This window comes from Stenotrophomonas chelatiphaga, assembly GCF_001431535.1.
In the GTDB taxonomy this organism is placed as follows: domain Bacteria; phylum Pseudomonadota; class Gammaproteobacteria; order Xanthomonadales; family Xanthomonadaceae; genus Stenotrophomonas; species Stenotrophomonas chelatiphaga.
Genome location: NZ_LDJK01000060.1, coordinates 1 through 57,671, shown reverse-complemented (window position 1 = coordinate 57,671; position 57,671 = coordinate 1). Strand labels below are relative to the sequence as shown.

The window sequence follows — 57,671 nt, the reverse complement described above, 5'->3', positions numbered from 1 at the left end:
GCGCCCGGACGCAGGCACGTGCGCGCAAGATCCGACAGCGCGGCCGGGCTCATGTCGGGGAAATCTTCTGCCACGAGGCGCTTGGGCTGGCCGTTGCTGTCTTGGATCTGCAACATCAGCGGCGCGATCAGAGCCTGTGGATAACGGCGTAGATAACTCAGCAGCCCGTTGAAAACGGCCTGTTGCAGGACGTTTTCAACATCAGCCCAATCAGAAAGCCCGCTGATCCGCAGATCCTTGCTGCGCTTGAGTTCCGGGAACACACCACTGCCTACCGCACCCGGTTGCAGGCGGTCACTTGCGCGCAATCGCGCCACGATCGCCGCACACACATCGGCGGGCACGGCGTTGTGGATCACTTCAATGAAATCAACCGGGTCCTGCGTGTGCATGCCTGCATCCTTCGCCAGCGGGCCCTTGATGGTGCCCACTGGCGCGGGGGTTGTCACGCCACCGACATGTGCGGCGGCGTGCCCGACGGCCAGGCGATCACGCGCGCCTGCTGCTCAGTCTGCGGAGGCGTCGTGCTGCTGGTGGTACTTCACCGCGGCGGCCACTTCATCGCGCGAACCGAGGAACACCGGCACGCGCTGGTGCAGCTGGTCCGGCTGGATATCCAGGATCCGCGCGCGGCCGGTCGACGCGGCGCCGCCGGCCTGTTCCACCAGCAGGCCCATCGGGTTGGCTTCGTACATCAGGCGCAGCTTGCCGGCCTTGGACGGGTCCTTCTTGTCCCACGGGTAGATGAAGATGCCACCGCGGGTCAGGATGCGATGCACGTCGGCCACCATGCTGGCGATCCAGCGCATGTTGAAGTCTTTGCCGCGCGTGCCTTCCTTGCCTTCCAGCAGATCGGCCACGTAGGCCTGCATCGGGGCTTCCCAATGCCGCTGGTTGGACATGTTGATCGCGAACTCCTGGGTGGCCGCCGGGATCTGCATGTCCTGGGTGGTCAGCACGAATTCGCCGGTTTCACGGTCCAAGGTGAACGCATGGGTGCCATGGCCGACGGTCAGCACCATCTGCGTGCTGGGACCGTAGATGCAGTAACCGGCGGCGATCTGCGCCGTACCGGGCTGCAGGAAGCTGTCATCACCGGGCAACTCGACGCCCTTCGGGCAGCGCAGCACGGAGAAGATGGTGCCCACCGACACGTTCACGTCGATGTTGGAACTGCCATCGAGGGGATCGAACAGCAGCAGGAAATCACCGCGCGGGTAAATGTCCGGCACCGGCTGCGAGTGGTCCATTTCTTCCGATGCGCAGGCGGCCAGGTGGCCACCCCAGGCGTTGGCTTCCAGCAGGATCTCGTTGCTGATCACATCCAGCTTCTTCTGCGCCTCGCCCTGCACGTTGCCGGTACCGGCTTCGCCCAGCACGCCGCCGAGGGCGCCCTTGCTGACGGCGATGGAGATGTTGGTGCAGGCACGCCCGACCACGGCGATCAGCTGGCGCAGGTCGGCATTGATGCGGCCGGCATGCTGTTCCTGGATGAGATACCGGGTCAACGACGTACGGGACATGGACAGGGCTCGAGCGACGGAAAGATGCGCCTATTGTCGCCGCCCGGATGCAAAAAGGGGACGGAGGGGATTATTAATCCCCTCCGTCCCCTTTTTGGTGTTGCATCAGGCCTTGGCGACGTTGGCCACGGCCTGGGCGACGTAGTCCAGGTTGCTCTGGCTCAGCGCGGCCACGCAGATGCGGCCGGTGCCGACGGCGTAGATGCCGTAGTCATCGCGCAGCTTTTCCACCTGCACGCGGCTCAGGCCGGAGTAGGAGAACATGCCGGCCTGGTCGTTGATGAAGGCGAATTCCGGCGCGCCCAGGGCGGCCAGGCGGTCCACCAGCCCATGACGCAGGGCGTGGATGCGCTCGCGCATCTCGGTCAGTTCGGCTTCCCACAGCGTGCGCAGTTCCGGGCTGTTCAACACGCCGGCCACCAGCGCGGCACCGTGGTTGGACGGGCTGGAGTAGATCGTGCGGATGATCCGCTTGATCTGCGACTGCACGGCCTTGGCTTCGGTGGCGTTGGGGGCGACGATCGACAGCGCACCCACGCGTTCGCCATACAGCGAGAACGACTTGGAGTACGAGTTGGCGACCACGAAGCTGTCGATGCCGGCTTCGGCGATGATGCGCACGGCGGCGCCATCCTGCTCGATGCCCTTGTCGAAGCCCTGGTAGGCCATGTCGATGAACGGGAACAGCTGCTGTTCCTTCAGGACCTCAGCCACCTGCTTCCACTGGTCCACGGTCAGGTCGGCACCGGTGGGGTTGTGGCAGCACGCGTGCAGCAGCACCACGGTGCCCGGCTGCAGCTTCTGCAGGTCGGCCAGCATCGCAGGGAAGTCCACGCCGTGGGTCTGTGCGTCGAAGTAGCTGTATTCCACCACGTCGAAGCCGGCCGCACCGAACACGGCGCGGTGGTTTTCCCAGCTCGGGTTGCTGATGGCGATGGTGGCGTGCGGCAGCAGCTTGTTCAGCAGCTCGGCGCCGACGCGCAGCGCACCGCTGCCGCCCACGGTCTGGGTGGTGGCCACGCGGCCAGCGGCCAGCAGCGGCGAATCCTTGCCGAACACCAGCTCACGGGTGGCCTGGGTGTAGGCCGGCAGTCCATCGATGGGCAGGTAGCCGCGCGGTTTGGCTTCGGTGGCGAGCTGCTGCTCGATCTGCTTGACGGCGCGAAGCAGCGGAATGCGGCCGCTTTCGTCGTAGTAGATGCCCACACCCAGGTTGACCTTGGTCGGACGGCTGTCGGCGTTGTACGCCTCGGTCAGGCCCAGGATCGGGTCACCGGGGACCAGTTCCACGTTTGCAAAGAAGGACACGGCGGTACTCATTCGGTAAGGGGGAGGAAGAAAGCACGCAGCAGCGCCACCACCGTGGGCAGTGACGACGTCATCGTAACAAAGCGTGCCGGTGGCGCGGCATTCCTCATCACCTGCTGGCCGGTACCATGGGCCGTTCATGCTTGTGGCTGAACCTGAATGATGAACCTGCTCCCGGCGCGTCGCCGCCTGTCCGTTGCCTGTGCCCTGCTGCTGCCCACCCTCGCCTTCGCCCAGGACCCGCCGGCGCGCACCCTGCCGGCGGTGGACGTGGAGGCCGCCCGGGTGCCCGGGGTGGATCCCTTCGCGCTGCCGGCCAGCCTGGACACGGTGTGGATAGACGACGACCGCAGTGGTCCGCAGGCGCAGCTGTCCGAGGCACTGGGCGGGATTCCCGGGGTGCTGGCCCGTGACCGGCAGAACCTGGCGCAGGACACCCAGCTGTCGATCCGTGGCTTCGGTGCGCGCTCCACCTTCGGCGTGCGCGGCGTGCGCGTGCTGGTGGACGGGGTACCGGCGACCATGCCCGATGGCCAGGGCCAGCTTTCGCACGCCAGCCTGCTCGGTGCGGAGCGCATCGACGTGCTGCGCGGGCCGTTCTCGGCGCTGTACGGCAACTCCTCCGGCGGGGTGCTGCAGGTGCATACCGCGCAGGGCCGCGAAGGCGATCCGTGGCGGCTGCGGCTCAATGCCGGCGCCGACAACACGCTGAGCGTGGGCGCCCACCTGCGCGGCGTGCAGGGCCCGATGGACTACAACATCGCCGCCAACCACTTCCGTACCGATGGCTGGCGCGACCACAGCGCGGCCCGCCGGGAATCGCTGAATGCACGGCTGGGCATGGCCGTGGGCGAGGACCGGCTGGAGCTGCTGGTGAACTACCTGGATGCGCCGGACGCGCAGGATCCGCTCGGCCTGACCCGCGCCCAGGTGGCCGCTGATCCGCGCCAGGCCACCGCGGTGGCGCATCAGTACAACACCCGTAAATCGGTCCGGCAGTCGCAGGCCGGGCTGGTCTACAGCGGCCAGCGCGACGATCACCGCTTCCGCCTGACCGGCTACGCCGGCCAGCGCGAGGTGACCCAGTTCCTGGCCATCCCGCCGGGCCCGCAGGCCAATCCGCTGCATGCCGGCGGGGTGATCGGACTGGATGGCGATTTCGGCGGGCTGGACGCGCGCTGGGGCTGGAACGGTGAGCTGGCCGGACGCGCGCTGGACGTCACCGCCGGGGTCAATGCCGACCGCCAGCGCCAGCACCGCACCGGCCACGAGAACTTCGTCGGCGACCAGCTGGGCGTGCGCGGCCGGCTGCGCCGTGACCAGCGCGACACGGTGTCCAACGTCGACCAGTTCGTACAGGCGTGGTGGCAGTGGAGCCCGCGATGGTCGTTGCTGGCCGGCGCCCGCCACAGCAGCGTGCGCTTCCGGTCGGAAGACCACTACATCGTCGGCCGCAACCCCGACGACAGCGGCAGCCGCCGCTACCAGGCCACCACGCCGGTGGCCGGGGTCAGTTTCGAGGTGAACCCGCAATGGCGGCTGCACGCCGCGGTCGGCCGTGGCTTCGAAACCCCCACCTTCAACGAGCTCGGTTACCGCGCCGATGGCCAGGCCGGGCTGGCGCTGGACCTGTCCGCCGCCCGCAGCCGCAATGTGGAAATCGGCAGCAAATGGCAGGCGCAGGACGGTCGCCGGCTGGACGTAAGCCTGTTCCGCGCCGATACCGACGATGAGCTGGCCGTGGCCAGCAACACCAATGGCCGCAGTACCTACCGCAACATCGGCCGGACCCGTCGCCAGGGCGCCGAGCTGTCATGGCACCAGCCGCTGGCGCAGGACCTGGAATTGCAGGTGGCCTGGACCTGGCTGCAGGCCGAAGTGCGCAGCGCCTACCTGGCCTGCGCCGGCAGCGGCTGCGCGGTGCCGGATACGCCGGTTGCCGCCGGCAGCCGCCTGCCCGGCGTGCCGCGCCAGCAGGCCTTCGCACGGCTGGAATGGCAGCCGCGCGACTGGCAGTGGGCGGCTGAAGTGACCGGCAGCAGCGACACGGTGGTCAACGACCTCGCCACCGAACGCGCCCCGGGCTATGCCGTGATGAACGTGGAAGCTGCCCGGCGCTGGACCCTGCGCGGCGGCGACCTGCGCGTGTTCGCCCGTGTGGACAACCTGCTGGACCAGGATTACATCGGCTCGGTGATCGTCAACGACGGCAACGGCCGCTACTACGAACCCGGCCCGGACCGCCGCGGCAGCCTGGGCGTGCAGTGGTCCTGGCGCTGACGACAACCGGACGGTAGTGACGGCCGCTGGCCGTCAGCCACCACAGCCCGGTAGTGACGGCCGCTGGCCGTCACCCCACTCCCTCAATCCGGCGCCTTCGCCGGCACGAACGGTGACGTCGGATCACTCGCCGGGAAGGTCTCCTCCAGCGCCTGGTCCTGGTTGTCACTGGCGTGCTGCTTGCGCTCGCGGCGCTTGAGCGGGCTTTCCTGGCCACCGCGGTGACGGTCGCCGCAGTCCTTGCGGTCCTGCGCGGCCTGGTCGCTGACATGCCGCACCGGCAGGTGCTCGTCCGCGGTGGCTGCCGTGTCCGCGTCGACGAACGGCGCGCCGGTGCCGCGGTCTTCGGCATCCATGTTGTCGTGCTTGCCGTGCTGCTCGCCGGGCACGGGGGGCGTGGCTTGGCGCAATGGATCGCGCGAGGTGTCTCTATTCATGGCGGCTCTCCTCGATGAGGCCCTACTAGAGTCCTTCAGAGGTAAAGCCACTGCGAATCCCGCGTCATGAACACATCGATCACGACTGGATAACGGCGCCGTGGTTACATCTGGCCGCCCGCCCTGCAAGCAGGAGCCGCGCCATGAACCGCCCGGAACGTCCCGCGCCCTCGGTCTTCAATGCCCGGCGCGACCCGCTGGCCGGCAGCCCGGCCCAACGTCGCGCCCGCCGCCACCAGCGCGAAGACCCGCAGGCCGTCGCGCAGGATTACCTGCAGTACATGCTGAACGACTACGACGACCGGCGTCGGCAGGCCCACCGCAGCTGGCGCGACCTGTGCCCGGCGTATGCCTTCGCCCTGACCACCCACGCAGCGAACTGGCCACGCGGCGGCGGCGAAGACACCGAAGGCGAACTGGCCGCACAGTGGGAGCTGATGCGCGGCGAGTCGCGAATGCGCTGGCCCAAGGCCCGTGAAGTCGTCGAAGACGCCTGGCTGGCGCTGGACCACATGCCTGCCTCGGCCGTGCGCCCGCTGCTGCAGTGACTTGTGAAAGGGGTCAGAGTCGGGGTCAGAGTCGTTTTCCCGGAAAAGGACTCTGACCCCCGACTCTGACCCCTTCTTGAGTTGGAGGACACGGGCGTTTCACGCGCGCGCGCTGAAGCTGGGGTTTCCTTGACACCGTACGGTGCGTCCCATGGCCCGTCCCATCTGGACCGGTACTCTTTCCTTCGGCCTGCTCAACGTGCCGGTCTCGCTGATGTCCGGCGAGCGCAGGACCGACCTGCAGTTCCGCATGCTCGATTCGCGCGACAAGAAACCGATCCGCTTCGAACGGGTCAATGCCGATACCGGCGAAGAAGTGCCGTGGAAGGACATCGTCAAAGCCTTCGAGTACGACAAGGGCAGCTATGTCGTGCTGGAAGAAGGTGACATCAAATCCGCGGCGCCGGAAAGCCATGAAACCGTCGAGGTGGAAAGCTTCGTCGACGCCGCGCAGATCGATCCGCGCTACTTCGAAAAACCCTACCTGCTGATCCCCGGCAAGAAGGCCGAAAAAGGCTACGTGCTGCTGCGCGAGACCCTGCGCAGCACCGGCAAGGTCGGCATCGCCAAGGTGGTGGTGCGCACCCGTGAGTACCTGTGTGCGGTGATGCCCAACGACGATGCGCTGGTACTGATGATCCTGCGTTACCCGCAGGAACTGGTCGACCCGGCCGACTACAAGCTGCCTTCCGGAAAGGTGTCCGACTACCGCATCACCAGCAAAGAGACGGCGATGGCCGAGCAGCTGATCGAATCGATGGCCGGCGACTGGGATCCCAGCCAGTACCACGACGAATTCCGCGAGCGGCTGCAGGGCGTGCTGACCAAGCGAATCAAGGAAGACGGCGGCACCACCACGGTGGAGGACGAGCCCGCCCCGCGCGAAGACGCCAGCACCAACGTGGTGGACTTCATGTCGCTGCTGCAGAAGAGCCTGGATGCCAACAAGCGCACGCCGGCCAAGAAGACCGCCACCAAGGCGGTGGTCAAGAAGGCGGCGACGAAAAAGGCCAGCAAGGCGCCGGCCAAGGCGGCCGCAAAGAAGACCCCTGCCAAGGCGGCCAGCAAGCCGGCGAAGAAGGCCGCGCCACGCCGCAAGGCGGGTTGATCCATGTCCCTGCACCAGTACCGCCGCAAGCGCCGGCTGGGCGCCGCCGAAGGCAGCACGCCCGAGCCGGATGACCAGGCCGGGCGCGGCCGGCCGGCGCGCCGGCCGATCTTCGTCGTGCAACTGCATCACGCCAGCAGCCGCCATTACGATTTCCGGCTGGAAATGGATGGCGTGCTGAAGAGCTGGGCGGTGCCGAAGGGGCCGTCGCTGCGGGTTGGCGAGAAGCGCCTGGCGGTGGAGGTGGAAGACCATCCGCTGTCTTATGCGACGTTCGAGGGCGACATTCCAAAGGGGCACTACGGGGCTGGCCACGTGGATGTCTACGACCACGGAAACTGGGCCATCGACGGCGATCCGCTGGAAGCGCTGGCGGCGGGGAAGCTCGACTTCGTGCTGCACGGGCAGCGCCTGCGCGGTGGCTGGAAGCTGGTACGCACCAACCTGAAAGGACGCCAGGTGCAATGGCTGCTGATCAAGCGCGACGATGCCCATGCCACCGACGCAGAGGCCGACGACCTGCTGGAGACCCCGCCTGCGACGTCGACCACCGCCACCCGATCACGCAAGGCCACGCCACCGACGAAAGCGTCGTCGAAGGCCACGCCGTCGAAGAGCACGGTGTCTAAGAGCACGCCTGCGGCGGCACCGCGCGTGCGCAAGGCCGACGCGCGCTGGCACACGCGCGCGCTGGCGCTGCCCGATGCCCGCGATACGCCGTATCCACACACCTATGCGCCGCAGCTCACCGATCACCGCGAGAGCGCCCCCGACGGCGAGCGCTGGCTGCATGAGATCAAATGGGATGGTTACCGGCTGCTCGCCGACCTGCACGATGGCGCGGTGACGCTGCGTTCGCGCAACGGACTGGACTGGAGCGGTGATTTCCCCGAAGTGAGCGCCGCCATCGCCGCGCTGCCGGTCAAGGATGCACGGCTGGATGGCGAACTGGTGGTGCTCGATGCTGACGGCCGCAGTGATTTCGCTGCGCTGCAACGCGTGATCGATGGCAGTTCGAAACAACCTTTGCGCTACGTGGTGTTCGATCTGCCGGGCGTGGCCGGCGTGGACATCAGCCGCGCGCCACTGCTGGAGCGCAAGACGCTGCTGAAGGCGTTGATCGGAGATGTACCGGGCACGCTGGCCTACAGTGACCACGTGGTCGACCACGGCCCGGAGGTGTTCACTGCCAGCGGCAAGGCCGGCTTCGAGGGCATCATCAGCAAGCAGGTGGATGCGCCTTATGCGAACGGCCGCGCGCGCAGCTGGGTGAAGATCAAGCACGAAGAAACCGACGAGTTCCTGGTGGTCGGTTACACCGCGCCGAAGGGCTCACGGCAGGGCTTCGGTTCGCTGCTGATGGCCACGCCGGATAAGGGCGGCCTGCGTTACGTAGGTCGCGTGGGCACCGGCTTCGATGATGCGAAGCTGCGCGCGTTGAGCGACTCGCTGGGCAAGCTGGCTACCGCGAAGGCGGCGGTCGAGCTGCCGGCGCATGTGCCGTTCCGCGCCGCCAGCGTGCACTGGGTGAAGCCTACGCTGGTGGCCGAAGTGGCCTTCCGCGGCTGGGGCAAGGAGGGACTGCTGCGCCAGGCCAGTTTCAAACGGCTGCGCACCGACAAGACCGCGCCCGACCTGCAGCCCGACCGCGCGCAGCCTGCTGCTGCTGCGGTGAAAGGCAAGGAGCCGGACCTGCGCATCACCCACCCCGAGCGCGTGGTCTACCCGCAGAAGAAGATCCGCAAGGGCGAGGTGGCCGAGTACTACCGCGAAATGGCGGCGTGGATCCTGCCGGAAATCAGCGGCCGGCCACTGTCGCTGCTGCGTTGCCCGCAGGGAGTAGGCAAGCCCTGTTTCTTCCAGAAGCACCATGGGCAGGGCCTGGGCGATGCGGTGCGCGCAGTGCCACTGGAACAGAAAAGCGGCACCGAAGACTACGTCTACATCGACGACGTGGAAGGGCTGCTGCAACTGGTGCAGATGAACACCCTGGAGTTGCATCCCTGGGGCGCGACGGTGGCCGACCCGGAGCACCCGGACCGGCTGGTGTTCGACCTGGATCCCGGCGACGGCGTGACCTGGACACAGATCAAGGCGGCTGCGCGTGACATCCGCGCGCGGCTGCAGGAAACCGGGCTGGAAAGCTTCGTGCGACTGTCCGGCGGCAAGGGCCTGCACGTGGTGGTGCCGTTGCAGCCGAAGGCCGACTGGGAGCAGGCCAAGGCGTTCTGCGAAGCTTTCGCGCAGGCGCTGGCGCAGCATGCGCCGGACCGCTACGTGGCCACCATGAGCAAGGCCAAGCGCAACGGGGTGATCTTCATCGACTGGCTGCGCAATGCACGCGGCGCCACCAGCGTGTGTTCGTGGTCGTTGCGGGCGCGGGAAAGTGCAGGCGTGGCGGTGCCGCTGCGCTGGGAAGAACTCGGCCGCGTCGCGGCGGCCGATGCGTTTCCGCTGGACAAGGCACTGGCACGGGCCAAGCGCCTGAAGGGTGATCCCTGGGAGGGGATCACCACGTTGAAGCAGGTGTTGCCGACGCTGTGACGGTGACGACCAACGGTCGTCACCCACCGACAGCAGTCACCCACCGACAGCCGATCAGAAATCGGCGCGGATGCCGAGGCTGACGCGGCGACCTGAGAACTCGTACTGGGTCGGGAAGGACTTATCGATCGTGTAGCCGGAGGTCTCTTCGTCGAACAGGTTGATCGCATCCAGGCTCAGCTTCCAGGTGTCGTTCAGACGGAAGCCGATCGACGCATCGGTCTGGCCGTAGGCATCGCGGTACACCGGGTACAGGTTGAGGTGGATGTACTCCACGTACTTGTCCTTGTAGTTGTAGGACACGCGCGCGTCGAAGCGATCGTTCTCGTAGTACAGGGTGAAGTTGTACGCCTTCTCGGCCAGGCCTTCCGGCGGGGTCGGGATATCCAGGTCCGATGCGCCGGTCAGCGAGTTGTCCAGCTGCGTGTAGTTGGCATTGATGCCCCAGCCTTCCAGCGCCGGGTGCAGCATCGACAGCGGCAGCTGCGCGACCAGTTCCACGCCGGTGACCTTGTAGGAACCATCAGCGTTGACCGGCTGGTAGACCTCGAAGTCGTAGTAGCCGTCCAGCGAGCCGTTGGCGTTGAGCTTCTCCACGTTCGGCACGATGCCGGTCAGCGACTGCCGCACCACGCCGTCGATCTTCTTGGAGAAGTAGGAGGCCGACAGCAGTCCGCCGTTCTCCAGGTACTTCTCCAGGCCGATTTCCCACTGCTTGGCGGTGGTCGGCTTCAGTGCCGGGTTGCCGTCCATGAAGCGGAAGCTGGACCAGCTGACGGTACGGCGGTAGGCGATGTCGGTCAGCGACGGACGCATCAGCGTTTCCGATGCGGCGGCGCGCAGCACCAGGCCATCGGCGATTTCGGCGGTCATGTTGAAGCTGGGCAGCAGGTCGCTGTAGTCACCGCTGCTGGAAATCGGCGTGGGCGTGTAACCGCTGCTGCCATCGGCGTTCTGCACCGGGTGGAAGCCGGCCGAATCGACCTTTGTGTCGATCGAACGCACGCCCAGGTTGGCGTACACCGGTACCGTGCCGATATCGAAGTAGAAATCGGTCATGGCATACAGCGCCAGGGTCTTTTCATCGACCTGGTAGAACTGGCCGTTGTCCAGCGGGGTAGTGAAACCCGCATAGCGGAACGTGTTGCGCGCGTAGCTGTTGGACACCTGCTGCCAGTCCAGGTTGCTCGGCTGGTAGCCGCCACCGGGCACGATGTCGCTGATCCAGCCGGGCTTGCTGTCGGCCAGCGTGCGGGTGTTCACCCATGCCGCGCTGCCAGCCGTCGGGCCCTGGATCTTGGTGTTGCCGAACGCGCGGTCCTTGGATTTGTCGGTGTAGCGCGCACCGAACTTGACGCTGGTCAGCGCCGGGAAGAACGCCAGTTCCATCGACCGGCGGAAGTCCAGCTGCGCGGCGTACTTGTCGTCCTTCACGTGCTCCACTTCGGTCTCGTAGGCTTCGAACAGGTACTTCTCCGGCGAGTTGTACATGTCGAACCCGTTGGACGCCGCACTGGCCAGGGTCTCGCCGCCGTTGGCGGTCCAGCGCGTGCGCGACGGGGCGTAGGCGACGTGCTTGAGGTTGGCGTAGTCCGAATCGCGGCGTGCGCCGGAGTAGCCGACCAGCGCATCGATGTCCCAGCCGCCCACGGTCCAGTCCAGCTTGGTGCTGAACTGCCGGTAGTCGGTGTTGGCGAAGCGTTCCTTGCTCAGGATTTCATGCTGGGTGGCGGTGTAGGACACATCGCGCAGGACCACCATGCCATAGCGCGACAACGTGTCGGCGTCGTAGTCGTGGATGGTGTCCAGGGTGCTGCGGCTGGATGCCGAATAGGCCGCCGCATCGTATTCGTCTTCGTGGGTGTCGTAGCCACCGAACATCGCATCGAAGCTCAGCGAGAACGCGTCGCTCGGCTTGAACTGCAGCGATGCGGTCGCGCCCCACTGGTCCTGCTCGTTGAGGTAGATGCGATCGCCGACCTTGTCCTGGAAGATGATCCGGTTGGTCTCGTCCTTGTCCATGCGGTTGCCGACGACGATGCCCGCATCGCGCGCCAGCACCGCAGCCGCCTGTGCACCGCGGCTGCCGGATGCTTCCAGGAAGCGGCCCATCGGACGGAAGTTGATGCCGGAATTGGAGTCGGTGCGGTTGGTCCGCTTGGCCTTGGAGAACGACACCAGCCCGCCCCAGTCGCCCCAGGTATCACTGGCCAGGAAGGAGATCTTCGGATCGTTCTTGCCGTTGATCGAATTGTTGGCCACTTCGGCCGAGGCGCTGAACTTGGGCTCGGCATAGTCGAACGGCTTGGCGGTTTCGATGTAGACCGAACCGGCGATGCCGCCTTCTTCGTCGGCCGCGGTCGGCGACTTCTGCACGGTCACGGTCTGCACCACGTCCGAGGCGAAGATATCGAACTGCACATCGCGTCCGCCACTGCCCGAGGCGGTGGCGAGGTTGTTGATCGAGACGTGGGTGAACTCGGACGGCAGGCCACGCACGCTGACCTTGCTGCCCAGTCCCTTGTTGCGTTCGATGGTAACGCCGGGCATGCGTTGCAGTGCTTCGGCCAGGTTCTGTTCCGGGAAATCGGCCACGTCGGTGGCGACGATGGAATCGGAGAAGCCGATGTTGCTGCGCTTGAGATCAACCGCGCGCTCCAGGCTCTTTGCGTAGCCGCCGGTCACCACGACCGTGTCCAGCTGCTGCATCGCCGCTGCACCGCCTGCAACGGGCGCTGCTTCATCTGCCAGCGCCTGCAATGGCAGGGTGGCGATGCCGCTCACCAGCACGGCGCGCACGGCGCGGGACAAAAGCTTCGCATGGGGGACGCGCGTCGGCGTCTCCCGGAGGGTATTGCGCATCGGATGGTCCCCATTGCCCTGTGAGTTCGTGCCGCGCGCCCATGCGATGGTTCGCACAAGGCCCCTGCGCGGCCGTGCCGGTAACCGGCGGACATAGAGACTAGGGGGGAATTGTTAAGCCTTTGTTGCGGTGCGCAAACGGCGTGCACCCAGCCACAGGCCAGCACCGAGCTGCAGCGGCAGCGAGACCACCAGCAGCACCACGAACCAGCGCGGGAAGTCGTTGCCCATGTCCCAGGCCGCCCACAGCGAGGCGACCGCCAGCAGCAACCAGAGGGACACGCCGTGCGACCGCGGCCAACAGGGCGCGTAGTGGCTGGCGAACGCCACTGCGGCAATGCCGCCGAGCACGGTGAAGGCCAAGTCCCAGCCCAGCTGCACCGCGCCGCCCGCATGCACGCCGATCAACGGCGGCAGCCAGCTGGCCACCGTGGTGACCAGCACCAGTGCGAGCAGCGAACCGCCCAGCGCAAGCAGGGAAAACAGGAAGGTCTTCAACATCGCCATGTGCGAATTGTAGAGCCGACTGGGTCGGCCGCGCTGGACGCTGCCCTGGTAGCGCCGAGCCATCCTCGGCGAGCGCAGCGGAAGGCGGAAGCATGACGGCCGCTGGCCGTCATGCTCTCACGCCGTCGGCGCAGGTCAGCTGGCCAGCACCGATGCCTGGCGGGCCAGTTCTTCGATCGCCGCCCAGTCGCGGCTCTGCAGCAGTGCGGCGGTGGTCAACCACGAGCCGCCGACGCACAGCACGTTCGGCAGGTGGAGGAACTGCGGCGCGGTCTGCACGCTGATACCGCCGGTGGGGCAGAAGCGCACATCGGCGAACGGGCCGGCCCAGGCGGCCAGCAACGGCGCACCGCCGGCCTGCACGGCGGGGAAGAACTTGAACGTATCCAGTCCCTGCTCCAGCCCGTGCATCAGCTCCGACGAGGTCGCCACGCCGGGCAGGAACGGCAGGTCGGTGTCGCGTGCGGCCGCGTACAGCCGATCGGTCGCGCCCGGCGATACCGCAAAGCGCCCGCCGGCTTCCTTCACTGCCTGCATCTGCGCGGCGGTCAACACCGTGCCGGCGCCGATCACCGCATCCGGCACGGCTTCGGCCATGGCCTTGATCGCGTCCATCGCGCGCGGCGTGCGCAGGGTGACTTCCACCACCGGCAGGCCACCGCGGAACAGCGCCTGGGCGACCTGCACCGCATCGTCCACGTCATCGGGGGTGAACACCGGGATCACCGGTGCAAGTTTCAGTACCGCGCGAACGCGCGGATCAGCGCCTGACATCAAAACGCTCCTCGCCCACCAGGGCCAATACATCAGCTTCGCTGACGGGGTTGAAATCGCCGGGGATCGAATGCTTGAGGCCACCGGCGGCCAAGCCGAAGCGCACGGTGGCGTCGGCATCGAAGCCGCGCATGATGCCATGCAGGATGCCGGCAGCGAACGCATCCCCGCCGCCGATCCGGTCGACGATGCCCTGCAGCTGGCGCACCGGCGCCTGGGCCCGCGTGCCGTCGCGGCCGATCAGCAGCGCGCCCAGTGCGTGGTGGTCCACGCTCAGCGCCTGGCGCTGCGTGCAGGCCATCCACTGCAACTGCGGGAAGGCGGCGAACGCGGCGGCAGCTGCCGCTTCCACGCGGGCGACCACGTCTTCCTGCGCGAAGGGCTGGCCGAGCACCACTTCGATATCGCGGTAATCAGCGAACACGATGTCGGCCTGGGCGAACAGTTCGCGCAGGATGGCCTTGGCATCACCGCCCCAGCGCTGCCACAGCTTGGGCCGGAAGTTGCCATCGAAGGAGACCTTGACCCCCTGCGCACGTGCCGCGCGTGCGGCCGCCAGCGTGGCCTGGGCCACATCGGCGCCCAGTGCCGGGCTGACTCCGGACAGGTGCAGCCAGTCCGCGCCCTGCAGCAGCGCCGGCCAGTCGTAGTCGGCCGCGGTACTCAGCGCGAACGCGGAATCGGCGCGGTCATACACCACTTCGCTGGCGCGCTGCACGGCCCCGGTGGTCAGGAAGTACAGGCCCATGCGGCCATCGGCCTGCAGGCGCACGCCGCGGGTGTCCACGCCGTGCCGGCGCAGCTCGCCCAGCGCATGCGCGCCCAGCGGGTTGTCGGCCACCGTGCTGGCCATCGCCACGTCATGGCCGAAGCGCGCCAGCGATACGCCGACATTGGCTTCGGCGCCGCCGACATGCACATCCAGGCGCGGCGACTGCAGCAGCAGCTCGTTGCCCGGCGCACCCATCCTCAACAACAGTTCCCCGAAACAGACCACTCGACTCATCAGATGTCCTCGTTGCCCGGACCGCAGCATCGCGTCGCTGCCCGCCGGAGGGAACCACGCACCCCGCGTGGCTCTTGGCTATCGGTGTCATTCTAGTCCTCAGGGCCACCACGTCTACCCGCCCCCATTGTCGAAGTCATTGTCCCGCAAGCCTCTGCGGGACATGCGCAATCTGTTGCGGTGCAAGATGCCCGATCCTGAAGGTGCTGTTAACGTCCGCCCTGACCAGCGGTGTCATCTTGCTGACATCGCGTTGTGAACCAGACCTTTGGGAGAGGGAAAGGCCATGATTTCTCGTAGCAACCGCAAAAAGACACCGGTTACCTTGCTGGCCCTGTCCATCGGTCTGGCACTCGCCGCCCCCGCCGTCGCCCAGCAGACCAGCAGCGACGCTGCGACCAACCTGGACGCAGTGACCGTCACCGGCTACCGCGCCAGCGTGGAAAAGGCGCTGGACATCAAGCGCGGCGAAGCCGGCGTGGTCGATGCCATCGTCGCCGAAGACATCGGCAAGTTCCCGGATCTCAACCTGGCCGAATCGCTGCAGCGCATCCCCGGCGTGGTGATCACCCGTGACGGCGGCGAAGGCCGCAGCATCTCGGTGCGTGGCCTCGGCCCGGACTTCACCCGCGTGCGCATCAACGGCATGGAAGCGCTGGCCACCGTCGGCGCCGGCGACCAGAGCGGCGGTACCAACCGCGGCCGTGGCTTCGATTTCAACGTGTTCGCATCGGACCTGTTCTCGCAGCTGATCGTGCGCAAGACTGCTTCGGCCGATGTGGAAGAAGGCTCGCTCGGCGCCACCGTCGACCTGCGCACCGCGCGCCCGTTCGACTATGAAGGCTTCACCTTCGCCGCCAGCGGCCAGGCCAGCTACAACGACATGGCGCAGAAGGCCGATCCGCGCATGGCGGCGCTGATCTCCAACACCTTCGCCGATGGCACCTTCGGTGCGCTGCTGTCGGTGGCCTATTCCGAGCGCCAGGCGCTGGAAGAAGGCTCCAACACCGGCCGCTGGGCCAATGGCCCGAGCAACGGTGGCTTCGCCGCCAGCTCGCCGTTCGCCGCCGCACGCGGTGCCAACGTGTTCCACCCGCGCTTCCCGCGCTACGTGCAGATGGAGCACAAGCAGGAACGCCTGGGCGTCACCGGCTCGCTGCAGTGGAAGCCGACCGATCGCACCGAACTGTCGCTGGACGCGCTGTATTCGAAGATCGATGCCGACCGCGACGAGCACTACATCGAAGCGATCTCCTTCAGCCGCTCCGGCACCGGCAAGCCACAGACCATCGTGCGCGACGGTGAGATCCGCAACAACGCGCTGGTCTACGGCGTGTTCGACAACGTCGACATCCGCAGCGAGAACCGCCACGACGAGTGGAGCACCGATTTCAAGCAGGTCAGCCTGAACCTGGACCATCGTTTCAGCGATGCGTTCTCGATCAGCGGCAAGCTGGGTACCTCGCGCTCGGCGCACGAGAACCCGGTGCAGACCACCATCATCATGGACAAGTTCGATGTTGATGGGTACAGCTACGATTACCGTGGCAACAAGAACATGCCGATCCTCAACTACGGCGTGGATCCGACCAACCCGAATGGCTGGACGCTCGCTGAAATCCGCCTGCGCCCGCAGACGGTGGACAACGACTTCGACACCGCGCAGCTGGACTTCAACTGGAACATCAGCCCCGGCTTCCGCCTGAAGGGTGGCGTGCTGGCCAAGGACTACAGCTTCGACACCGTGGAACTGCGCCGCGCCAGTGAACTGGCGGTGCCGACCTTCCCGGGCAGCGGGCTGATCGTGCCGCCGGCCTACACCCAGCAGGAAGGCCTGCAGGGCATCAGCGGCACTCCGTCGCGCTGGGTGGTACCGAACCTGGATGCGGTCGCCGACCTGTTCGACATCTACAGCAACACCGGCACCTTCGCCGTCGCCCCGCGCCTGAACAACAGCCGCAGCGTGGAAGAAAAGGACCGCGGCGTGTGGCTGATGGGCGAGTTCTCCACCGACCTCGGTTCGATCCCGCTGTCGGGCAACTTCGGCGTGCGCTATGTGGAGACCAAGCAGGAATCCAACGGCTACGCCACCGTCGGCGGCGTGCCGGTGCTGACCACCAGCAACCGCAAGTACGATGACACCCTGCCCTCGTTCAACCTGGTCGCCGAAGTGGCGCCGGACTTCCTGATCCGCCTCGGCGCGGCCAAGGTGATGACCCGTCCGGGCCTGGGCTTCCTGACCCCGGGCGTGACCGTGGCGGTGGCCGGCGGCGCACGCACGGTTGCCGGTGGCAACCCGAACCTGGATCCGATCCGCGCGACCAACGTCGACCTCGGTTTCGAGTGGTACTTCAACGAAGGCGCGATGCTCGGCCTGGGCCTGTTCTACAAGGACATCGAGTCCTTCGTGCAGACCACCCGCGACGTGCGTCCGTACTCCACCAGCGGCCTGCCGGCCAGCCTGCTGGACGGCACCGGTGCCACGGTCAACGACGAGTTCACCTTCAGCATTCCGTTGAACACCCCCGGTGGCGAACTGCATGGCGCGGAAGCCAACTACACCCAGCCGTTCACCTTCCTGCCGGGCAAGTGGTCCAACTTCGGCGTGCAGTTGAACTACACCTGGGTGGAATCGAAGATCCAGTACCTCAATGGCCAGGGCCAGCCGGTGATGAAGAACGACCTGACCGGCCTGTCGCCCACCTCGTGGAACGCCACGCTGTTCTATGAAGGGGAAGTCTGGTCCGGCCGCGTGTCGGCGACCAACCGCGACGACTACCTGACCCAGGCACCGGGCCAGGAAACCGGCTTCAACCTGGACGGCGTGCACGGCATGACCGGCACCACGATGATTGACGCCTCGCTGCGCTACAAGGTCAGCGACCAGCTCGAGCTGACCCTGGAAGGCGTCAACCTGACCAACGAAGCGTCCGACGAATGGGTGCGTTCGCCGCTGACCGGCCAGCTGCCGCTGATGTACACCGAGACCGGCCGCCAGGTCCTGCTCGGCGTCCGCTACAAGTTCTGATCGCTGCATCGCACGCGTCCGCGTGGCGGCCTGCACGGCGCCACGCGCTGCATCACCTCCGCCTGCCATGTGCTGCGTCGCAAGATGCGGCGCACGGCAGCGCGCTGTTAATTTACGCCCCCATGCCGACTGGATGATCGGTGTCACCTCCTCGGGCCGGGCGTACCCCGACGTCACCGCAAGCGTCATCTCCTTGGAGGGAGCCGACATGGATCGCAACCGTCACCGCCATACCCCCTGCACCGCCGCACTGGCCACGGCCATCGCTCTCGCACTGCTGGCCACCCCCGCACTGGCGCAGGAGGCCGGCCCGCCTTCCAGCGTGACCGAGCTCGATGGCGTCAAGGTCACCGGCTACCGCGAGAGCCTGGAAAAGTCGCTGGACGAGAAGCGCTACGCGACCGAACAGGTCGATGCGATCTTCGCCGAAGACATCGGCAAGTTCCCCGACCAGAACCTGGCCGAGTCGCTGCAGCGCATCGCCGGCGTGTCGATCGACCGCGAAGGCGGCGAGGGCCAGCGCATCTCCATCCGCGGCCTGGGTTCGGACTTCACCCGGGTACGCCTCAATGGCCTGGAAGCCCTGGCCACCGGCGGCAACGGCAGTGCCGGCGTCAACCGCAGCCGTGGCTTCGATTTCAACACCTTTGCCTCCGAGCTCTTCAGCCAGGTCAAGGTCAACAAGACCCAGTCCGCGCAGATGGACGAGGGTTCGCTCGGTTCCACCGTGGACCTGCGCGGTTCGCGCCCGTTCGACTTCGACGGCATGCAGGCATCGGCCAGCGCCCAGGTCGGCTATGGCGAGCTGGCCGAACAGTACGATCCGCGCATCTCCGGGTTGATCAGCAACTCATGGGCCGACGGGCGTTTCGGTGCCCTGCTTTCGGCGTCGTACAGCAAGCGCAACGTGTACGAAGAGGGCTACAACCCGGTGCGTTGGGAACACGGCAACCACCGCAATTCCAACCAGTCCAACGCCAGCAACAACGGCACCTACGGTTTCTGTTCGCCGGTCGGCTACAACCCGCAGACCCCGCGCAACCCGGCCGCCAATGAAACCCCGGCCGGGGTCGGCAGCCAGGCCAACCAGGATCGCAGCAACGGCTGGGGCAGCTATGGGATCGATGCCAACAACTGTGGCACGGGATTGCCGCGCCCGGCGGCGACCGCGGAAAACATCCAGGCGTACGAGACCGCGACCAACGCCTGGCTGCCGCGCTATCCGCGCTACATCCGCACCGAGCACGAGATCGAGCGGCTGGGCGTGACCGGCGCGCTGCAGTTCCGGTTCAGCGAGGACACCCTGCTCAGCTTCGATGCCATGTATTCGCAGCTGGACAAGGACCAGCGCGAAGACTCGGTGGGCGCCAACCTGCACCGCGCCGCCAACCTCGGCGGCAAGACCCAGATCGTGGTTCGCGAAGCACAGGCCGACGACCAGGGCCGGCTGACCTACGGGGTGTTCGACAACGTCGACTTCCGCACCGAATCGAGCCTGATCGAAGAGTCGACCCGATTCCAGCAGTACAGCCTGAACTTCGAGCACCGCTTCAACGACGCCGTGCGCCTGGACGCGGTGGTCGGCCATTCCAGCTCGGATTACGAGCGGCCGACGTTCTCGATGGTCAGCTTCGACAACAGCAACCTCGATGGCTTCGTGCTGGACATGCGCAATGGCGGCATGCCCTCGATGAGCTTCCCGTTCGGCCTCAATGATCCCGATGCGTGGCGCTGGCTCGGCTACGGCGCGGTACCGGTGAACAGCAACGGCACCGCGCGCGGCAGCAACATCAGTGAAGTCAGGCTCAACCCCAGCTACGTCGATAACCGCTTCGACACCGCGAAGGTCGACCTGCAGTTCATCATCAACCCGACCTTCACCCTGCGCACCGGCCTGGCGTACAAAGACTACGACATGGCGACCGAGGAGTACCGCCACATCAGTTACGGCCGGCTGGCCCAGGCGCTGCCGGCCGGGGTGACCGTCGCTGACCTGTCCACCACCCTCGATGGCTTCGGCAGCAGCCTGCCGGGCCAGACCCCGGGCAGCTGGCTGGTGCCCGACTTCAGCCGCGTCGCCGAGCTGCTCGACATCAACTGCAACTGCGATACCGGCATTCCCGGCGGTGACTACCGCTTGGCCGGGATCGGCCACTTCGGATCGTCGAACAACAACTTCGACGTCAACGAACGCAGCATGGCCGCCTACCTGCAGCTCGATTTCAACACCGACCTGCTGGGTCGCGCGTTCCGCGGCAACCTGGGCGTGCGCCTGGTGGATACGCAGATCACCGCCTCCGGCTGGGCGCCCTGCCCGGCCGACAATACCGCCAACTGCGAGACGTTCTTCGGCGTGGCCAGTGCGACCGCCGCCGCCGGTGACCGCCAGGCCATCAGCACCGTGGTCCAGCACAGCTACCAGGACGTGCTGCCTTCGTTGAACCTGGCCTGGGACGTGGCCGAAGACGTGGTGCTGCGCTTCGGCGCCGCCAAGACCATGGCGCGGCCGACGCTGGCCTACATGTCACCGAGCGTCAGCGGAGGGCCCACCCAGTACTTCGACGACGGCCGCACCTTCTCGATCAACCTCGGCAACCCGAAGCTGGATCCATTCCGTTCGACCAACGTCGACCTCAGCGCGGAGTGGTACTTCGCCGAAGGCGCGATGCTGTCCGGCGCGGTGTTCTACAAGGACATCGACAGCTACGTGCAGCGCACCCGCCTGCTGACCACCTGGCAGGACATGGGCTATTCGCTGGACCTGCTGCCCGCCGGCTTCGCCGCCGACACCCTGTTCAACGTGCAGAGTTACTACAACACCGAAGGCGGGCCGCTGAAGGGCTACGAGCTGACCTACCAGCAGCCGTTCACCTTCCTGCCCGGGTTCTGGAGCCGCTTCGGCATCCAGCTCAACTACACCCACGTCGGCTCGAGCATCAAATACCTGTTCAGCAGTGCCGCCGGCAGCAATACGCGCATCGAGACCACGGTGACCGAACAGGACCTGGTCAACCTGTCGCCCGATTCGTACAACGCCACGCTGTACTACGACGACGGTCGCTTCAGTGCGCGCGTGTCGACCAGCTACCGCGACGGCTACATCAGCGAAGTGCTGAGCCAGGAAGGCGTGTGGGACCTGGATGGCAACTCACTGGCCACCCCGGATGTCACCGGCAAGCACAGCGTGCGCAACGTTGATTTCAACATGTCCTACCGGATCACCGACAAGCTGTCGATGACCTTCGAGGCGATCAACCTGCTGGATACCGAGGACAGCCGCTGGGTGGACTCCGCGCTGCGTCTGCAGGACCGCTACACCGTGACCGGACGGCAGTACTACGCCGGCCTGCGGTACCGGTTCTGATGGTGCGCTGGCGCTGATGCGATCGCTCCTGCGCCATGGCGTGCTGCTGCTGGCCCTCGCGGTGACGCCGGCGTTGGCCGGCACCGCCGCGCCGGACCCGGTGGCGGAGAACATGCTGATGCTGCAGACCGCCTCCGGCGGCTGGTCCAAGCATTACCAGCGCAGGGCGGTCGACTACGCGCACGTGTTCACCGATGCGGAACGACAGGCGCTGCGCTCGCCCGGGCGCAGCGACGACGCCACCATCGACAACCGCGCCACCACGCAGGAAATCCGCTACCTCGCCGATGCCTGGGCACGCACCCGCGATGCGCGCTACCTGGATGCCGCCAGCCGCGGCGTGGAGTACCTGCTGGCCGCGCAGTACCCCAACGGGGGCTGGCCGCAGTACTACCCGGACCGTTCGCTGTACCGGCAGCAGGTGACCTTCAACGACGATGCCATGACCCGCGTGCTGGACCTGCTGCAGGACGTGGTGGAAGGCAAGGGAACGCTGGTCGCGCTGACCCCGCGGTACGCCGACCCGGCCGGGCAGGCGCTGGCCCGCGGCCTGGACTGCGTGCTGGCGACCCAGGTGCGGCTGCAGGGAACGCCGACCATCTGGGCGGCGCAGTACGACAGCGACAGCCTGCAGCCGGCAAAGGCGCGAGCCTATGAACTGCCTTCGCTGGCGGTGGCCGAGTCGGTCGGGGTGATGCGCCTGCTGATGCGCCAGACCGATCCGTCGCCGGCCGTGCTGCGTGCCGTGGAGGACGGCGCGCGCTGGTTGCAGGCGCACCGGCTGCCCGACCTCGCCCGGCGCAAGGTCGCCGCGGTCGACGAAGAGACCGGGCAGGACGTGCTGATCGTGGATGAACCGGGCGCCTCGCTGTGGGCGCGTTTCCATGACCTGGAAACGCAGCAGCCGATGTTCGTCAACCGCGCCGGCGAGCAGGTCGCGCGCTTCACCGACATGCCCAACGAACGCCGGGTCGGCTACGCCTGGCACGGCACGTGGCCGCAGGCACTGCTGCAGGACGAGCTGCCGCGCTGGCGTGCGCGGCACGCGGCGGCCTTGCAGGCAATGCAACAGCAGGGGCCGCCGCGCCCCTGGCGGATTGACGCCGATGGGTCCGGTGACTTCGCCACGCTGCAGCAGGCATTGGATGCGGTGCCGCAGGGCAATGCGCTGCGCCAGCTCATCGTGCTTGGCCCGGGCCTGTACCGTGGCGTGGTTCGGGTACCCGCCGCCGCGTCGCACGTCACCCTGCGCGGGGCAGGCGCCGGTGCAACGCGGATCAGCTGGGACAACCACGCCAAACGCATTGATCCGGCAACCGGAGCCGCGTTCGGCACCAGCGGTTCGGCAACGCTGTTCGTGCATGGCGATGCCTTCATCGCCGAAGACCTGACCATCGAAAACACCGCAGGGCCCGTCGGCCAGGCGCTGGCACTGAGCGTGCGGGCACCGCGCGCCGGCTTCCGCAACGTCCGCCTGCTGGGCCATCAGGACACGCTGTATACGCACACCGGCAGCGTCGTGCACTTCAAGGACTGCTACATCGAGGGCAGCGTGGACTACATCTTCGGCGGCGCCACCGCGCTGTTCGACGACTGCACGCTGTTCTCCAAGGGCGGACACGGCTACATCACGGCCGCCTCGACCCCGCAGGACCAGCGTTTCGGCTACGTGTTCCGCCGTGCCCTGGTGCGTGGCGAAGGCGTGGCGACGACCTGGCTGGGCCGTCCCTGGCGTGACCATGCGCGGGTGGTGTTCGTGGACAGCGACCTCGGCGCGAACGTGGTCGCCGCAGGCTGGCACGACTGGAACAAACCGCAGGCACGGGCCACGGCCTTCTATGCCGAGGCGCGCAGCCGCGGACCGGGTGCGGCGGCCGCCGCGCGCGCGGGCTGGAGCCGGCAGCTGGATGACACAGCCGCCGCCGGCTACACCCGGCAGGCGGTGCTTGGCGACTGGAACCCCTTCGATGTCGATTGAAGGTGATGCACCCTGCAGGCTGTTGCTGGCCTGCGCTTCCCTGCAAACGTAGGAACGACCGATGACCGATGCAATGCTGCGTACCTTCCTGTTGGCCGGCTCCCTGGGCATGTTGGCGGCCACGCCCGGCGTGCACGCGGCAGCGGGAGCGCGCGGCGATGGCCTGCTGTTCCACGTCTCGGCCGACGCCGATTTCACCGCCGACCATGCCGAGGGCGAGGCGGTACCGAACTTCAGGGACAAGGTCCGGCTGGTCGCCGATGGGGCACGCGGCAAGGCGATCGAATGGGACGACGACGGCGTGCTGTCGTGGAACGCGCCCGGCAACATCCACGCCCAGCGAGGCACGCTGTCGTTCTTCTGGCGTTCGCGCTACCCGGTAGGCGAGGCACCCTTCGTGATCTTCCGCGTCGGGTACGCGGACCACAGCAGCTGGGACATGGCGTGGCTGCGGATCGACTGGAACGGGGAGGGCTTCGATGCCTTCGTCACCGACGCCAACCTGGCGCGCACGCGCGTTTCGTTCAAGCTGGACGCCCGGCCGGATCCGGCGCAATGGAAGCACCTTGCCTTTGCCTGGGACGAGACCGCCGGCGTGCGCCTGTACGCGGATGGCCGTGAAGCCGCGCGCGTGGACACCACCGCCGATTACGATGCCGCGCTGGACCAGCTGGGACTGGCCGGCCGGGTGATGGCGCCCTACCAGGTGCAGAGCCGCTACAACTTCCTGCGCGGCAGCGATTTCGATGAGATCCGGGTCCACGACCACATGCTGGAGGCTGCCGCGGTGGCGGCGCTCGCCGCCGGCAGGTCCCCGCGGTCGGTCGACGGCGCGGAAAGCGTGGCCGGTGACGCGCGCGCGGCATGGCTGCATCGTTTCGGCTGGGAAGGGGCGGCACCCCCGGCGTTGGCGGCCGATGGAACGCGCATCCGCAAGGTGGAGTTCGCCGACACCAAGGACCTCAAGCAGTGGATGTGGAAGGCCACCGACGGCATCGCCGAAACCACCTGGCCGGGCGTCTACAACCGCTCGCGCCTGCCCGGCCGCAACGACTATTTCCAGCTGCCGGACTGGAACACCTACGTGGAAGCCGGCCAGCACCTGGACCTGACCGTGCCGACGGATGAAACCGTGAACCGCATCGAGGTGCGTGGCGCGGCGTTCGGCTCGCTCGCCCACGGCCCCGATGCGGCCAGCGCCAGCACCGTGCTGATGCAGCGCCCGCGCGGCGTGGTGCGCAGCGTGGACGACATTCCGGCCCAGCGCGGCGGCGTGCTGCGCTTTTCCAACGAGGAACAGGAAACGCCGATCCAGGAGATCTGGGCGTACCACGTGGAAACAGGCGCCGAGCCCGAAGGCAGCGTCAAGCAGACCTACCTGGTGGACAGCCAGGCGCTGCCGGACTACACCAACCTGGACAGCCTTCGCCGCTACATCGATGGCCGCTACCCGGCGGCCGAACGCAGCACGGTGATGGCCCTGCCCAAGGGCGCCGGTTCGCGCCGTCGCAGCGCCGACAGCCTGCCTGCGCAGCCGCGGCCGATCGTGCACGTGCTGATTCCTTCCGGCGTGGGCGATGCACCGGCCAACCAGCCGCTGATCCGCAGCTGGGCGCACAGCTGGGAAAACATGTATGACGGCCTGGATGGCGTGGCCATCGACCTGCCTGCGCTGGACCTGCCGGCCACCCACGATGGACTGATCCCGCTCAACATCCGCATCAAGGATCCGATCTGGCCGGCCCGCGACATGATCGATGTGTCGGTCTCGGTGCAGCCAGGCGTCAAGCGCACGCTGTGGCTGGACCTGCGCGACCGCATCCTCACCGCCGACAGCCTGTGGCTGAGCATCGCTTCGGCCGCACCGGGTTTCGATGCGGGCGCACTCGATGGCGCCGAAATCCGCATGGTGTTCAAGCCCCGCCAGGAGGCCATCGCCGAACATGTCGCCGACCGCTTCAACCAGGTACGCGACAACTGGGGCTTCCTGGTCGAGGAACACACCACGTCCAAGCGCCAGCGCCTGTATGCGCGCGTGTACGCCGACCTCAGCGACCTGCTGCGGGTGGACCCGGACCATGAACTGGGCCGTCTGTACTGGAACTACATCAGCTACAACAGCCAGGGCAAACCGCCGTTCACCCCGCCGGCCGTGCCCAAGGGCGTGCCGGCCTGGGCGTTCAACCAGGTGCAGGACCTTGCCCATGTACGCCGCTTCATCGACTGGTGGATCGACAACCGGCAGGTCGCCTACGGCGACTTCGGCGGTGGCATCTCCGACGATTCCGACCTCACCCAGCAGTGGCCCGGTCTGGCCCTGATGGGCGTGCAGCCGGACCGCCTGAACGCCTCGCTGACCGCCCTGTCCGACGCGGTGTACCGCAATGGCATGTTCAGCAACGGCCTGAGCACGATCGAGACCGATGAACTGCATGCCTACGAAGAAGGCATCAACACCAACAGCGCCATGCTGTACCTCAACTGGGGCGATCCGCTGACCGTGGAGCGCCTGATGGAAACGGTGAAGGCCTTCGACGAGAAGATCATCCTGCCCAACCCGCAGGGCCACCTGCTGTTCTCCAGCAACTGGTTCGGTGGCAACAAGGTCTACCGCGAACCGAACTGGCAGTGGCAGAAGCCGTATTCGTTCCCGGTGCTGCATCCGGCGTTCCTGCTCGGCCAGTTCAACGCCGATCCGAACAGCCGGCGGCTGGTCACCGGCCTGGCCGATGGCTACCTGGCGCACGCCTATACCGATGACAAGGGGCGCTGGGCGCTGCCCAACGAGATCAACTGGGCGACCGGGCAGACCCGTGGTGGCGAGCTCAACAACGGCTCCGGCAGCGGCGACATCATGCATGCGTTCTGGGCCGCATGGCGCTGGAGCGGTGATGACAAGTACCTGAAGGCGCTGGACTACCGGGTGGAGCGTGGCGGTCCCGGCGCGCTGTCCAACCTGGGCGAAAACTACGTGGAGGTACTGGGCCGGCAGCAGGACTGGTACCCGAAGCTGACCGCCGATGCGAAGAGCGGCAAGACCGGCTTCGCCAGCCTGATGGCCTGGCAGGCCAGCGGTGATACCGGCTACATCGAGGCGCTGCACGCCGATGGCATCCAGGCCAAGGCGCAGCGCGAGTACATGAACACCGAAGGCCACTGGTGGTCGGACCGGGTGGAAGCACCGAGCGAGTTCCTGCAGCGCGCGCGGTTGGGCGGCATCGCGCTGAAGCGCAACCAGAGCTGGCCGGGGCATACGGTGAGCTGGCGCTTCGACCGCGATGAAGCGGCCGAACAGGTGGCACTGCTGGTGCATGCACCGTCACGCGAGCGCTTCACCGTGACCAGCCATAACCTGGGCAAGCGGGTGATCCATGCCGACATGACCGGCTGGAACGTGGCCAGCGGCACCTGGCGGGTGCGCAGCGGCGTGGATGCCGATGGCGACGGGCGCATCGATGGCACGCCGCGCGAGCGCGAGTTCGTGCTTGAGAGCAGCGCAAGCACCGCGCTGCAGTTCCAGCCGGGCCGCACCGAGGTGTTCGAGTTCGAACGGGTGCGCGCCGGTAGCCCGGTGGAGCAGCGGGCCGACCTGGGCGTAGGCCGCGGCGACGTGCGGGTGGATGGCCGCCAGGTGCATGTCACCGTGCACAGCCTGGGCCATGTAGCCACCGGTGTGGGCGTGGCGGTGCTGGAAGATGCGCGCGGCCGCGAGATCGCGCGGATCGAGGTCCCGGCCATGGAGGCGCCGCTGGACCTGCAGCCGAAGACCACCACGGTGAGCCTGCCGCTGCCGTCCGGTGAGCGCAGCGGACTGCGCGTGCGGGTGGGGCTGGCGGACGATGGCGAAGAGGTCACCCGCCTGAACAACACCGTCGCCGTGCCCTGAGGGGGGTGACGGCCACTGGCCGTCACGCCTTCGCGCTCAGGCAAGGCTTGCGGTCACGAACTCGATGTCGTCGACGATCAGGTAGCGCTTCCCGTACTGGGAGCGCGACGGGGTGCCGACCGCGAGCACATAGGCACCCGCCAGGTCTTCGAGATCGTCAACGCGGAAGCGACGCTTGAATTCGGGCCAGATGTGGTCCGGGATTCCAATGCTGATGTCGCCGCGTCCGCCGGAGTTCAGCCAGACGGTGCCATCACGCTCCCCTGCGTCGGTAACCAGGCCCCAGCAGCCGGCCAGCCGATCGAAGTGGCGGGGCTGCAGGGCGGGGAATTCGACGAAGAAATCGCGCAGGGTCCGGCCTTCGATCCCGCCGATCTCGATGGCCTGGTCCGAGGCGCCGAATGCTGGCGAGCTGCGCAGGTGCTTGAGCAGCGTGCTCAGCCTGCGGTGCGTGCGGGCCGTGCGTTGACCGTCGCCGTGCAGGTGCCGACCGCCGCGCCGGCCCGGGTCCGCCTGGCCGTCGTCCTGCAGGTGCGGCGCGCCTTGCACGGCACCGAAGTTGAGATCCACCACCAGCACGTCGGTGTTGTGGGTGATCGCCTCGTCCGGCCCGATCCCACTCTCGACGCGCAGATGATCTTCGGCGGCCATGCCGCAGCCGGGGGCGTGGGGGCGCGCACCGAAGCAGGCGGCGCGGCCACTGGCAGCCTTCTTGCGGAAGAACGCCTGCTGCCCGCAGCGCACGCAGGTCAGGTTGCGTCGCTTCGCTTCCAGGTCGGCGGGCGGCAGCTGCTGGAACCGGACGGCGGTGTAATCGACCCCGTCCAGTGTGCAATGCGCGATATCCATAACGTTCTCACTCCCTGCGTGTGTCTGTAAAAATCCTACAGACCGCAAGGAGGTGGGAGGTTGCAGAAATCGATCACCGGGTGGGCACCTCAGCCGCCGCCGGAGGCAGGGACACTTGAGGCAGGGACGGCCGCTGGCCGTCCTTGCTGCGCCGGTCAGCTGTCGCGGTCCAGTTCCTGCACGCGCGGCTGGTACCAGCCATCGCCGAGCGGATCGAACACGGTGCTGCGCTCCATCGGACCCTGGTAGACGTGCAGCGATACCGCGATGTCCTGGCTGCTGGCGTTGCGCAGTGTGTGGTATTCGTGCGGAGGAATCAGGCTGCCGGCACTGCCCGTTTCGCCATACAGCACCGGCTGCGCCGCAAACCGCCAGCGCGGGCCGCGCTGTTCCAGCAGCGCATAGGGGGTAACCTGCAGGTCGCCACGCCAGACCCCTTCCACGCACCACATGGCATCGTGGTCATGCAGCGGGGTGCCCTGCCCCGGCCCCCAGCACATCGCGATCACGCTGTAGCCCAGCGTCGTGCTGCGGTGCAGTTCGCGGCGTGCATAGCGGCCCTGCAGGGGCTGGTGAACGCAGGATGGCAGTTCGATCTCGGGATCATGGATCGCCTGCCGCAGCGTGTGCTGCAGCGCATGGGTTATCCCTTCAGCATCGCCCTGCCCGACCGCCGCATCCAGCGCCGTGATCAGGCGGTCTTTCCCGCGGAAGGCCGGTGGGGTGAAGTGCAGATCCATGCCTGCAGTCTAGGCGAGTGATGTCTGCGGAACGTTTGCACGGCGTTAATGGCGGAGCAGAGCACGTATTTCCGTACGCCTTGGTTGCAATAATTGGGGTGCGCAACCCGAACGAAGGGACTGAATACGTCACGGCAGCAGCAGGGGCCGCAATGCGGGGACGCTGCGTGCAAGTTCTTCGGCCACGATCGTGGCGAACACATCCGCGCCCTTGTCGCCCAGGTGGGTGTAGTCGAAGGCGCGCTTGGCCTGCCCCATCGGTTCCAGCACCGCACGTTGCGCGGCGCTGCCAGCCGCGCTGGCGGGAGCGGCATCGACGGTAGTGCCGTTCAGTGCGGCTGCCACCTGTTCCTGCGATGCAGGCGACTGCGCCAGCTGCATGGCCAGTACCGGGCCCATCGCCTGCACCAGCTGCCGGCTGCGCGCGTGCAGGTCGACCAGCGGGACGTCCAGTTCGCGTGCCACGCCGCGTACCGCGTCCGCCCACGGCCCGAGGTCGTCGATCAGCTTCCCGTCGGCGAACTGGCGGCGGGTCAGCGGCGTGACCAGCACCGGTATCGCACCGGCGGTTCTCACCTCGGCAACGTAACGGCGCAGGTTGTCGGGGAACTCCCGCTGCAGGTCGGTGGAACGTCCCGGTTTGCCGGGCTGGTCGTTATGCCCGAACTGGATCAGCACCCAGGTGGCCACATAACCCGGTGTGCGCATCTCCGCGTCCACCACGGCCCATGAGCCTTCGGCGCGATAGTTGTAGGTACTGCGGCCGCCGCGCGCCAGGTTGATGCACGCCGCGAACGAAACCAGGTGGTCGGCGCAGAACCGCGGCCCCCACCCGCCCTGCACGGCGGTGGTGGAATCGCCCACCAGGATGACCTTGCTGGCGCGGATCGGCGTTGGCGCCGGCCGGTCGGCGGGCGTCTGGGCCAGCGCCGGCAACGCGATGCAGCAGGCCAGTGCAAGCAACAGGAGACGATGTCGGGTCATGCGCGGTAGTCCTCGGCGTCAGCGGAAAGGGTTGATCGGGCGGATGGAGCCATCGGGTTCGTGCACCAGTCCGGTGACCTTTGCATTGCGCAGATGGGTGCGGTTGCTCAGCTGGGTGTCGTGGTAGAACAAGTGCCAGTGGCCGTCCACCTGCACGATGGAATGGTGGGTGGTCCAACCCTGCACCGGCAGCAGGATGACCCCGCGCCAGGTGAACGGGCCCCACGGCGAATCGCCCACCGCATAGCTGATGGTGTGGCTGTCGCCGGTGGAATAGCTGAAGTAGTAGCGTCCTGCATGCTTGTGCACCCACGCCGCTTCGAAGAAGCGCCGTGCCAGGTCGCCGCCGGTGATCTGCGTGCCCTCCGGGGTCAGCAGCTGCACCTCGCGCGGCGGCGCGTCGAACTCCAGCATGTCCGCGCGCAGGCGTGCCACCCGCGGCGCCAGCGCTGGTGCATCCGGTTGGCCCAGGTCGGTGTCTCCCAGGGTGGCGTCGTAGCCCTGTGCAGTCCAACGCTGCAACTGCCCGCCGTGGATACCGCCGAAGTACAGGTAATGCGCACCGTCATCGTCGGCGAACACGGCCGGATCGATGCTGTAGCTCTGCTGCATCGGCTGCGGCTGGGCGGTGAACGGGCCTTCCGGCCGCGTGCCGGTCGCCACGCCGATGCGGAACACGCCCTGCTTGTCCTTGGCCGGGAAATACAGGAAGTAACGTCCTGCCTTGTAGGCCGCATCCGGTGCCCACAGCTGGTGCGCCGCCCACGGTACGTCCTCCAGTGCCAGCGCCAGCGGATGCACGGTGACCGCTGCCCCGATCCGGTCCATCGACAGCACATGGTAATCACGCATCGCAAAGCCCTTGCCGGGCTGGTCATCGGCCGCTGGTGCCTGGATATCATGGGAGCCGTACACGTAGATGCGGTTGTCGAACACGTGCGCGGACGGGTCGGCGATGAACGGCGAATCGACCAGCGGCGCATCGCGGAAGCGGGCCTGGGCAAGCGCCACCACAGGGGCCACGCCGAGGATCAGCAGCAGCAAGCGCAGGGTTGGCACCACGCCATGCGCGGCGCACTGCCGGGGTCGGACATGCATCATCATCAGCTCCTTTCAGCAGGACTCAGAACGTACCGCGTTGCAGGAACGGCGCCTGCCGGTACAGCTCGCGCTCGCCGCCACGCGGATCATCGGCCAGCGTGCTGCGTACATCGAACAGCAGGGTCTGGCGGCGCGGCAGGCCGTACGCTTCCCAGCGCGCCAGCCCGGCGTGGTTGGGGTCGCCATGGCGGGCGAACTGCAGCAGTGCGCTGCTCATCGTGGCCGCCAGTCCGCGTGCCTCCGCGCCATCGCCACTGCGTGCACCGGGCCGGGCGGTGTTGTCGAACACCAGCGGAATATCCAGCGTGTGGAACGCGCCCAGCCTGCCGCCGTCCAGCGGCGAGCCCCAGTCCAGCTGGTAGGCCCAGGTGGGCGCCGCACCGGCGTGCTGGCGCGCGCGCGCTTCCAGCTCTTCCACTGCACCGCGCCATGAGCGGCCGGCGGTGGTGGCGGCGAAGAACACCTGCGACGGCGTGTAGTGCGGGTACATGCGGCGATAGGCCTCGATCGCCCGTTCCGGGCGCAGGTCCACGTACTGCTCGCGTTCCAGCTTGGCCGGCAGGATGTCCCAGGTGAGTTCATGGTTGGCCGGGTCGTTGCCGAGGAACGCACGGGTTTCATCGCGCGTGTTGCCGATCACCATCGGGATGTGGGCGGACTGCGCGGGCGCTTCGGGGAAGAACGGGTGCACCGGCAGTACCGCATCATCCAGCACCGGCCCCACGTACAGCCCGCTGGTTTCAATCCGCGACGGATCGCGCGCCTTGCCGGCGGCCAGCAGCGCGGCTGGGGAAAGGCGCAGCAGCGCCTCGATATCGCCTGCGCCAGCGGCCTGCATGGCGATCGCGGTACGCTGCGCGGCGGCACGCGGACCGGCCGCGGTGACCTGCTGGCCACTCATCGTCCACGCGCGCTGGAACAGGCCCTTGGCCGCAGGCATGGCCATCAACGTGGCGATCTTCGCCCCGCCGCCGGACTGGCCGAACACGGTGATGTTGTCCGCATCGCCACCGAACACCGCGGCGTGTTCGCGCACCCAGTGAAGGGCCTGCACCAGGTCCAGCTGGCCGACATTGCCCGAGGCGGCCATGCGCGGATCACCGAGTGCCCCCAGGTACAGGTAGCCGAACAGGTTGAGGCGATGGTTGACCGTCACCACCACCACATCGCCGCGTCGGCACAGCGCGCCGCCGTCGTACAGCGGGTCGCTGCCGGAGCCGTTGTTGAAGCCGCCGCCGTGGATGTAGAACAGGATCGGCCGCTTGCCGCCGTCGCCAAGCGCCGGCGTCCAGACATTGAGGAACAGGCAGTCTTCGCTGCCCGGCCCTTCGCCGCCACCCTGCGGCGCGGCCGCGCCGTACTCCAGGGCGTCGGCGATGCCGCGCCACGGCGCTTCGCGGCGCGGTGGCTGGAAGCGGTAGGCGGCCGTGTCGGCGCCATAGCGCAGCCCGCGGAACACGCAGGTGCCGTGTTCGCGCTGGCCGCGCACGCGCCCTCCGCGCACCCGCGCCAGTACCTGCTGGTCGGCGTGCAGGCCCGGTTGCGCCACTGCGGTGGGCAGCAGGGATGTGGCGGCGGCAGCGAAGGCCCAGCGGGCACTGTCGCGCAGGAAGCGGCGGCGTTGCAGGTCGGCGCGGTCATCGTTCATGGGCGACCCTCCGGGGTCTGGATGCGGGTAGCGGCGTGCAGCCAGCGCTGCGCGATCTCCGGCCACAGGGCCGTGGTCGAACCCGCGGCGGCGCGCATGCCGAAGCCATGGCCACCGTGGGCGAACACGTGCAGTTCGTGCTCCACGCCTGCCGCTGCCAGCGCCCGCGCCATCAGCAGGCTGTTGTCGACGCTGACGACGCGGTCATCCGCCGCGTGCAGCAGCAGGGTGGGCGGCATGTCCGCGCGCACCTGCTCCTGCATCGAGTAGCGATGCACGCTGGCGGGGTCCGCATCCTGCCCGACCAGGCGCTGGCGGGAGCCGCTGTGGGCCTGCGCGCCCATGTCGATCACCGGGTATACCAGCACCGCACGCGAAGGCCGCGCGCTGAGCCGGTCGGTCGCGTCGGCCGCCGGGTAAGCGGGGCTGTCGAAGCCGGTTGCAAGCCGCGCGGCGACATGCCCGCCGGCCGAAAAGCCCATCACCGCGATGTCCTCGGCATCCAGTCCGCGGCTCGCTGCTGCGGCACGGACCACGCGCATCGCGCGCTGTGCGTCGGCGAGCGCCGCCTCGCGGTCGCGGCCGGGTTCGGGCAGGCGATAGCGCAGCACGAACAGCGTATAGCCACCGCGCTCGACCCACTCCGGCACCAGTTCGGTGCCTTCCTTGTCGATCACCACCCGCTGGTAGCCACCGCCGGGAATCACCAGCAGCGCCTTGCCATTCGGCCGTGTCGGGGCGTGCACCAGCAGCCACGGGGCGTCGACCTGATCGACGTAGCGATCAGGCCGCTCTGGGTCGGTGCTGCGCTCCACGACGTGCAGTCCGCGCGCGGGAGTGGACTCGCCGGGCACGTGGCCCGCCGGCCACAACGCGATGCGTTCGCCGGCGGCCTCGGTGGCCCCGGCAACGGGCGTCGGCGGTGCGCGCTGCGCTGCAGCGGCGGCAACCGCCGGGGACGCGGCCAGGGATAACGAACAGAGCAACGAAAAAAGCGTGGATCTCATGCGGCACAAGGCTCCGGATGGACAGACAGGTGGCCCTCGGCCACTCCTCTCGTGCCTTCTGACGCACTGCACATTGCCAGATGACACCGGTTTACCATATACACGTCATCCGAACGCTGTCGATGCGCAGCGCAACAACGCCAAAGGGAGAGCCTCCTTGAGCAACGAACCCGGCAACATGGACCTGCCAACCGCACCGGCGGCCGCCGCCGATCCTGCCGCCATCGCCAGCGCCTTCACCGGCGCGCGCCGCGCAGGCGCATCACTGGCTGATTTCCCCGGCCAGATCCCCGCCGACCTGGTCAGCGCCTACCACGTGCAGGACCTGGCGATCAGCCAGTGGGAGCATGAGGTGGTGGGTTGGAAAGTCGGCTACATCGCCGAAGAGCGCCGCGACAGCTCCGGCGATGACCGTCTGCTGGGCCCGATATTCAACAATCGGCTGCAGAATGCTACCGGTGGAACAACGCTCGACATCGCCGTCTACGAAGGCGGTTTCGCGGCCGTGGAAGCGGAGTACGTGATCGAGCTGCTGGAAGACGCGCCGGCCGACCAGCTGGAGTGGACCCCCGAGCAGGCCGAAGCGCTGCCGGCCCGCCTGTACATCGGCGTGGAAGTGGCCAGCAGCCCGCTGGCCACGATCAACATCCTCGGCCCGCTGGTGGTGGTGTCTGATTTCGGCAACAACAACGGCCTGCTGCTGGGACCGGAAATCACCGACTGGACCACGCGCGACGACAGCGAACTGCGTGCCGAGACGCTGATCGAAGGCGAAGTGGTCGGCACCGGCGGCGCAACCCGCCTGCCCGGTGGCCTGCGCACTGCGATCGCCTTCGCCCTGGCGCGTTCGGCCAAGCGCGGTCGCCCGCTCAAGCGCGGTGAACTGATCGCCACCGGCAACGCGACCGGTATCCATGACATCCGCGTAGGCCAGACGGCAGTGGTGCGGTTTGCGGGTTTCGGAGACATTGCCTGCCGGGCCGTCGCTGCGGGATGACCGCAGCCGCCTGGTGAACACGCGCGGGAGGGCGCAGATGATCACACGTAGAAATTTCCTGGCCACCAGCCTCGGCGCGCTTGCCGCGCCGGCGCTGATCGGCTGCAGCAAGGCCGGCGACAGCGTGGCCGGCGGCCACCTGCTGACCGCCACCGATGTGCATGTGGCGGACTACCCCACCGTGACTGCGGTGAAGTGGATCGGCCAGACGCTGGAACGCGAGACCGGCGGGCGCCTGCGCCTGCGGCAGTACCACTCCGGGCAGCTGGGCCGTGAATCCGAAGCGATCGACATGGCCCGCTTCGGCGCCATCGACATCACCCGGGTGTATTCCGGTGCGCTCAACAACGCCTTCCCGCTGACCCAGGCGCTGTGCCTGCCGTACGTGTTCGATTCGGTGGCGCACATGCGCGCCGCACTGGACGGCGGCGTGGCGGACGCGGTGCTGCGCGGCTTCGAAAGCCGCGACCTGGTCGGCCTGGCGATCTACGATTCCGGCGCGCGCTGCTTCTACAACACCAAGCATCCGATCGTGGCCCCGCAGGACCTGCGCGGCCTGAAGCTGCGCGTGGCCTCGTCGGACATCTTCATCCAGCTGATGCGCCTGTTCGGTGCCAACCCGACCCCGATGTCGCTGGGCGACACGTTCTCCGGCATGGAAACGCACATGATCGACGGTGCGGAGAACAACATGCGCAGCTTCCATTCCAGCCGGCATTTCGAGGCCGCGCACTACTGGTCGCAGAGCGATCATTCGTACGCGCCGGACGTGCTGCTGATGTCACGCGCCAGCTACGACCAGCTGCGGCCGGACGATCGCCAGCTGCTGCTGGAAACGGCGCGCGCCTCGGTGAAGGTGATGCGCGAGCAGTGGGACGCTTCCGAAGATGCCGCGCGCAAGGCGGTGGTCGACTTCGGCGTCAAGACCAACGAGGTGGACCTGGTGGCCTTCCGCAAGGCCGCCGATCCGCTGCTGCAGGAGTACCTGAAGCAGCCCGAGCTGGCCGCCATGGTCAGCCGCATCCGCGATCTCGCCTGAGGAACTCCGCCATGACCGACATGACGACGGGCACTGCCCCGATCGCCCCCGGCGCAGGACAGCGCCTGCTGGACCGCATCGCCGACTTCGCCATCTATATCGCCGTCGCCGCTCTGCTGGGGCTGGTGGTGGTGCAGGGCTGGCAGGTGTTCGCCCGCTACGTGCTCAACGATTCGCCCAGCTGGACCGAACCGGTGACGCTGCTGCTGCTGAGCACGGCGATGAGCCTGGGCGCCGCCTGCGGCGTGCACACCAACCGCCACTTCGGCTTCTTCCTGCTGGCCGCGTACATGGGGCCGCGGCTGCGTCGCGCGGTGGATACCTTCGTGCAGCTGGTGATCGGCGTGCTTGGCGCATACCTGGCCGTGTTCGCGATGGTGCTGCTGATGGATGGCCTGGACATCAAGGCCGCCGGTGCCAACCTGCCGCAGAGCATCAACTACCTGCCGCTGTCTGTGGGCGGGGCGTTGATGGTGCTGTTCGCGCTCAACCGTGCCTGGCGGGTCCATTTCCCGCTCGCGGTGGTCGCCGTCGAAGACGCTGAAGGAGATCGTTGAACATGGGCATTACCCTGCTTTTCCTGGTATTCGCCGGCCTGCTGCTGCTCGGCGTGCCGGTTGCCTACGCGCTGGCAGCGGCCGCGCTGGCTACCCTGCTCTACCTGGACATTCCCAGCATCGTGCTGGTGCAGCAGATCTCCGCCGGTACCGGCTCGGCATCGCTGATCGCGATTCCACTGTTCATCTTCGCCGGTGAGATCATGATGCGCGGCGGCATCTCCGAACGCCTGATCGCGCTCGCCTCCTCGCTGGTGGGACGCATGCGCGGCGGCCTCGGCCAGGTCTCGATCCTGTCCTCGCTGTTCTTCGGTGGCGTGTCCGGTTCGGCCATCGCCGATGTGTCCGCGGTGGGCGGCACGATGATCCCGCAGATGGTCAAGCGCGGTTACGACCGCGACTTCGCCGTCAATGTCAGCATCACCGCCGCGCTGGTGGCGCTGCTGGTGCCGCCGTCGCACAACCTGATCCTGTTCTCGGCTGCGGCCGGTGGTGGCCTGTCCATCGCCGATCTGTTCGCTGCAGGCATCGTGCCGGCGCTGCTGATGACGCTGGCGCTGATGGTCACCGGCTACGTGGTGGCGCGTCGTCGTGGCTATGGCGTGGAGGTGTTCCCCGGCTGGCGTGCAGTGGCCCTGCGCATCTTCTCCGCCCTGCCCGGCCTGGGCCTGGTGGCCCTGATCTTCGTCGGCATCCGCGCCGGCATCTTCACCGCCGTGGAAAGCGCGGCCATCGCCGTGGTGTACGCGCTGCTGGTCACCACCGTGCTGTACCGGCAGCTGCCGTGGCGCGAGTTCTTCGGCACGGTCATCCATGCCGCGCGCAGCACCGGCGTGATCCTGTTCGTGATCGCCACCGCCGCCGTGTTCGGCTGGCTGCTGGCGTTCCTGCAGGTGCCGGTGGCCGCGGTGGACTTCCTGCAGTCCTTCGCGCACAGCCAGTTCATGGTGCTGTTGATGATCGTGGTGATGCTGCTGCTGCTGGGTACCTTCATGGACCTGGCGCCGATGATCCTGATCTGCACGCCGATCTTCCTGCCGGTGGCCAAGGCCTATGGCATCGATCCGATCCACTTCGGCCTGGTGCTGGTGCTGACCGGTGGCCTCGGCCTGGTGACGCCGCCGGTGGGCTCGGTGCTGTTCATCGGTACCGCCATCGGCAAGATCAGCGTCGGCGAAAGCATGCGCAGCATCTGGCCGTTCTGGTTCGCAGCACTGGGCGTGCTGCTGATCGTGACCTTCTTCCCCAGCCTGTCGCTGTGGCTGCCGCATCTGCTGCGTGCCTGATGTGGGGAGAAGGCGTGACGGCCCGGGTCGTCACCTGTCCGAGCAAGCGTGACGACCCACGGTCGTCACCTACATGAGTTTCCTGGGAGGGAAAACGATGCAGTTCAAGCACACGTTGAAGATCCTGCTGGCCGGTGGCCTGCTGCTGGCAACATCGACCGTGGCTGCCGCCGAACCGGCGGCCGCGACGAACTGGAAACGCGGTATCGAGAACCAGCGCCAGGCCGATCTCGGCAACGGTACGTTCCTCAACCCGGTGTTTGCCGGCGACCGTCCGGATCCGTCGGTGCTGAAGGACGGCCAGGACTACTACCTGACCCTGTCCTCGTTCGATGCCTATCCCGGCCTGCCGCTGTGGCACTCGCGCGACCTGGTCAACTGGCAGCCGCTGGGCCATGCCATCACCAAGAATGTCGGCGCGATCTGGGCACCGGACATCATCAAGCATGAAGGTCGCTACTACATCTACTTCCCGGCACGCACCGGCGAGACGCGCAGCAACTTCGTGGTCTGGGCCGATGACATCAAGGGCCCGTGGAGCGAGCCGATCGACATCGGCCTGGAGAAGTACATCGATCCGGGCCACGCCGTTGGCGAGGACGGCAAGCGCTACCTGTTCCTGAGTGGCGGCGACTACGTGCAGCTGGCCGACGATGGCCTGAGCGTGGTCGGCACTCCCAAGCACGTCTACGACGGCTGGAAGTACCCGGAAAGCTGGGACGTGGAGGCGTACGCGCAGGAAGGCCCGAAGATCAACTTCCGCGATGGCTGGTACTACATGACCACTGCGGTCGGCGGCACCGCCGGTCCGCCGACCGGGCACATGGTGATCACCGCGCGCTCGCGTTCGATCCACGGGCCGTGGGTGAACGCCCCGAACAACCCCATCATGCGCACCCGCTCCGCTGCAGAGCCGTGGTGGTCGCGCGGGCATGCCACGGTCATCGAAGGCACCGACGGCCGCTGGTGGATGATGTACCACGGCTACGAGAACGGCTATTGGACGCTGGGTCGCCAGGCGTTGCTGGAGCCGATCGAATGGACCGCCGATGGCTGGTTCGTGGCCAAGGGCGGCGATCTGGGCCAGCCGCTGCGCAAGCCCTCCGGCGAATCGGTGGGCCAGCACGGCATGGCCCTGTCCGATGCCTTCACCGGCAGCAGGCTCGGTCCGCAGTGGTCGTTCTTCAACCCCGCGCAGGACGAATACAAGCGGCTGGGCTTCAGCGGCAACGGGCTGGTGCTGCAGGGCAAGGGCGAAACCCCGCGCGACAGCTCGCCGCTGACCGCCATCGCCGGTGACAAGGCCTACCAGTTCGAGGTGGAAATGGATGTCGCCCCCGGCGCGGTCGGCGGCGCCCTGCTGTACTACAGCGACCGCCTGTACGTGGGCGTTGGCAGCAATGGCGAGAAGTTCATCATGCACCGCTATGGTGAAGAGCGCCCTACCCGCCTGACCCCCAGCAGCACCGGCGGCAAGCTGTGGCTGCGGGTGACCAACAACCGCCACATCGTCACCATCCACTCCAGCACCGACGGCCGCACCTGGGAGAAGTACCCGGTTCAGATGGAAGTGTCCGGTTACCATCACAATGTGGCGGGCAAGTTCCTGGCCCTGAAGCCGGCGCTGTACGCGGCCGGCGACGGTGCGGTCACCTTCCGCAACTTCCGCTACCGCGCGCTCGACTGAGCGCGCGGCTAGAATCCCCGGACCCCTCGAGTCGAAGACATGTCAGTGCGCAACACGAACGATGCCGCCAAGCCGGCAGGAATGAAAGGCAAGGCGGCAACGATCAACGACATCGCGCGGCTGTCGGGGGTGTCGAAGAAAACGGTTTCAAGGATCATCAACAACTCCCCGCTGGTGCGCAAGGACACGCGCGAGAAGGTGGAAACGCTGATGCGCGAGGTCGGCTACACCCCCGACCCGCTGGCGCGCGGGCTGGCCTTCCGGCGCTCGTTCCTGATCGGGATGGTGTACGACAACCCGACCGCGCAGTACATCGTGGACATGCAGTACGGCGCACTGGACGCGCTGCGCGGGTCCAGCTTCGAACTGGTGGTGCATCCCTGCGACAGCCGCAGCCCCGGCTATATCGAGGGCGTCTGCCGCTTCGTGCAGCAGCAGAAGCTGCATGGGGTGATCCTGGTACCGCGTGCGTCCGAAGACCAGGCGCTGGCCGATGCGCTGGAGGAGATCGGCTGCCGCTTCACCCGCATCGCCTCGCTGCCGCTGGATGAAACCTCGCAGATGGTGGTGACCCACGATCGCGATGGCGCCGCCGAGGCGGCCGATTACCTGCTGTCGCTCGGCCACCGCGATATCGCGCTGGTGACCGGCCCGAGTGCCTACCGTTCGGCCCATGAACGCACCTCCGGCTTCATCGAAGCACTGGCCAAGCGCGGCATCGAGCTGCCCAAGGACCGCATCGTCGAAGCCGGTTACACCTTCGAATCCGGCGTGGCCGCTGCGGAAAAGCTGCTGCTGGGCAAGAAGCGCCCGACCGCCATCTTCACCGGCAACGATGAAATGGCCGCCGGCATCTACAAGGTCGCGCTGCGCGCAGGCATCAACATCCCGCGCGAACTGTCGATCATCGGCTACGACGACAGCCCGCTGGCCTCGCGCCTGTGGCCGTCGCTGACGTCGGTACGGCGGCACACGCGCGATACCGGACGCACCGCTGCGGCGATGCTGATCCAGCCCGATGGCCAGCCGACGATGCAGATCGCCAGCGTGCGCCCGCACCTGATCGTGCGCGATTCCTGCCAGCCGCCGCAGGACGAATAAGCCGAAAACCCCCGCCCCGCAATGCCGGAACGGCACCTTGCGGTGCAAAATGACACCGGTGTCCAAGGCCGCTAGAATGGCCGCCACACCGCGCCGGCGCCGAGTCATCGGCCCGTCCCCTGCTCTGGAGAAGCCATGTACTGCAAGACCCATTACGCCACCCATCCCGATGCCATCAAGGGCGCCAGCAATGACGACCTGCGCGACCTGTACCTGCTGGATGGCCTGTTCAACGCCGATGCGGTGACCCTGAAGTACACCCACTACGAGCGCTTCGTGCTCGGCGGTGCGGCGCCGGTCAACGGCCCGGTTTCGCTGCCGAAGCAGACCGAACCGGCTTCGGCCGCCGGCCACGCCTTCCTGGAACGTCGCGAGCTGGGCGTGATCAACGTCGGCAGCGGCAGCGGCACCATCACCGTCGATGGCACCGTCTTCACCCTGGGCCCGAAGGATGGCCTGTACGTGGCCATGGGCAGCGAAGACGTGGTGTTCGCTTCGGAGGATGCCGCCAACCCGGCGCAGTTCTACCTGGCCTCGACCCCGGCGCACGCGCGTTTCGAGACCAAGGCGCTGTCGATCAAGGACGCGGTGGCACTGGACCGTGGCGCGCTGGAAACCAGCAACGAACGCACCATCTACCAGTACATCGTGCCGGCCACCTGCCAGTCCTCGCAGCTGCTGCTGGGCCTGACCGTGCTCAAGCCGGGCAGCGTCTGGAACACCATGCCGCCGCACCTGCACGACCGCCGCAGTGAAGTGTATTTCTACTTCGACCTGGGCCAGAACGATCGCGTGTACCACTTCATGGGCGAGCCGGAAGCGCAGCGCCACATCGTCATCCAGAACAATGAAGCGGTGGTGTCGCCGCCGTGGTCGATCCACATGGGCGCCGGCACCAGCAACTACGCCTTCATCTGGGCGATGGGCGGCGAGAACCTGGATTACACCGACATGCACGTGCTGGACATCTGCCAGCTCAAGTAAGGCATCAGCAACGCCGCCGGCCGCCGCGCCGGCGGCGGTCCGTCCCTCGTGCGACCAACGCACGTATCCACAAGGAATGCATCAATGGCTAATCCGTTCAGTCTGGAAGGCAAGGTCGCGCTGGTCACCGGTGGCAACACCGGCCTGGGGCAGGGTATCGCCGTGGCACTGGCTGCCGCAGGCGCCGACGTGGCCGTGGCCGGCATCGCACCGCCCACCGACACCGTGGCGAAGATCACCGGGCTGGGCCGCCGCTGCCTGGCCATCGAAGCCAACCTGGTCAGCATCGAGCCGGTCGAGCGCGTGGTGCGCGAAACCATCGAAGGCCTCGGTGGCCTGGATATCCTGGTCAACAACGCCGGGCTGATCCGTCGCGCCGACGCGGTCGACTTCACCGAGCAGGACTGGGACGACGTGATGAACGTCAACATCAAGTCCGCGTTCTTCATTTCGCAGGCGGCCGGCCGGCATTTCATCGCCCAGGGCCACGGCAAGATCATCAACATCGCTTCGATGCTGTCCTTCCAGGGCGGCGTACGCGTGCCGTCCTATACCGCGAGCAAGAGCGGCATCGCCGGCATCACCCGCCTGCTGGCCAACGAATGGGCCGGCAAGGGCATCAACGTCAATGCGATCGCCCCGGGTTACATGGCGACGGACAACACCGCCGCCCTGCGCGCCGATGCAGATCGCAACAAGTCGATCCTGGAGCGCATTCCGGCCGCACGCTGGGGCAACCCGGAAGACCTGGCCGGTGCGGCGGTGTTCCTGGCCTCGTCGGCGTCGGACTACGTCAACGGCGCGGTACTGCCGGTCGATGGGGGTTGGCTGGCGCGGTAATCCGCCAACCGTGTGGGTGACGACCGTTGGTCGTCACTCCGGCAATCTGACCCAGGGGGCTCTCCTCCAGATTCATCCTGGTAGTGCCGGCCCTGGCCGGTAACGCACGCCAAGGAGCCAGACCATGCTGCGCCTGATGCTGCTGTTCTCGCTGTTGACCGGCATTACCGCACACGCGGCGCCGCAGCGGGTGTTCATTGCCGGGGATTCCACGGCGGCCGAATACGGGCCGGAGCGGGCGCCGCAGGCGGGCTGGGGGCAGATGCTGCAGAGCTACCTGGACCCGGCGCGCATCGAGGTGCGCAACCACGCCAAGGGAGGGCGCAGCACGCGCAGTTTCATCGCCGAAGGACGGCTGGACGCCATCGCCGGCGAGCTGCGCAAGGGCGATGTGCTGCTGATCCAGTTCGGCCACAACGATGCGAAGTTCGAAGACCCCACGCGCTACACCGATCCTGCCGGTGACTACGCCACGTTCCTGATGCGCTACGTGCAGCTGGCACGCGACACGGGCGCCACGCCGGTACTGGTCACCCCGGTGGCACGCCTGCTGTACGACTTCGGTTCGCTGCTGGACACGCATGGGGTCTACACCCTGGCCATGAAGCAGCTGGCCGCGCGCGAGGACATCGCGCTGATCGACCTCAACGACCGTTCCACGCGCTGGATCCGCGCGCTGGGCGAGCAGGGCGCCAAGCCGTACTTCCTGTTCGTTCCGGACCAGCAGAAGGCCGATGGCACTCATTTCAGCACGGCCGGTGCGAATGCGGTCGCCTGCCTGGTGCTGCGCGACTGGGCCGAACTGCAGCCGACAGTGAAGCCGGCGCTGGTGCGTGACATCGACTGTGACGTGGGCGGCACGCAGCGGGAGGGGTCGGATTCCATTTCCCGCCGGGCAAAGGAACCTGACCGCTTCGGTTCGCAGGTAGTGCATGAAGATGCCATCGCACGCACGCAGCCAGGACCCCATGGCGGCGCCGGCCCGACCACCGCGTATCCGTTCTTCGCCGATACCGAAGGCCTGCCGTTCGTGCTGCGCAAGCGGGTGCTGCGCAAGGGCGCCGGCATCGGCCTGCACCCGCAGCACAAGGACGAGATCTACTACATCGTCAGCGGGCAGGGCAGTTACGTGCTGGACGGGAAGCAGCATGACGTACGCGCAGGCCACGCGCTGCTGACCCGCGCAGGCAGCATGCATGCGCTGCAGCAGCTGGGTGATGAGGACCTGGTGGTGCTGCTGGCGTATCCACGCTGACGTCCCCGACCGATGACCGGTAGCGCCGACCCATGGTGGCGAGCGTTGCGTAGGCTCCGGGCCTTCAGGAGTCGCGCATGATCCGGCACGGTGGCGACCCACGGTCGCCCCCTGCGCAGTGCACGATCACGCCACTCAGACGTCGCCGCCGGTCGCCCAGCCTGCGCCGGTGCCGCGCTGGAACACGCGGTCGTCCGCCTGCACCTCGCCGGCCGGCAGCTGCGGCTGGTCCGCCAGGCTGGCGTAGATCGGGGTGAAGTCCGGTGCGGTGGCCTGCATCAGCTGTTCGAAGCTGTCGATGACGAAGTAGGTCTTCTGGAAGGTATCGATGCGGTACCGCGTGCGCATGATGCGTTCCAGGTCGAAGCCGATCCGGTTCGGTGCCGGCGACTCCAGCGAGTACAGCGATTCGCCCTTCGACGACACGATGCCGGCGCCGTAGATGCGCAGTCCATCGGCGGTGTTGATCAGGCCGAATTCGACCGTGTACCAGTACAGCCGGGTCAGGTTCTGCAACGCGTCCGGGCCCAGCGCATGGGCTTTCACGCCGCCGCGTCCGTAGGCTTCCATGTAATCGGCGAACACCGGGTTCATCAGCAGCGGCACGTGACCGAACAGGTCATGGAACATGTCCGGTTCGGCGATGTAATCGATCTGGTCGGGCCGGCGGATCCACCACGTCACCGGGAAGCGCCGGTTGGCCAGGTGATCGAAGAAATCCAGTTCCGGCAGCAGCCCTTCCACGCCGACCAGGGTCCAGCCGGTGGCCGCCGCCAGTGCCTCGTTGAGCTGCTCGAAGCGCGGGATCCTGTCCGCGCTCATGCCCATGGCGTCCTGCGCATCCAGGAACTCCTGGCAGGCGCGTCCGTTCAGCAGGTCGCGCTGGCGCTTGAACAGGGTGCTCCAGGTCGCGTGGTCGTCGGCGCTGTAGCTGTCCCACGGCTGTTCCACCACGGCGGTGGTATAGACCGGCACATAGCCCTTGTCGGTCTGCTGGTGCTCGACGCGGCGGGGAGTGGTCTGGTCCATGGGAGGGCTCCATTCGGGTGTCTGTCGATGCTAGGGCAGGGATCGCGCAACAGGGTTGCAAAGTTGCGTGTTGAGGGCCTGCTGGCGCAATATCGTTGCGTCCATCCCGTGTTGCGAGGCAGCAATGGCAGGTGAAGTCCAGTTCGACCGCACGGATCTACGCCTCCTGGCCGAGATCCAGCGTGATGGCCGCGCCACCAATGCCGAACTGGCGACGCGGGTGAACCTGTCTCCTTCGGCCTGCCTGCGCCGCCTGCAGCGGCTGGAAGGCGAGGGCGTGATCGCCGGCTATGGGGCGCGGCTGGAGCCGAAGCACATCGGCCTGGGGCTGCAGGCCTTCGTGCGCGTGCAGCTGGAAAAGCATGACCAGGCGGCCATCGCGCGGTTCGCCGACAGCGTGCTGGAATGGGACGAAGTGGTGGCCTGCCATGCGCTCACCGGCGACATGGACTACCTGCTGCAGATCTACGTCCGCGACCTGGAGCATTTCTCCAGCTTCCTGCTGGACAAGCTGCTCAATGCCTCCGGCGTGGCCGACGTCAACTCCAGCTTCGTGCTGCGCACCGTGAAACCCTTCCGCGCCCTGCCGTTGTCGCAGCTGGGTGGGTGAACCGGTTTGACGGCAGCCATGCGGTAGCCGAGCATCGTCGCCAGCGGTAGCGTCGAACCGGGGCGCTGGCTGCAGCACTTTTTTCGATCATCGACATGCCCGACACCGCGCCCATTACCGACACCACCCATTTCCTGCCACTGCGGCGGCGGACGCTGGCGCAGCACCTGGGCCGTGGCACGCCGCCGGCGACGCCGCTGGAACAGGCCGGCCTGTTCGCCGCGCAGCTGTGCCGCCTGCACGCCTATCCCGCGGCGCAGCTGGAACGCCTGCTGCACGATGCGTGCGCGCTGTTCGCCGCTGGAGACGGCAGTGCGGTCATCGCCCAGTTGGCGGGTAGTGGCGGCGAAGGGCAGCCGGCGCTGGATGCGTGGCTGGCCGACCTGGCCATGCACGGCGTGCTGCTGGCACCGGACGAAGCCGTCGAGCGCTTCCTCGCCGCTTCGCCCGATGCGTATCCCGGCGCGGACTTCCAGGCCGCCTGCCAGGTCACCCTGGCCGAGCACACGATCCGTTACCCGGCCACCGCCGCGCCTGACGACGAGGACGAAGCGGGCGATCCCGAACCGGACCCGGACCAGGCGCCGCCGCGTGCCACCGGGGCGATCGAGCGCAACGGGCTGTTCACCAGCGAACAGGCGCGCGTGCTGCGTGCCATCGCCGCCAACCCGGATGAACTGATCGACCTGGACGCCTACGCCGGTACCGGGAAAAGCCACCTGGTGCTGGCGTTGATGGAGGCCCGGCCCGGCCGCTATACCTACATCGCGCCGTCGCGTGGCCAGGTCGAAGCCTTCCGCCCGCGGTTGCCCGCGGAGTCCGGCACGCGGCTGCTGACCCAGATCGAACTGGCCAACCTGATGGTGCAGCAGGCCGCCCGCAGCGGCCGCGGCAACGGCTTCGTGCCGACCTACCGGCTGAGCACGGTCCCGGCCTGGGAAATCACCCGCCGGATCGGCCTGCAGGGCATCGGCCAGCGCGTGCCCGAGCAGGTGCTGATGACGGCCCTGGAGGGCATCAACCGGTGGTGTGCGTCGTCATCGCCGACGCTGCAGGCCGCGCATTTCGACCGTTCGCTGCCCTGGGCCATGCTCGACGCGGCGCCCTATGTGGCGGCCGCCGAGCACGTCTGGCGCTGCATGTTCGATGCCGGCGTGCAGAAGGGCGGTTGCCTCAGCCTCAATACCGGCCACCTCGGCAAATGGCTGGAACTGCAGGGCGTGGCGCCGCCGGTCGGGCTGGGCATGCTGCTGGTCGATGAGGCCCACGAACTGAGTCCGGCCTGGAAGCAGGTGCTGGCACGGCATGCGCCCGGCGTGGTCAGCCTGGGCGATCCGCACCAGCGGCTGGTCGGGCGCGCATCGCGCTGGTCGAGCGCCAAGGTGCTGGAAATGAGTCAATCGGTGCGCCAGGGCAGCCAGGTGGATGGCCTGGTCAACCAGTCACTGGCGCTGGATGACATCGGTGCGTCCAGCGAACGCTTCATGGGCGCCAGCGACCGCGCCACCGGCGTGCGCCGGTATGCCGCGTGGTCGCAGGTACCGCAGTCCGGTGCACGTCTGTACGGGAGCCTGTGGCGGCTGCTACAGGAAGCGCACCTGCTGGTCGCGCAGGGGGCGCGGGTGCATGTGCATCCGGCTTCGCTGCGCCTGCTGCAGAAAGAAGCGCAGGCGCCGATCGATGCCTGGCGCAGCGTCGGCCGGGGCGAGTCGAGCCGGCGCTGGGAGGCCTTCGTGGACGCCTGCGAGCAGCGCGGGCAGGGCGATATCCCGGCGCTGTTTTCGGGGGGATTCGATGCAACCGCGCTGGAGCAGCTGCTGGCGGCGCTGGTGCCCGCGCAGGATGCAGGCATCACGCTGTGCCTGGCCCAGCATGCCAAGAACCTGCAGTTCGACCGGGTGGCGATGTCGGCGTGCTGTTTCATCACCGGCTACGAGACCCGCCAGGCGCACAGCCCGGTGCGCGCGGCCTACCTGGCGCTGACCCGTGGCAGCCAGCAGCTGTGGCTGCCGGGCGATGCGATGGAACAGCTGCAGCTGAGCGCGCAGCGCCATGCAGAAACGCTGGAAACCCGGCGCATGGAAAAGCGCCGCGCCGCCGGGCATGTAAAGCGGTGACGATCAGGTCGTGAGGGATGTAACACGGTAGCGCCGAAGGCAGTGGCAGGAGCCGCTGCCAACGTCGCTTGCGACGACCCGCAGGGTGACGGTCAGGACGATCGGCATAGCCGTGCTCGGCGAGCGCAGCGGCGGGGCCACCGCGTGACGACCAACGGTCGTCACCCACCAGCGCAGGGGCGCACCGCATGACGGCCAGCGGCCGTCACTACCAGCGGTCGTCACCCACAAGCACAGGGGCGCGCGGCATGACGGCCAGCGGCCGTCACTACCGGTGTGGTCAGCAGTCGGCCTTGCGACCCATCAGCCGGCCCACGCGCGACGGCTCCTCGCACTTCGGCTTGGGCGGCGGCGGCGGCAGCAGGGCGGCGGCGCGCGCGCGCTGGATCTGCTCGATCTTCGCGCGGATCTGCGGCATGGCCGCCATCGCGGCCTTCTCGCCTTCCAGGATCGCCTTGCCGCGCTGGCTGAAATCGGATGCGCCGATATCCAGCACGCGGGGCCGGATGATGATGTCCGCGCGTGCCAGTTCCTGTTCGCCCAGGCGCTGGCCCATGATCGCGATGGACTGGTTGACGATGCCCAGCATGCCGGTCGGCGTACGACCGCTGGCCTTGCTGGAAATATCCACGGCGATGACGAACTCGGCGCCCAGCTGGCGCGCCGCGTCCACCGGCACCGGGCTGACCACGCCGCCATCGACGTAATTGTTCTGGCCGATCTTCACCGGTTCGAACACCCCCGGGATGCTGCTGGAGGCACGCACCGCCTGGCCGACGTTGCCGCGCACGAACACCGCGCGCTCGCCGGTTTCCAGGTTGGTGGCCACCGCCGCGAACGGCTTGCGCAGGCGCTCCCCCGGCTTGTTGCCGACCTGCTGGTTGACGTAGTCCTGCAGCTTCTGGCCCTGTACCAGTCCGCCGGAGAACAGCCGCACGTCGCGGATGCTGGCTTCGTCCAGCGCCACCGCCTTGGTCTGCATCTCGAACGCATCCATGCCGCTGGCGTACAGCGCACCGACCACGCTGCCGGCGCTGGTACCGGACACCACCACCGGCTCGAAGCCGTTGGCTTCCAGCATCTTGATCACGCCGATATGGGCGAAGCCCTTGGCCGCGCCGCCGCCGAGGGCGATGCCGATCTTCACCGGCTTGGCGGGCTGCACCACGGTGGGCGCAGGCGGCGGAGTGGGGCGGGCGTTCTCCCCGCCACAACCGGCCAGCAGGCCGAGCAGGGCAACGGACAGCATCACACGGGTGCGGGACAGGCTCATCGGCAGGCAGACGCAGCAGGAAAGGGCGCCAGCATAGCCGGTCGCGGTGGCCGCTGGCGGTCGATCTCCTGCACGCATTCAGCCGGTAGTGACGGCCTGACGGCCAGCGGCCGTCACTACCGTGCGCCCGCGGGCGCCACCGCCCTCAGAAGCGGTTGTCGCCGTCCAGCATCCGGCCCAGGCCGCCCAGCACCGAGCCTTCGCCGCGGTTCTGGCCGCCGCCCTGCGGCGCGGCCATCCACATCCGGCCGGCCAGGCGCGAGAACGGCAGCGACTGCAGCCAGACCTTGCCGGGGCCGGTCAGGGTCGCCAGGAACACGCCTTCGCCGCCGAACACCATGCTCTTGATGCCTGCTACCCGGCGCACGTCCATGTCCACGCTGGCGTGGTAGGCGACCACGCAGCCGGTATCCACGTCCAGCCGCTCGCCGGCGGCCAGCTCGCGCTCGACCACGCAGCCACCGGCGTGGATGAACACCCAGCCGTCGCCTTCCAGCTTCTGCATGATGAAGCCTTCGCCGCCGAACAGGCCGGTCATGATCTTGCGCTGGAACTGCACGCCGATCTGCACTCCGCGCGCGCCGGCCAGGAAGCTGTCCTTCTGGCAGATCAGCCGCCCGCCGTGTTCGTCCAGCTTCATCGGCAGCACCGTGCCGGGGTAGGGCGCGGCGAAGGCGACCTTGGCCTTGCCGTGGCCGGTGTGGGTGTACAGGGTGGCGAACAGGCTCTCGCCGGTCAGCACGCGCTTGCCGGCCGACATCAGCTTGTCCATGAAACCGCCGCCCTGGCCACTGTGCGAGCCGTCGCCGAACACGGTATCCATCTGCACCGCCGAATCCTTGAACATCAGCGCGCCGGCTTCGGCGATGGCGCTCTCGCCCGGGTCCAGCTCGATCTCCACGAACTGCATTTCATGGCCGACGATGCGGAAATCGATGTCGTCCGCGCGCTGGCTGCGCGCGCCGTGGCCAGGCACCGGCGGAGGTGCGCTGGACATGCCGGGGGCCTCGCTGCGCAGTTCGGGTACCTCGCCGATCGCCATCCAGCCGCTCATGCCCTGGCACCAGGCCAGCGCGCGCGGATTGCCCTGGGCGAAGTGGCGTGCGGCCTGGTCGTCAAAGGGGCCGACGCGGTCGGCCTGGCCGGGGACATGGAAGTACCACTGGTTCATCGCTGCGATTCCAAGGGGTGCGGGAACGCCGAGTCTAGCGGGCGGGCGAGGGCCGCCGCGACGGCCATGAACGCGCGGCATTTGCGGCAAGCGTGTTGTATTGCAACAATTATCTGGTAGCGCCGTTCCACCACCCCTCCCAACACAGCCTACCGCCATGTCCCCGAACCGTTCCGTCCACGACCGCCGACCGGTCGTGCGTCCGCTCGTTCTCGCTCTCTCCGCCCTGCTGCCGCTGACCGCAGTTGCCCAGCAAGCTCCGGCCAGCAAGGATCCCGTCGCGCTCGATGCGCTGACCGTGACCGCCCAGCGCCGCGTCGAGAACGCCAAGGACGTGCCGGTGGCGATCACCGCGATCCAGGGAGAGAAGCTCGATGTCCTCGGTTCGGCCGGTGACGACATCCGCTTCCTCGCTGGCCGCGTGCCCAGCCTGAACATCGAATCGTCCTACGGTCGTGCCTTCCCGCGCTTCTACATCCGCGGCCTGGGCAACACCGACTTCGACCTCAATGCGTCCCAGCCGGTGTCGCTGGTATATGACGACGTGGTGCAGGAAAGCCCGCTGCTGAAGGGCTTCCCGCTGTTCGACCTGGCCGGCGTGGAAGTGCTGCGCGGCCCGCAGGGCACGCTGTTCGGCCGCAATACCCCGGCCGGCGTGGTGAAGTTCGATTCGGCACGTCCGTCGCAGGACGCCGATGGCTACGTCAAGGTGGCCTACGGCAGCTATGACACCTGGAACGTGCAGGGTGCCTACGGCGGTCCGCTGACCAGCCGCTGGTCGGCCCGCGTATCGGCCCTTTACCAGCGCCGCGACGACTGGGTGACCAACACCCGCAGCAACGCACCGGCGCAGGGTTTCGAAGGCTATGACGAAGGCGCCGCACGCGTGCAGTTCCTGTACGAAGGCGATGGTTTCGAAGGCCTGTTCAACCTGCACAAGCGCAAGCTCAACGGCACCGCGCGCCTGTTCCGCGCCAACATCATCCAGCCGGGCAGCAACAAGCTGGTGGAAAACTTCGACCGCGATGAAGTATCCACCGACGGGCAGAACTTCTCCGACCTGGAAACCTGGGGCGGCAGCGCGCGCCTGAAGTGGGACCTGGGCCGGGTCACCCTGCACTCGATCACCGGCTATGAAACCGCCGAGTCGTTGAACCACGGCGACATCGACGGCGGCTACGGCGCGTCGTTCCTGGGCGCCGGCAACTACGGCCCGGGCTTCATCCCGTTCCCGTCCGAATCGGCCGACGGCCTGCCGAGCCACCGCCAGTGGACGCAGGAATTCCGCGTCGAATCCAACGAGTGGGGCCGTTTCGACTGGCAGGCCGGCGTGTTCTACTTCGATGAAGACGTCACCATCGACAGCTTCAACTACGACTCGCTGACCCCGGGCAATCCGCAGAGCGGCCATGCCGTGCAGCAGCAGCGCAACAAGGCGTGGGCGGCGTTCGCTTCCGGCGACTTCGACGTCACCGACCGCTTCAAGCTGCGTGCCGGCGTGCGCTACACCCAGGACAAGAAGGACTTCACTGCCAGCGTGCTGCAGGCCGTCGCCGGCGGCACGCCGGTCAGCGGGCCGTACGTGGCCAACAGCGATGTCGACGACGTCAGCTGGGACCTGAGCGGTGTCTACGCGCTGACCGACAACGTCAACGCCTACGCGCGCGTGGCCAAGGGCTTCCGTGCGCCCTCCATCCAGGGCCGACTGGCCTTCGGTGGCGTGACCCAGGCCGATTCGGAGAAGGTGATTTCCTACGAGGCCGGCATCAAGGCCGACCTGTTCGACCGCCGTGCGCGCCTGGGCTTCAGCGTGTTCCGCTACGACGTGGATGGGCAGCAGCTGATCGCCGTCGGTGGCAGCAACAACACCGCCACCCTGCTCAACGCCGACAAGACCATCGGCCAGGGCTTCGAGCTCGACTTCGAGGCCTATCTGACCGACAACGTGCTGCTGACCCTGGGCAGCAGCTACAACGACACCGAGATCAAGGATCCCGACCTGGCGGTGGCGATCTGCGGCGGCGGCTGCACCATCACCGATCCGACCACGGTGATCAACGGCGGTACCTATGCGCTGGTGAACGGTAATTCGCTGCCGCAGGCACCGAAGTGGATCCACAACCTGACCCTGCGTGCCGGCTTCCCGGTCACCGATGCCAGCGAGTTCTACGTCTACACCGACTGGGCGTACAAGAGCGAGGTCAACTTCTTCCTGTACGAATCGCCGGAGTTCCGCAGCCGCAGCTCGCTGGAAGGCGGCCTGCGCCTGGGTTACAACTGGGATTACGGCCAGTACGACGTCGCCGTGTTCGGTCGCAACCTGACCGACCAGGTGCGTGTGGTCGGTGCGATCGACTTCAACAACCTGACCGGGTTCCTCAACGAGCCGCGTACCTTCGGCGTGGAGTTCACCGCGAAGTTCTGATCGACCTGAAAACGGGGGGGCGGCCCACGGTCGCCCCGCCTTGAGGAACATCCACGGCGCGGATTCTTCCGCGCCGTTCTCATTTCACAGCGCGCTCTGTGGCCGCACCTGCAGCACCGCTTCTTCGGCCGCGCAGTCGCGGCTGGATGATCGACCGGTCGCGCGTGCCGCTGCGATTTCTCGTTTTGCCGCAAGCAGGTCGGCCTGGAATTCCGGGTTGTCGTGCAGCCGCGCGACCAGTGCAGCGCCGAGGAACCGTGCCTGCACGATATCGCTGGGCCAGTGCATGTTGCAGACCAGGCGACTTTCAGCGTAATTGCGCCCCCGCGCGAAGATTGCATCGGCCCGCTCCGGTGCCACCTCGGCAAGGATCAGTGCCCACGCCCATCCGGCGATGCCGTGTCCAGACGGATACGAGCCGGTTTCGCGTTTCTTGTCCTCCTCTTCCGGGGTGCAGGTGGGCGCTGCGTTGACCACATACGGCCGCTGGCGCAGATGCTGGTTTTTGGCCGGACCTGCGGTAGCACTGGCGTCGCGGCGGCTGCGCTGCAGCAGGCTGAAAATGGCAGGGGTCCGGGTGCTGTCCACGTCCATTCCCAGTGCGCAGCTGAACTGGTTGCCGCCCGGCGGCAGCGGGCCCTTCGGGAAGGAATCGTCGGCATCCAGGTTGGCCTGTGCAAACCGCTCGGTACCGCGCAGCGCGAGCGCTTCACGGCTGACCTGCACATCCAACGCCGCGCTCACCGTGCCTGCGGCAGGGGGGGCGGGCACCAGCGCGATGCTGTCCGGCACCTGTGCCTGTTCGAGGTAGCCGGTGACCTTGGCAGCCACCGGTGACGCAGCTGCGATCAGCGACAGGGTTGCAAGGAAGAAGGGGCTGATCCGCGCGATGAGGGCTGTTCCGGGGTGCGTCATTGGGAAGGGTCCGGCTGCGATGGAAGCTGCAGCATTGCACTGCCGTACGCGTGTGTCGGCCGGATTTTTCCAATCGCGATGCAGCCGCACGTGGACGGAGCATGCACGGCCCTGCGCGGGCGGGCCGCAGCGGTCGGCAGCGGGCGGGAATCCTGTGGCGTGCAGCCGATTGCCTGACGCCTCGGCAGGAACCGGCGCGAACGATGCGTTTACGCCGACCGTGTTGATGGTGTCATCGCGCGCGGAGGGGCGCGATCAGCGCGATCACCGGGGCGTACTGGGACGGTGGCCTACAGCGCGCTGGCCGGCCGCACCTTCAGCACCGCTTCCTCGGCCGCGCAGTCACGGCTGGACTGCTGCCCGGTCCTGCGCGCGGCGTCGATTTCCCTGCGTGCCGCCAGCAGATCGCGCTGGAACATCGGGTTGTCGTGCAGCCGGGCGACGGCAGCGGCGCCCATGAAACGGCCTTCCAGGATGTCGCTCTGCCAGTGCACGTTGCACACCAGGCGGCTTTCCCCGTAGTTGCGTCCGCGCGCGATGATGGCATCGGCCCGGTCCGGGGCGATTTCCGACAGCAGCAGCGCCCACGCCCAGCCGATCGACGTATGGCCGGACGGATAGGAGCCATTGCCGCGCAGGCCGGCTTCGTCTTCCGGGGTACAGGTCGGCTCGCCGTTGACCATGAACGGCCGCGGGCGCTGGTGGTGCTTCTTGGCCACGCGGGTGGCGGCACTGGCATCGATGCGGCTGCGTTCCAGCAGGCGGTACAGCGCCGGCGTGCGCTGCGCGTCCACGTCCAGGCCGATGGCGCAGGAGAACTGGTTGGCGCCTTCCGGGAAGCCGAGTTCGGCATCGCGCGTGGCCTGGGCGAAGCGTGGCGTACCGCGCAGCGCACGTGCCTCGCGGCTGACCTGTTCGTCCAGCGCGAAGCCGGCCGAGCCGGCCACCGGCGGCGCCGGCACCAACGCCAGGCTGGCCGGCACCGCGGCCGCGTCCAGGTAGCCCACCGCCTTGGTGGTGACGTTGGCTTCAACGGCGGTCGGCCTGCTGGCGGTGGCCGTGCATCCCGCCAGGGACAGTGCGACGGCAAGCCAGGGCAGGGCGCGGCCGAGGCGGGGGATCAGGGACATGGGCAGGCTCGGGACAGGGGGCTCGCCGTCAATGATCGCAGTCGCGCTCGCCCTGCGCAGCGTCCGTCGCGCATACGGCCAGAACCGGCATGGTCCTCTGCATGAGCCCAAACCGCTTTTACATGTCGGGGATGTCCTTTTTCCCGGGGAAGCGCACAGACGTTCACCGGTGATCGCGCCGAGCATCAGGCCACCAACGGCGCGGGATCGGCCGACCACGGAGAAGCGAAATGCACAGCACCGCACGACGAAGTTCTGCACTGGCCCTGCTGCTGGGCCTGCAGCCGGCGCAGGCGGCCGAAGTCATCGGCGTGGCCTTCGTGCACGGCACCGGCGTGCACACCAACGCCACCCGCGACTACTGGCAGCCGGGCATCATCGACAGCGTGCGCCAGGGCTTGCCGGACCGGCGCAACCATGTGGTCATCAGCTGCGATTTCGATCAGTACATGTGGAAGCCGAAAGCCGCCGGCTGCCTCGCCGACCAGCTGACCGGCTTCATCGACCGCCGCGGCATCACCCAGCTGGTCGTCATCACCCATTCCAACGGCGGTAACGTCATGCGCTGGATCCTGTCCAATCCAACCTACGACCGCCGCTATCCGAAGATCATCCGCACGGTGCGCAAGGTCACCGCGCTGGCGCCGTCTTCGGCCGGCACGCCGCTGGCCGATGCGGTGATCAACGGCAGCACCTTCGAAACGTCGCTGGGCTGGCTGCTGGGTTTCAGGAACGATGCGGTGCGCCAGCAGCAGGTCGGCCACATGGCCACCTACAACGCGCAGAACCTGTATGGCACCGCCGGACGTCCGGCACTGCCCACGCCGTTCCGCGCGGTGGTCGGCAGCGATGTCGATTCGTCACCGACGGATGCCGACAGTTACTGCGGTGGCTATGCCGCCAACCTCGGCCTGGAGTTCACGCAGAACTGGCTGTCGTCGTGTTCGGACGGCTTCCTCGACTGCAGCAGCCAGCAGGCGGCCGGCAGCGTGTGGTTCATCGACACCGCACGCACCCGGGGCGCTGAACCGCTCAGCCACAACCAGAGCCGCCGCGCGTGCTTCGGCCTGGGCACGCTGCTGCGCAACGACCTGACCCAGTGACGGAGACCATCATGAGAATGCACTCGACCCGTTTGGCCCTTGGCGCGCTGGCGATCCTGTCCGCTGCGTCCGCAGGGGCTGCACAGCCGCTGCGCGCCGCCGCGGCGGGCGACCAGGTGCCGGCCGCACTGATCGCCGCGCCGTTGCCCACCGGCGACGAAAGCGAGCCGCTACCGCTGGCCTTCGCCTGGGCGCTGGACCCGGCGCAACCGCTGCAGGCGCCCGCAGCGTACGTTGCCATCAGCCGCAGTTACTGGCAGCAGGTCGATGCAGCCGAGCTGCTGCACGGCCTGGCGCTGCCGTTGACCGCATCGGACGCGGTGATCCAGCTCAGTCCGTTGCCGGGTGCCCGGGCGCTGTCGGCGGATGCAGTGCAGCTGCGTGATCCTGCCGGGCGCAGCAGCGTGGTCCGCGGTGTCGATGCGCGCGGGCTGCGCGATGCCGGCATGCCGGTCAGCGACGGCACCCGCATGCTGCGCACCGGCGCAAGCAGCACGGCCGGGGTCTACCGGCTGCAGAGCGCGCAGGCACGGGGCCGCTACGTGGTGCAGGTGCTGGAGCCCAACAGTCCGCTGCGGCTGGAAGTGCAGGCCAGCCAGGCGCAGGTGCTGGCCGGTGGCCACGTGCAGCTGCAGGCCCGGCTGCTGGAAGACGGGGCCAGTGCGGCGCGGTTGCGCACCCGCCACGGCGATCTGCGCGGTGAAGCGCTGCTGGTTGCGCCCGATGGCCGCAGCTGGCCGCAGCGCCTGTTGCGTAGCCCCGATGGCAGCCTGCGCGCGCAGGTGCGCATTCCCGCCGACGTGGGCACCACGCAGGGCCTGTGGGAGCTGCAGGTGTTTGCCGAGGCAGAGGGGGTGCGGCGTGATGGCAAGGTCGCCTTCGCCGTGGCGCTACCGACGGCGCGTTTCAGCGGCCAGGCCACGTCGGATCCCGCCAGCAGGCAGGTCAGCCTGCCGCTGCAGGTGGCCGCCGTCGGCCGTTACGAAGCCCGCGGCACCCTGTACGCCAGCACGGCCGATGGCCAGTTGAAACCCGTTGCGCAGGCGCATGCCGCCGCGTGGTTCGACGGTCCCGGGCATGGAATGCTGGTGCTGCCGTTCGACCAGGCCGCGCTGCCGGCGGGGTTTGGCGCGCCATATGAACTGCGTGACCTGCAGCTGCAGGACCAGAGCCGGATGGCACCGGTCGAGTCGCGCGCTGCCGCGCTGCGGTTCTGATCCGGGAAAGGGGGCCGGGGCAGCAGGCCGCGCGGCGCTATCGCGCGTGCGCGCTCAGCCGTCCTTCGTGCTCCCGCACGGTGATCGGGCCGCCGAACAGCGCGGACAGCGGCGCATCGCACAGCAGCTCGGCCCGCGTACCGTCGGCCAGCACGCGTCCATCGCGCAGCAGCACCACCCGTTCGATTTCCGGAATGATTTCTTCCACGTGGTGGGTGACCAGCACCAGCGTGATGCCCTGGCGCGCCAGGGACTGCATGGTATCGACCAGCTGCTGACGGGCCACCAGGTCCAGCCCGGTGGACGGTTCGTCCAGCAGCAGCGCGTGGGGGCGGTTGACCAGTGCCCGGGCGATCAATACGCGACGGGTCTCTCCGGCCGACAGTTCTGCATAGGTGCGACCGTGCAGCGCCAGCGCGCCGCTCATCGCCAGGGTGGCGCGCGCGCGATCGCGCATGTCCTGGCTGATCTCGCGGAACGCTGGCAGCACGTAGCTGGCGAAGAATCCGGTCAGCACGGCCTGTTCCACGGTCAGGCCGGGCATGTCGGCGAGGTTGTTGCTGAGGTCGCCGGTGACGATGCCCAGCTGCGAGCGCAGCCGGTCCACCTGCCAGCGGTTCTGGCCCAGCACCTTGACCGGCACGTGACCGTCGGCATGGGCCAGCGGATACAGCTCGCGGGTGATCAGTTTGATGAAGGTGGACTTGCCGCAGCCGTTGGGTCCCAGCAACGCGGTGTGCTGGCCCTGTGCGATGCGCAGGCTGAGGCCGTGCAGGACCTTTACCTGGCCGCGCATCACGCTGGCGCGGTCCAGTTCGATCAGCGGCGGGAGGGGGGCGGCATCGGCTGCGGGCGGTGCAACGGCGGCTGGATTCAGGCTGGACAACGCAGGTTCCCGACTGGAAGGAGCGCGGCCGTGGCGGCGCAGGGATGCAGTTTGCCAAGCCAGGGGCCATCATGTCTGCACCGCGGCGACCCCGCGCCGGACCACGGCCTGGAGGCCGCCATGACCGACGTCACCCTTCCGCTGCCGCGCAGACGCGTGATCACCCTGCTGGCTGCCCTGCTGCTGGGCGCTGCGGGCGGCGTGCAGGCGCAGGTGGCCGACACCGGCACCTATCTGCAGCGCATGGATGCCGATGGCGATGGCCGGGTCAGCGAGGCCGAGTACGTGCAGTGGATGATGTACGCCTTCGAGCGGATGGATGCCGATGGCACCCAGCACGCCATCGCTCTCGGCATCCATGCGCCCGAAGGCGTACATCATCCACTGCACGTACTCGGCCTCGCTAACACGCCCACCGCACTCCGCATCTAACCGCTCCAGACAGGTACCGATGTCTGCAACTTCCGCCAGCTCGCAGCCCGCCGCGCCCAGCCGCAGGGCAGCCAGCAAGCTGATCACGCAGATGCGCGGCAGCGGAAGAGTGACGGGGGACATGGAGGCGTCGGA

The 57,671-nt window shown here is 67.6% G+C and carries 43 protein-coding genes (1 of these 43 running past the window's edge); 23 read left to right on the top strand and 20 right to left on the bottom strand.

Features of this window, described 5'->3' with window-relative positions:
* The 3 genes from ABB28_RS12970 to ABB28_RS12960 form a co-directional block, all read right to left on the bottom strand.
* Positions 1 to 392, bottom strand: partial view of a 2OG-Fe(II) oxygenase gene (locus ABB28_RS12970; protein ID WP_057509044.1) — the 5' portion only. It extends 316 nt beyond the left edge of the window; the window shows 392 of its 708 coding nt (coding positions 1-392); its start codon is at positions 390 to 392; its stop codon lies beyond the left edge, outside the window.
* 114 nt (positions 393 to 506) lie between these two features.
* Positions 507 to 1,523 (bottom strand): class 1 fructose-bisphosphatase, encoded by a 1,017-nt coding sequence (locus ABB28_RS12965; protein ID WP_057509012.1) that lies wholly within the window; start codon positions 1,521 to 1,523, stop codon positions 507 to 509.
* Positions 1,524 to 1,628: 105 nt separating this feature from the next.
* Positions 1,629 to 2,831: an amino acid aminotransferase gene (locus tag ABB28_RS12960; RefSeq protein ID WP_057509011.1), complete on the bottom strand. Its 1,203-nt coding sequence runs from the start codon at positions 2,829 to 2,831 to the stop codon at positions 1,629 to 1,631.
* A gap of 159 nt (positions 2,832 to 2,990) precedes the next feature.
* Here ABB28_RS12960 and ABB28_RS12955 point away from each other — a divergent pair, with 159 nt between their 5' ends.
* A complete protein-coding gene (locus tag ABB28_RS12955) occupies positions 2,991 to 5,111 on the top strand; it encodes a TonB-dependent receptor family protein (protein WP_425479548.1) in 2,121 nt (706 codons plus the stop codon).
* An 83-nt stretch (positions 5,112 to 5,194) separates the two neighbouring features.
* Here the strand turns inward: ABB28_RS12955 and ABB28_RS12950 are convergent, their stop codons facing one another.
* A complete protein-coding gene (locus ABB28_RS12950; RefSeq protein WP_057509010.1) occupies positions 5,195 to 5,548 on the bottom strand; it encodes a hypothetical protein in 354 nt (117 codons plus the stop codon).
* 143 nt (positions 5,549 to 5,691) lie between these two features.
* Between ABB28_RS12950 and ABB28_RS12945 the strand changes: the two genes are divergently transcribed.
* From ABB28_RS12945 to ligD, 3 genes are all read left to right on the top strand, one after another.
* Complete coding sequence (locus tag ABB28_RS12945) at positions 5,692 to 6,096, top strand: hypothetical protein (RefSeq protein WP_057509009.1); 405 nt, start codon at positions 5,692 to 5,694, stop codon at positions 6,094 to 6,096.
* Between the two features lie 151 nt (positions 6,097 to 6,247).
* Positions 6,248 to 7,204: a non-homologous end joining protein Ku gene (gene ku / locus ABB28_RS12940; protein WP_057509008.1), complete on the top strand. Its 957-nt coding sequence runs from the start codon at positions 6,248 to 6,250 to the stop codon at positions 7,202 to 7,204.
* Between the two features lie 3 nt (positions 7,205 to 7,207).
* Positions 7,208 to 9,748 carry a DNA ligase D gene (gene ligD / locus ABB28_RS12935; RefSeq protein WP_057509007.1) on the top strand — a complete coding sequence of 847 codons (2,541 nt, stop codon included), beginning with the start codon at positions 7,208 to 7,210 and terminating at the stop codon, positions 9,746 to 9,748.
* A 54-nt stretch (positions 9,749 to 9,802) separates the two neighbouring features.
* Here ligD and ABB28_RS12930 read toward each other — a convergent pair whose 3' ends face one another.
* The 4 genes from ABB28_RS12930 to ABB28_RS12915 form a co-directional block, all read right to left on the bottom strand.
* Positions 9,803 to 12,559, bottom strand: a complete 2,757-nt coding sequence (locus ABB28_RS12930; protein WP_245625340.1) for a TonB-dependent receptor — start codon at positions 12,557 to 12,559, stop codon at positions 9,803 to 9,805.
* A 165-nt stretch (positions 12,560 to 12,724) separates the two neighbouring features.
* Positions 12,725 to 13,117 (bottom strand): hypothetical protein, encoded by a 393-nt coding sequence (locus ABB28_RS12925; RefSeq protein ID WP_057509005.1) that lies wholly within the window; start codon positions 13,115 to 13,117, stop codon positions 12,725 to 12,727.
* Positions 13,118 to 13,252: 135 nt separating this feature from the next.
* On the bottom strand, positions 13,253 to 13,891 hold the full coding sequence (eda, locus tag ABB28_RS12920; RefSeq protein ID WP_057509004.1) for a bifunctional 4-hydroxy-2-oxoglutarate aldolase/2-dehydro-3-deoxy-phosphogluconate aldolase: 639 nt from the start codon (positions 13,889 to 13,891) through the stop codon (positions 13,253 to 13,255).
* On the bottom strand, positions 13,878 to 14,897 hold the full coding sequence (locus ABB28_RS12915; RefSeq protein ID WP_057509003.1) for a sugar kinase: 1,020 nt from the start codon (positions 14,895 to 14,897) through the stop codon (positions 13,878 to 13,880). Before ABB28_RS12915 ends, eda begins: the two co-directional genes overlap by 14 nt.
* A 286-nt stretch (positions 14,898 to 15,183) precedes the next feature.
* On the opposite strand from ABB28_RS12915, the gene ABB28_RS12910 reads away from it, so the two are divergent.
* The 4 genes from ABB28_RS12910 to ABB28_RS12895 all read left to right on the top strand — a co-directional run bounded on the left by ABB28_RS12910 (position 15,184) and on the right by ABB28_RS12895 (position 27,153).
* Complete coding sequence (locus tag ABB28_RS12910) at positions 15,184 to 17,925, top strand: TonB-dependent receptor (RefSeq protein WP_057509002.1); 2,742 nt, start codon at positions 15,184 to 15,186, stop codon at positions 17,923 to 17,925.
* A gap of 208 nt (positions 17,926 to 18,133) precedes the next feature.
* Positions 18,134 to 21,289, top strand: a complete 3,156-nt coding sequence (locus ABB28_RS12905; RefSeq protein WP_057509001.1) for a TonB-dependent receptor — start codon at positions 18,134 to 18,136, stop codon at positions 21,287 to 21,289.
* Positions 21,290 to 21,305: 16 nt separating this feature from the next.
* Positions 21,306 to 23,267: a pectate lyase gene (gene pelA / locus ABB28_RS17770; protein ID WP_083492027.1), complete on the top strand. Its 1,962-nt coding sequence runs from the start codon at positions 21,306 to 21,308 to the stop codon at positions 23,265 to 23,267.
* Between the two features lie 61 nt (positions 23,268 to 23,328).
* Entirely contained in the window at positions 23,329 to 27,153 is a 3,825-nt protein-coding gene (locus ABB28_RS12895) for a LamG-like jellyroll fold domain-containing protein (protein WP_083492026.1), read from the top strand.
* Between the two features lie 36 nt (positions 27,154 to 27,189).
* Here ABB28_RS12895 and ABB28_RS12890 read toward each other — a convergent pair whose 3' ends face one another.
* From ABB28_RS12890 to ABB28_RS12865, 6 genes are all read right to left on the bottom strand, one after another.
* Positions 27,190 to 28,002, bottom strand: a complete 813-nt coding sequence (locus ABB28_RS12890) for a hypothetical protein (RefSeq protein WP_057509000.1) — start codon at positions 28,000 to 28,002, stop codon at positions 27,190 to 27,192.
* Positions 28,003 to 28,157: 155 nt separating this feature from the next.
* On the bottom strand, positions 28,158 to 28,742 hold the full coding sequence (locus ABB28_RS12885; RefSeq protein WP_057508999.1) for a cysteine dioxygenase family protein: 585 nt from the start codon (positions 28,740 to 28,742) through the stop codon (positions 28,158 to 28,160).
* Positions 28,743 to 28,871: 129 nt separating this feature from the next.
* Entirely contained in the window at positions 28,872 to 29,726 is an 855-nt protein-coding gene (locus tag ABB28_RS12880; protein WP_057508998.1) for a rhamnogalacturonan acetylesterase, read from the bottom strand.
* 18 nt (positions 29,727 to 29,744) lie between these two features.
* Positions 29,745 to 30,824: a glycoside hydrolase family 43 protein gene (locus tag ABB28_RS12875; RefSeq protein ID WP_057509041.1), complete on the bottom strand. Its 1,080-nt coding sequence runs from the start codon at positions 30,822 to 30,824 to the stop codon at positions 29,745 to 29,747.
* A gap of 25 nt (positions 30,825 to 30,849) precedes the next feature.
* Positions 30,850 to 32,475: a carboxylesterase/lipase family protein gene (locus ABB28_RS12870; RefSeq protein WP_057508997.1), complete on the bottom strand. Its 1,626-nt coding sequence runs from the start codon at positions 32,473 to 32,475 to the stop codon at positions 30,850 to 30,852.
* Positions 32,472 to 33,482 carry an alpha/beta hydrolase gene (locus ABB28_RS12865; protein ID WP_083492024.1) on the bottom strand — a complete coding sequence of 337 codons (1,011 nt, stop codon included), beginning with the start codon at positions 33,480 to 33,482 and terminating at the stop codon, positions 32,472 to 32,474. The genes ABB28_RS12870 and ABB28_RS12865 overlap by 4 nt, the downstream gene beginning before the upstream one ends.
* Positions 33,483 to 33,660: 178 nt before the next feature.
* Between ABB28_RS12865 and ABB28_RS12860 the strand changes: the two genes are divergently transcribed.
* From ABB28_RS12860 to ABB28_RS12820, 9 genes are all read left to right on the top strand, one after another.
* Complete coding sequence (locus ABB28_RS12860) at positions 33,661 to 34,479, top strand: 2-keto-4-pentenoate hydratase (protein ID WP_057508995.1); 819 nt, start codon at positions 33,661 to 33,663, stop codon at positions 34,477 to 34,479.
* 37 nt (positions 34,480 to 34,516) lie between these two features.
* The gene (locus tag ABB28_RS12855) at positions 34,517 to 35,518 is read left to right on the top strand and encodes a TRAP transporter substrate-binding protein (protein ID WP_057509040.1); all 1,002 of its coding nucleotides are present in this window, start codon (positions 34,517 to 34,519) and stop codon (positions 35,516 to 35,518) included.
* An 11-nt stretch (positions 35,519 to 35,529) separates the two neighbouring features.
* Positions 35,530 to 36,075 carry a TRAP transporter small permease gene (locus tag ABB28_RS12850; protein WP_057508994.1) on the top strand — a complete coding sequence of 182 codons (546 nt, stop codon included), beginning with the start codon at positions 35,530 to 35,532 and terminating at the stop codon, positions 36,073 to 36,075.
* Positions 36,076 to 36,077: 2 nt separating this feature from the next.
* Positions 36,078 to 37,361, top strand: coding sequence for a TRAP transporter large permease (locus ABB28_RS12845; RefSeq protein ID WP_057508993.1), 1,284 nt, complete (start codon positions 36,078 to 36,080; stop codon positions 37,359 to 37,361).
* A gap of 97 nt (positions 37,362 to 37,458) precedes the next feature.
* The gene (locus ABB28_RS12840) at positions 37,459 to 39,048 is read left to right on the top strand and encodes a family 43 glycosylhydrolase (RefSeq protein ID WP_057508992.1); all 1,590 of its coding nucleotides are present in this window, start codon (positions 37,459 to 37,461) and stop codon (positions 39,046 to 39,048) included.
* 39 nt (positions 39,049 to 39,087) lie between these two features.
* The gene (locus ABB28_RS12835) at positions 39,088 to 40,149 is read left to right on the top strand and encodes a LacI family DNA-binding transcriptional regulator (protein ID WP_057508991.1); all 1,062 of its coding nucleotides are present in this window, start codon (positions 39,088 to 39,090) and stop codon (positions 40,147 to 40,149) included.
* A gap of 135 nt (positions 40,150 to 40,284) precedes the next feature.
* The gene (gene kduI, locus ABB28_RS12830; protein ID WP_057508990.1) at positions 40,285 to 41,133 is read left to right on the top strand and encodes a 5-dehydro-4-deoxy-D-glucuronate isomerase; all 849 of its coding nucleotides are present in this window, start codon (positions 40,285 to 40,287) and stop codon (positions 41,131 to 41,133) included.
* Positions 41,134 to 41,217: 84 nt separating this feature from the next.
* On the top strand, positions 41,218 to 41,973 hold the full coding sequence (gene kduD / locus ABB28_RS12825) for a 2-dehydro-3-deoxy-D-gluconate 5-dehydrogenase KduD (RefSeq protein WP_057508989.1): 756 nt from the start codon (positions 41,218 to 41,220) through the stop codon (positions 41,971 to 41,973).
* 124 nt (positions 41,974 to 42,097) lie between these two features.
* On the top strand, positions 42,098 to 43,228 hold the full coding sequence (locus ABB28_RS12820) for a GDSL-type esterase/lipase family protein (protein WP_057508988.1): 1,131 nt from the start codon (positions 42,098 to 42,100) through the stop codon (positions 43,226 to 43,228).
* A gap of 135 nt (positions 43,229 to 43,363) precedes the next feature.
* On the opposite strand, the gene phhA is transcribed toward ABB28_RS12820, so the two are convergent.
* Positions 43,364 to 44,257 carry a phenylalanine 4-monooxygenase gene (phhA, locus tag ABB28_RS12815; RefSeq protein WP_057508987.1) on the bottom strand — a complete coding sequence of 298 codons (894 nt, stop codon included), beginning with the start codon at positions 44,255 to 44,257 and terminating at the stop codon, positions 43,364 to 43,366.
* Positions 44,258 to 44,381: 124 nt separating this feature from the next.
* On the opposite strand from phhA, the gene ABB28_RS12810 reads away from it, so the two are divergent.
* Positions 44,382 to 44,867, top strand: a complete 486-nt coding sequence (locus ABB28_RS12810) for an Lrp/AsnC family transcriptional regulator (protein ID WP_057508986.1) — start codon at positions 44,382 to 44,384, stop codon at positions 44,865 to 44,867.
* A 95-nt stretch (positions 44,868 to 44,962) separates the two neighbouring features.
* Positions 44,963 to 46,984 carry a hypothetical protein gene (locus ABB28_RS12805; protein ID WP_057508985.1) on the top strand — a complete coding sequence of 674 codons (2,022 nt, stop codon included), beginning with the start codon at positions 44,963 to 44,965 and terminating at the stop codon, positions 46,982 to 46,984.
* A gap of 280 nt (positions 46,985 to 47,264) precedes the next feature.
* Here the strand turns inward: ABB28_RS12805 and ABB28_RS12800 are convergent, their stop codons facing one another.
* Together ABB28_RS12800 and ABB28_RS12795 are read right to left on the bottom strand one after the other, a co-directional pair.
* Positions 47,265 to 48,257 carry a patatin-like phospholipase family protein gene (locus ABB28_RS12800; protein ID WP_057508984.1) on the bottom strand — a complete coding sequence of 331 codons (993 nt, stop codon included), beginning with the start codon at positions 48,255 to 48,257 and terminating at the stop codon, positions 47,265 to 47,267.
* Between the two features lie 145 nt (positions 48,258 to 48,402).
* The gene (locus tag ABB28_RS12795) at positions 48,403 to 49,428 is read right to left on the bottom strand and encodes a TIGR00266 family protein (RefSeq protein ID WP_057508983.1); all 1,026 of its coding nucleotides are present in this window, start codon (positions 49,426 to 49,428) and stop codon (positions 48,403 to 48,405) included.
* Positions 49,429 to 49,585: 157 nt separating this feature from the next.
* On the opposite strand from ABB28_RS12795, the gene ABB28_RS12790 reads away from it, so the two are divergent.
* Entirely contained in the window at positions 49,586 to 51,853 is a 2,268-nt protein-coding gene (locus ABB28_RS12790; protein WP_057508982.1) for a TonB-dependent receptor, read from the top strand.
* 84 nt (positions 51,854 to 51,937) lie between these two features.
* On the opposite strand, the gene ABB28_RS12785 is transcribed toward ABB28_RS12790, so the two are convergent.
* Together ABB28_RS12785 and ABB28_RS12780 are read right to left on the bottom strand one after the other, a co-directional pair.
* On the bottom strand, positions 51,938 to 52,768 hold the full coding sequence (locus ABB28_RS12785; RefSeq protein WP_057508981.1) for an acid phosphatase: 831 nt from the start codon (positions 52,766 to 52,768) through the stop codon (positions 51,938 to 51,940).
* Between the two features lie 290 nt (positions 52,769 to 53,058).
* Entirely contained in the window at positions 53,059 to 53,898 is an 840-nt protein-coding gene (locus ABB28_RS12780; protein WP_057508980.1) for an acid phosphatase, read from the bottom strand.
* Positions 53,899 to 54,128: 230 nt separating this feature from the next.
* Between ABB28_RS12780 and ABB28_RS12775 the strand changes: the two genes are divergently transcribed.
* Together ABB28_RS12775 and ABB28_RS12770 are read left to right on the top strand one after the other, a co-directional pair.
* The gene (locus tag ABB28_RS12775; protein ID WP_057508979.1) at positions 54,129 to 55,001 is read left to right on the top strand and encodes a hypothetical protein; all 873 of its coding nucleotides are present in this window, start codon (positions 54,129 to 54,131) and stop codon (positions 54,999 to 55,001) included.
* A gap of 11 nt (positions 55,002 to 55,012) precedes the next feature.
* The gene (locus ABB28_RS12770) at positions 55,013 to 56,218 is read left to right on the top strand and encodes a DUF4785 domain-containing protein (protein ID WP_057508978.1); all 1,206 of its coding nucleotides are present in this window, start codon (positions 55,013 to 55,015) and stop codon (positions 56,216 to 56,218) included.
* Between the two features lie 37 nt (positions 56,219 to 56,255).
* Here the strand turns inward: ABB28_RS12770 and ABB28_RS12765 are convergent, their stop codons facing one another.
* Positions 56,256 to 57,014 (bottom strand): ABC transporter ATP-binding protein, encoded by a 759-nt coding sequence (locus ABB28_RS12765; protein WP_425479549.1) that lies wholly within the window; start codon positions 57,012 to 57,014, stop codon positions 56,256 to 56,258.
* 210 nt (positions 57,015 to 57,224) lie between these two features.
* On the opposite strand from ABB28_RS12765, the gene ABB28_RS12760 reads away from it, so the two are divergent.
* Positions 57,225 to 57,536, top strand: coding sequence for an EF-hand domain-containing protein (locus ABB28_RS12760; RefSeq protein ID WP_338063050.1), 312 nt, complete (start codon positions 57,225 to 57,227; stop codon positions 57,534 to 57,536).
* Positions 57,537 to 57,671 lie beyond the last annotated feature (135 nt).

Coding starts and splice junctions, on each gene's coding strand:
- ABB28_RS12765 (WP_425479549.1), bottom strand. CDS start 57,014: ATGCGCGGCCAGGTAAAGGTCCTGCACGGCCTCAGCCTGCGCATCGCA.
- ABB28_RS12790 (WP_057508982.1), top strand. CDS start 49,586: ATGTCCCCGAACCGTTCCGTCCACGACCGCCGACCGGTCGTGCGTCCG.
- ABB28_RS12805 (WP_057508985.1), top strand. CDS start 44,963: ATGCCCGACACCGCGCCCATTACCGACACCACCCATTTCCTGCCACTG.
- ABB28_RS12785 (WP_057508981.1), bottom strand. CDS start 52,768: ATGACGCACCCCGGAACAGCCCTCATCGCGCGGATCAGCCCCTTCTTC.
- ABB28_RS12955 (WP_425479548.1), top strand. CDS start 2,991: ATGATGAACCTGCTCCCGGCGCGTCGCCGCCTGTCCGTTGCCTGTGCC.
- ligD (WP_057509007.1), top strand. CDS start 7,208: ATGTCCCTGCACCAGTACCGCCGCAAGCGCCGGCTGGGCGCCGCCGAA.
- ABB28_RS12795 (WP_057508983.1), bottom strand. CDS start 49,428: ATGAACCAGTGGTACTTCCATGTCCCCGGCCAGGCCGACCGCGTCGGC.
- ABB28_RS12950 (WP_057509010.1), bottom strand. CDS start 5,548: ATGAATAGAGACACCTCGCGCGATCCATTGCGCCAAGCCACGCCCCCC.
- kduD (WP_057508989.1), top strand. CDS start 41,218: ATGGCTAATCCGTTCAGTCTGGAAGGCAAGGTCGCGCTGGTCACCGGT.
- ABB28_RS12770 (WP_057508978.1), top strand. CDS start 55,013: ATGAGAATGCACTCGACCCGTTTGGCCCTTGGCGCGCTGGCGATCCTG.
- ABB28_RS12910 (WP_057509002.1), top strand. CDS start 15,184: ATGATTTCTCGTAGCAACCGCAAAAAGACACCGGTTACCTTGCTGGCC.
- ABB28_RS12775 (WP_057508979.1), top strand. CDS start 54,129: ATGCACAGCACCGCACGACGAAGTTCTGCACTGGCCCTGCTGCTGGGC.
- kduI (WP_057508990.1), top strand. CDS start 40,285: ATGTACTGCAAGACCCATTACGCCACCCATCCCGATGCCATCAAGGGC.
- ABB28_RS12925 (WP_057509005.1), bottom strand. CDS start 13,117: ATGGCGATGTTGAAGACCTTCCTGTTTTCCCTGCTTGCGCTGGGCGGT.
- ABB28_RS12855 (WP_057509040.1), top strand. CDS start 34,517: ATGATCACACGTAGAAATTTCCTGGCCACCAGCCTCGGCGCGCTTGCC.
- ABB28_RS12875 (WP_057509041.1), bottom strand. CDS start 30,824: ATGCATGTCCGACCCCGGCAGTGCGCCGCGCATGGCGTGGTGCCAACC.
- ABB28_RS12915 (WP_057509003.1), bottom strand. CDS start 14,897: ATGAGTCGAGTGGTCTGTTTCGGGGAACTGTTGTTGAGGATGGGTGCG.
- ABB28_RS12890 (WP_057509000.1), bottom strand. CDS start 28,002: ATGGATATCGCGCATTGCACACTGGACGGGGTCGATTACACCGCCGTC.
- ABB28_RS12880 (WP_057508998.1), bottom strand. CDS start 29,726: ATGACCCGACATCGTCTCCTGTTGCTTGCACTGGCCTGCTGCATCGCG.
- ABB28_RS12865 (WP_083492024.1), bottom strand. CDS start 33,482: ATGAGATCCACGCTTTTTTCGTTGCTCTGTTCGTTATCCCTGGCCGCG.
- ABB28_RS12845 (WP_057508993.1), top strand. CDS start 36,078: ATGGGCATTACCCTGCTTTTCCTGGTATTCGCCGGCCTGCTGCTGCTC.
- ABB28_RS12835 (WP_057508991.1), top strand. CDS start 39,088: ATGTCAGTGCGCAACACGAACGATGCCGCCAAGCCGGCAGGAATGAAA.
- ABB28_RS12895 (WP_083492026.1), top strand. CDS start 23,329: ATGACCGATGCAATGCTGCGTACCTTCCTGTTGGCCGGCTCCCTGGGC.
- ABB28_RS12780 (WP_057508980.1), bottom strand. CDS start 53,898: ATGTCCCTGATCCCCCGCCTCGGCCGCGCCCTGCCCTGGCTTGCCGTC.
- ABB28_RS12945 (WP_057509009.1), top strand. CDS start 5,692: ATGAACCGCCCGGAACGTCCCGCGCCCTCGGTCTTCAATGCCCGGCGC.
- ABB28_RS12820 (WP_057508988.1), top strand. CDS start 42,098: ATGCTGCGCCTGATGCTGCTGTTCTCGCTGTTGACCGGCATTACCGCA.
- ABB28_RS12860 (WP_057508995.1), top strand. CDS start 33,661: ATGGACCTGCCAACCGCACCGGCGGCCGCCGCCGATCCTGCCGCCATC.
- eda (WP_057509004.1), bottom strand. CDS start 13,891: ATGTCAGGCGCTGATCCGCGCGTTCGCGCGGTACTGAAACTTGCACCG.
- ABB28_RS12965 (WP_057509012.1), bottom strand. CDS start 1,523: ATGTCCCGTACGTCGTTGACCCGGTATCTCATCCAGGAACAGCATGCC.
- ABB28_RS12905 (WP_057509001.1), top strand. CDS start 18,134: ATGGATCGCAACCGTCACCGCCATACCCCCTGCACCGCCGCACTGGCC.
- ABB28_RS12850 (WP_057508994.1), top strand. CDS start 35,530: ATGACCGACATGACGACGGGCACTGCCCCGATCGCCCCCGGCGCAGGA.
- ABB28_RS12810 (WP_057508986.1), top strand. CDS start 44,382: ATGGCAGGTGAAGTCCAGTTCGACCGCACGGATCTACGCCTCCTGGCC.
- ABB28_RS12840 (WP_057508992.1), top strand. CDS start 37,459: ATGCAGTTCAAGCACACGTTGAAGATCCTGCTGGCCGGTGGCCTGCTG.
- ku (WP_057509008.1), top strand. CDS start 6,248: ATGGCCCGTCCCATCTGGACCGGTACTCTTTCCTTCGGCCTGCTCAAC.
- ABB28_RS12870 (WP_057508997.1), bottom strand. CDS start 32,475: ATGAACGATGACCGCGCCGACCTGCAACGCCGCCGCTTCCTGCGCGAC.
- ABB28_RS12885 (WP_057508999.1), bottom strand. CDS start 28,742: ATGGATCTGCACTTCACCCCACCGGCCTTCCGCGGGAAAGACCGCCTG.
- ABB28_RS12760 (WP_338063050.1), top strand. CDS start 57,225: ATGACCGACGTCACCCTTCCGCTGCCGCGCAGACGCGTGATCACCCTG.
- pelA (WP_083492027.1), top strand. CDS start 21,306: ATGCGATCGCTCCTGCGCCATGGCGTGCTGCTGCTGGCCCTCGCGGTG.
- phhA (WP_057508987.1), bottom strand. CDS start 44,257: ATGGACCAGACCACTCCCCGCCGCGTCGAGCACCAGCAGACCGACAAG.
- ABB28_RS12800 (WP_057508984.1), bottom strand. CDS start 48,257: ATGAGCCTGTCCCGCACCCGTGTGATGCTGTCCGTTGCCCTGCTCGGC.